This is a genomic window from Nocardia sp. Marseille-Q1738, from assembly GCF_965283145.1.
Map to the genome: position 1 here is coordinate 57672 of NZ_CBDIMS010000003.1, position 54088 is coordinate 111759.

The 54088-nt window shown below is 68.4% G+C and carries 60 protein-coding genes and 1 pseudogene (2 of these 61 only partly in view); 36 read left to right on the forward strand and 25 right to left on the reverse strand.

Annotated elements, in window-relative coordinates; all coding sequences use genetic code 11:
- Positions 1-78 carry the start of a type I methionyl aminopeptidase gene (gene map, locus ACWPXK_RS13705; RefSeq protein ID WP_454196494.1) on the reverse strand. 690 nt of this gene lie to the left of the window's left edge, so the window shows 78 of its 768 coding nt (coding positions 1-78); the start codon lies at positions 76-78; the stop codon falls past the left edge of the window.
- A gap of 105 nt (positions 79-183) precedes the next feature.
- Here map and ACWPXK_RS13710 point away from each other — a divergent pair, with 105 nt between their 5' ends.
- Positions 184-447 (forward strand): helix-turn-helix transcriptional regulator, encoded by a 264-nt coding sequence (locus ACWPXK_RS13710; protein ID WP_454196495.1) that lies wholly within the window; start codon positions 184-186, stop codon positions 445-447.
- Positions 448-514: 67 nt separating this feature from the next.
- Here the strand turns inward: ACWPXK_RS13710 and ACWPXK_RS13715 are convergent, their stop codons facing one another.
- The 4 genes from ACWPXK_RS13715 to ACWPXK_RS13730 form a co-directional block, all read right to left on the reverse strand.
- Positions 515-1681: an epoxide hydrolase family protein gene (locus ACWPXK_RS13715; RefSeq protein WP_454196496.1), complete on the reverse strand. Its 1167-nt coding sequence runs from the start codon at positions 1679-1681 to the stop codon at positions 515-517.
- 319 nt (positions 1682-2000) lie between these two features.
- Positions 2001-2615, reverse strand: coding sequence for a flavin reductase family protein (locus ACWPXK_RS13720; protein WP_454196497.1), 615 nt, complete (start codon positions 2613-2615; stop codon positions 2001-2003).
- Positions 2616-2862: 247 nt separating this feature from the next.
- The gene (locus ACWPXK_RS13725) at positions 2863-3528 is read right to left on the reverse strand and encodes a 2'-5' RNA ligase family protein (RefSeq protein ID WP_454196498.1); all 666 of its coding nucleotides are present in this window, start codon (positions 3526-3528) and stop codon (positions 2863-2865) included.
- Entirely contained in the window at positions 3521-4975 is a 1455-nt protein-coding gene (locus ACWPXK_RS13730; RefSeq protein ID WP_454196499.1) for a hypothetical protein, read from the reverse strand. The genes ACWPXK_RS13725 and ACWPXK_RS13730 overlap by 8 nt, the downstream gene beginning before the upstream one ends.
- 247 nt (positions 4976-5222) lie before the next feature.
- Here ACWPXK_RS13730 and ACWPXK_RS13735 point away from each other — a divergent pair, with 247 nt between their 5' ends.
- From ACWPXK_RS13735 to ACWPXK_RS13760, 6 genes are all read left to right on the forward strand, one after another.
- Positions 5223-5438, forward strand: coding sequence for a hypothetical protein (locus tag ACWPXK_RS13735; protein WP_454196500.1), 216 nt, complete (start codon positions 5223-5225; stop codon positions 5436-5438).
- A gap of 5 nt (positions 5439-5443) precedes the next feature.
- Positions 5444-5635: a hypothetical protein gene (locus ACWPXK_RS13740; protein ID WP_454196501.1), complete on the forward strand. Its 192-nt coding sequence runs from the start codon at positions 5444-5446 to the stop codon at positions 5633-5635.
- 7 nt (positions 5636-5642) lie between these two features.
- On the forward strand, positions 5643-5849 hold the full coding sequence (locus ACWPXK_RS13745; RefSeq protein WP_454196502.1) for a hypothetical protein: 207 nt from the start codon (positions 5643-5645) through the stop codon (positions 5847-5849).
- A gap of 44 nt (positions 5850-5893) precedes the next feature.
- Entirely contained in the window at positions 5894-6046 is a 153-nt protein-coding gene (locus tag ACWPXK_RS13750) for a hypothetical protein (RefSeq protein ID WP_454196503.1), read from the forward strand.
- Between the two features lie 1029 nt (positions 6047-7075).
- Entirely contained in the window at positions 7076-7810 is a 735-nt protein-coding gene (locus ACWPXK_RS13755) for an AraC family transcriptional regulator (RefSeq protein WP_454196504.1), read from the forward strand.
- A 65-nt stretch (positions 7811-7875) separates the two neighbouring features.
- A complete protein-coding gene (locus ACWPXK_RS13760; protein ID WP_454196505.1) occupies positions 7876-8814 on the forward strand; it encodes a sterol desaturase family protein in 939 nt (312 codons plus the stop codon).
- 122 nt (positions 8815-8936) lie between these two features.
- On the opposite strand, the gene ACWPXK_RS13765 is transcribed toward ACWPXK_RS13760, so the two are convergent.
- Entirely contained in the window at positions 8937-9464 is a 528-nt protein-coding gene (locus tag ACWPXK_RS13765) for a hypothetical protein (protein ID WP_454196506.1), read from the reverse strand.
- A gap of 594 nt (positions 9465-10058) precedes the next feature.
- Between ACWPXK_RS13765 and ACWPXK_RS13770 the strand changes: the two genes are divergently transcribed.
- Both ACWPXK_RS13770 and ACWPXK_RS13775 read left to right on the forward strand, forming a co-directional pair.
- Complete coding sequence (locus ACWPXK_RS13770) at positions 10059-10409, forward strand: hypothetical protein (RefSeq protein ID WP_454196507.1); 351 nt, start codon at positions 10059-10061, stop codon at positions 10407-10409.
- A gap of 108 nt (positions 10410-10517) precedes the next feature.
- A complete protein-coding gene (locus ACWPXK_RS13775) occupies positions 10518-10685 on the forward strand; it encodes a hypothetical protein (RefSeq protein WP_454196508.1) in 168 nt (55 codons plus the stop codon).
- Positions 10686-10790: 105 nt separating this feature from the next.
- On the opposite strand, the gene ACWPXK_RS13780 is transcribed toward ACWPXK_RS13775, so the two are convergent.
- Complete coding sequence (locus ACWPXK_RS13780; RefSeq protein ID WP_454196509.1) at positions 10791-12491, reverse strand: putative PEP-binding protein; 1701 nt, start codon at positions 12489-12491, stop codon at positions 10791-10793.
- A gap of 145 nt (positions 12492-12636) precedes the next feature.
- Between ACWPXK_RS13780 and ACWPXK_RS13785 the strand changes: the two genes are divergently transcribed.
- The 5 genes from ACWPXK_RS13785 (at position 12637) to ACWPXK_RS13805 (ending at position 17497) form a co-directional block, all read left to right on the forward strand.
- Positions 12637-13404 (forward strand): DeoR/GlpR family DNA-binding transcription regulator, encoded by a 768-nt coding sequence (locus tag ACWPXK_RS13785; RefSeq protein ID WP_454197032.1) that lies wholly within the window; start codon positions 12637-12639, stop codon positions 13402-13404.
- A complete protein-coding gene (locus tag ACWPXK_RS13790; protein ID WP_454196510.1) occupies positions 13401-14351 on the forward strand; it encodes a 1-phosphofructokinase family hexose kinase in 951 nt (316 codons plus the stop codon). The genes ACWPXK_RS13785 and ACWPXK_RS13790 overlap by 4 nt, the downstream gene beginning before the upstream one ends.
- 11 nt (positions 14352-14362) lie before the next feature.
- Entirely contained in the window at positions 14363-16435 is a 2073-nt protein-coding gene (locus ACWPXK_RS13795; RefSeq protein WP_454196511.1) for a PTS fructose transporter subunit IIABC, read from the forward strand.
- A 25-nt stretch (positions 16436-16460) separates the two neighbouring features.
- On the forward strand, positions 16461-16718 hold the full coding sequence (locus tag ACWPXK_RS13800; RefSeq protein ID WP_454196512.1) for an HPr family phosphocarrier protein: 258 nt from the start codon (positions 16461-16463) through the stop codon (positions 16716-16718).
- 74 nt (positions 16719-16792) lie between these two features.
- On the forward strand, positions 16793-17497 hold the full coding sequence (locus ACWPXK_RS13805; protein WP_454196513.1) for a histone deacetylase: 705 nt from the start codon (positions 16793-16795) through the stop codon (positions 17495-17497).
- 82 nt (positions 17498-17579) lie between these two features.
- On the opposite strand, the gene ACWPXK_RS13810 is transcribed toward ACWPXK_RS13805, so the two are convergent.
- A complete protein-coding gene (locus ACWPXK_RS13810; protein ID WP_454196514.1) occupies positions 17580-18854 on the reverse strand; it encodes a PucR family transcriptional regulator in 1275 nt (424 codons plus the stop codon).
- A gap of 210 nt (positions 18855-19064) precedes the next feature.
- On the opposite strand from ACWPXK_RS13810, the gene ACWPXK_RS13815 reads away from it, so the two are divergent.
- Positions 19065-19442, forward strand: a complete 378-nt coding sequence (locus ACWPXK_RS13815) for a hypothetical protein (protein ID WP_454196515.1) — start codon at positions 19065-19067, stop codon at positions 19440-19442.
- 12 nt (positions 19443-19454) lie between these two features.
- Here ACWPXK_RS13815 and ACWPXK_RS13820 read toward each other — a convergent pair whose 3' ends face one another.
- On the reverse strand, positions 19455-20405 hold the full coding sequence (locus ACWPXK_RS13820) for an FAD-dependent oxidoreductase (protein ID WP_454196516.1): 951 nt from the start codon (positions 20403-20405) through the stop codon (positions 19455-19457).
- 87 nt (positions 20406-20492) lie between these two features.
- On the reverse strand, positions 20493-20801 hold the full coding sequence (locus tag ACWPXK_RS13825; RefSeq protein WP_454196517.1) for a hypothetical protein: 309 nt from the start codon (positions 20799-20801) through the stop codon (positions 20493-20495).
- 186 nt (positions 20802-20987) lie between these two features.
- On the opposite strand from ACWPXK_RS13825, the gene ACWPXK_RS13830 reads away from it, so the two are divergent.
- Positions 20988-22097 (forward strand): carboxylate-amine ligase, encoded by a 1110-nt coding sequence (locus tag ACWPXK_RS13830; RefSeq protein WP_454196518.1) that lies wholly within the window; start codon positions 20988-20990, stop codon positions 22095-22097.
- Between the two features lie 47 nt (positions 22098-22144).
- Here the strand turns inward: ACWPXK_RS13830 and ACWPXK_RS13835 are convergent, their stop codons facing one another.
- Positions 22145-22885, reverse strand: a complete 741-nt coding sequence (locus tag ACWPXK_RS13835) for an anti-sigma factor (RefSeq protein WP_454196519.1) — start codon at positions 22883-22885, stop codon at positions 22145-22147.
- 320 nt (positions 22886-23205) lie between these two features.
- On the opposite strand from ACWPXK_RS13835, the gene ACWPXK_RS13840 reads away from it, so the two are divergent.
- The 6 genes and pseudogenes from ACWPXK_RS13840 to ACWPXK_RS13865 form a co-directional block, all read left to right on the forward strand.
- A complete protein-coding gene (locus tag ACWPXK_RS13840; RefSeq protein WP_454196520.1) occupies positions 23206-23769 on the forward strand; it encodes a TerD family protein in 564 nt (187 codons plus the stop codon).
- Between the two features lie 201 nt (positions 23770-23970).
- A complete protein-coding gene (locus ACWPXK_RS13845; RefSeq protein WP_454196521.1) occupies positions 23971-24300 on the forward strand; it encodes a plasmid stabilization protein in 330 nt (109 codons plus the stop codon).
- A 27-nt stretch (positions 24301-24327) separates the two neighbouring features.
- The gene (locus ACWPXK_RS13850) at positions 24328-24738 is read left to right on the forward strand and encodes a phage holin family protein (protein WP_454196522.1); all 411 of its coding nucleotides are present in this window, start codon (positions 24328-24330) and stop codon (positions 24736-24738) included.
- 2 nt (positions 24739-24740) lie between these two features.
- The gene (locus ACWPXK_RS13855) at positions 24741-25133 is read left to right on the forward strand and encodes a DUF3618 domain-containing protein (protein WP_454196523.1); all 393 of its coding nucleotides are present in this window, start codon (positions 24741-24743) and stop codon (positions 25131-25133) included.
- Entirely contained in the window at positions 25130-25387 is a 258-nt protein-coding gene (locus ACWPXK_RS13860; RefSeq protein ID WP_454196524.1) for a DUF4235 domain-containing protein, read from the forward strand. Before ACWPXK_RS13855 ends, ACWPXK_RS13860 begins: the two co-directional genes overlap by 4 nt.
- A pseudogene (locus tag ACWPXK_RS13865) lies at positions 25375-25527 on the forward strand (amidase family protein); the annotation flags it as partial. The gene ACWPXK_RS13860 and the pseudogene ACWPXK_RS13865, both read left to right, overlap by 13 nt.
- A 51-nt stretch (positions 25528-25578) precedes the next feature.
- On the opposite strand, the gene ACWPXK_RS13870 reads toward ACWPXK_RS13865, so the two are convergent.
- Positions 25579-26442 carry an NAD(P)H-binding protein gene (locus ACWPXK_RS13870; protein WP_454196525.1) on the reverse strand — a complete coding sequence of 288 codons (864 nt, stop codon included), beginning with the start codon at positions 26440-26442 and terminating at the stop codon, positions 25579-25581.
- An 88-nt stretch (positions 26443-26530) separates the two neighbouring features.
- Here ACWPXK_RS13870 and ACWPXK_RS13875 point away from each other — a divergent pair, with 88 nt between their 5' ends.
- From ACWPXK_RS13875 to ACWPXK_RS13895, 5 genes are all read left to right on the forward strand, one after another.
- On the forward strand, positions 26531-27241 hold the full coding sequence (locus ACWPXK_RS13875) for a TetR/AcrR family transcriptional regulator (protein WP_454196526.1): 711 nt from the start codon (positions 26531-26533) through the stop codon (positions 27239-27241).
- 82 nt (positions 27242-27323) lie between these two features.
- Positions 27324-27515, forward strand: coding sequence for a hypothetical protein (locus tag ACWPXK_RS13880; protein ID WP_454196527.1), 192 nt, complete (start codon positions 27324-27326; stop codon positions 27513-27515).
- Entirely contained in the window at positions 27512-27880 is a 369-nt protein-coding gene (locus ACWPXK_RS13885; RefSeq protein ID WP_454196528.1) for an STAS domain-containing protein, read from the forward strand. The genes ACWPXK_RS13880 and ACWPXK_RS13885 overlap by 4 nt, the downstream gene beginning before the upstream one ends.
- A gap of 117 nt (positions 27881-27997) precedes the next feature.
- On the forward strand, positions 27998-29350 hold the full coding sequence (locus ACWPXK_RS13890; RefSeq protein WP_454196529.1) for a cytochrome P450: 1353 nt from the start codon (positions 27998-28000) through the stop codon (positions 29348-29350).
- Positions 29351-29405: 55 nt separating this feature from the next.
- Entirely contained in the window at positions 29406-30365 is a 960-nt protein-coding gene (locus ACWPXK_RS13895) for a helix-turn-helix transcriptional regulator (RefSeq protein WP_454196530.1), read from the forward strand.
- Positions 30366-30457: 92 nt separating this feature from the next.
- Here the strand turns inward: ACWPXK_RS13895 and ACWPXK_RS13900 are convergent, their stop codons facing one another.
- The 5 genes from ACWPXK_RS13900 to ACWPXK_RS13920 all read right to left on the reverse strand — a co-directional run bounded on the left by ACWPXK_RS13900 (position 30458) and on the right by ACWPXK_RS13920 (position 37642).
- Positions 30458-30982 carry a hypothetical protein gene (locus ACWPXK_RS13900; RefSeq protein ID WP_454196531.1) on the reverse strand — a complete coding sequence of 175 codons (525 nt, stop codon included), beginning with the start codon at positions 30980-30982 and terminating at the stop codon, positions 30458-30460.
- 174 nt (positions 30983-31156) lie between these two features.
- Complete coding sequence (cobN, locus tag ACWPXK_RS13905) at positions 31157-34732, reverse strand: cobaltochelatase subunit CobN (RefSeq protein ID WP_454196532.1); 3576 nt, start codon at positions 34730-34732, stop codon at positions 31157-31159.
- Positions 34733-34963: 231 nt separating this feature from the next.
- The gene (locus ACWPXK_RS13910; RefSeq protein ID WP_454196533.1) at positions 34964-35404 is read right to left on the reverse strand and encodes a nuclear transport factor 2 family protein; all 441 of its coding nucleotides are present in this window, start codon (positions 35402-35404) and stop codon (positions 34964-34966) included.
- 27 nt (positions 35405-35431) lie between these two features.
- Positions 35432-36214 (reverse strand): SAM-dependent methyltransferase, encoded by a 783-nt coding sequence (locus ACWPXK_RS13915; protein ID WP_454196534.1) that lies wholly within the window; start codon positions 36212-36214, stop codon positions 35432-35434.
- Positions 36215-36583: 369 nt separating this feature from the next.
- Positions 36584-37642 carry a hypothetical protein gene (locus ACWPXK_RS13920; protein ID WP_454197033.1) on the reverse strand — a complete coding sequence of 353 codons (1059 nt, stop codon included), beginning with the start codon at positions 37640-37642 and terminating at the stop codon, positions 36584-36586.
- A 382-nt stretch (positions 37643-38024) separates the two neighbouring features.
- Between ACWPXK_RS13920 and ACWPXK_RS13925 the strand changes: the two genes are divergently transcribed.
- Entirely contained in the window at positions 38025-39044 is a 1020-nt protein-coding gene (locus ACWPXK_RS13925; RefSeq protein ID WP_454196535.1) for an alpha/beta hydrolase, read from the forward strand.
- 99 nt (positions 39045-39143) lie between these two features.
- Positions 39144-40385, forward strand: a complete 1242-nt coding sequence (locus tag ACWPXK_RS13930; RefSeq protein ID WP_454196536.1) for a precorrin-3B synthase — start codon at positions 39144-39146, stop codon at positions 40383-40385.
- 47 nt (positions 40386-40432) lie between these two features.
- On the opposite strand, the gene ddaH is transcribed toward ACWPXK_RS13930, so the two are convergent.
- Positions 40433-41278 (reverse strand): dimethylargininase, encoded by an 846-nt coding sequence (gene ddaH / locus ACWPXK_RS13935; protein ID WP_454196537.1) that lies wholly within the window; start codon positions 41276-41278, stop codon positions 40433-40435.
- Positions 41279-41414: 136 nt separating this feature from the next.
- On the opposite strand from ddaH, the gene ACWPXK_RS13940 reads away from it, so the two are divergent.
- The 5 genes from ACWPXK_RS13940 to ACWPXK_RS13960 all read left to right on the forward strand — a co-directional run bounded on the left by ACWPXK_RS13940 (position 41415) and on the right by ACWPXK_RS13960 (position 45193).
- A complete protein-coding gene (locus tag ACWPXK_RS13940) occupies positions 41415-41852 on the forward strand; it encodes an Lrp/AsnC family transcriptional regulator (RefSeq protein ID WP_454196538.1) in 438 nt (145 codons plus the stop codon).
- 85 nt (positions 41853-41937) lie between these two features.
- The gene (locus ACWPXK_RS13945; protein WP_454196539.1) at positions 41938-42573 is read left to right on the forward strand and encodes a precorrin-8X methylmutase; all 636 of its coding nucleotides are present in this window, start codon (positions 41938-41940) and stop codon (positions 42571-42573) included.
- Positions 42570-44138, forward strand: coding sequence for a precorrin-3B C(17)-methyltransferase (cobJ, locus tag ACWPXK_RS13950; RefSeq protein ID WP_454196540.1), 1569 nt, complete (start codon positions 42570-42572; stop codon positions 44136-44138). The genes ACWPXK_RS13945 and cobJ overlap by 4 nt, the downstream gene beginning before the upstream one ends.
- 20 nt (positions 44139-44158) lie before the next feature.
- Positions 44159-44608: a hypothetical protein gene (locus ACWPXK_RS13955; protein ID WP_454196541.1), complete on the forward strand. Its 450-nt coding sequence runs from the start codon at positions 44159-44161 to the stop codon at positions 44606-44608.
- 30 nt (positions 44609-44638) lie between these two features.
- Positions 44639-45193 (forward strand): PadR family transcriptional regulator, encoded by a 555-nt coding sequence (locus tag ACWPXK_RS13960; protein WP_454196542.1) that lies wholly within the window; start codon positions 44639-44641, stop codon positions 45191-45193.
- A 45-nt stretch (positions 45194-45238) separates the two neighbouring features.
- Here ACWPXK_RS13960 and ACWPXK_RS13965 read toward each other — a convergent pair whose 3' ends face one another.
- The 4 genes from ACWPXK_RS13965 to ACWPXK_RS13980 form a co-directional block, all read right to left on the reverse strand.
- A complete protein-coding gene (locus tag ACWPXK_RS13965; RefSeq protein WP_454197034.1) occupies positions 45239-45988 on the reverse strand; it encodes a cobalt-precorrin-6A reductase in 750 nt (249 codons plus the stop codon).
- A 2-nt stretch (positions 45989-45990) separates the two neighbouring features.
- Positions 45991-46608 (reverse strand): hypothetical protein, encoded by a 618-nt coding sequence (locus tag ACWPXK_RS13970; RefSeq protein WP_454196543.1) that lies wholly within the window; start codon positions 46606-46608, stop codon positions 45991-45993.
- Positions 46609-46686: 78 nt separating this feature from the next.
- On the reverse strand, positions 46687-47982 hold the full coding sequence (gene cbiE / locus ACWPXK_RS13975) for a precorrin-6y C5,15-methyltransferase (decarboxylating) subunit CbiE (protein WP_454197035.1): 1296 nt from the start codon (positions 47980-47982) through the stop codon (positions 46687-46689).
- On the reverse strand, positions 47961-48716 hold the full coding sequence (locus ACWPXK_RS13980; protein WP_454196544.1) for an SDR family NAD(P)-dependent oxidoreductase: 756 nt from the start codon (positions 48714-48716) through the stop codon (positions 47961-47963). Before ACWPXK_RS13980 ends, cbiE begins: the two co-directional genes overlap by 22 nt.
- A gap of 132 nt (positions 48717-48848) precedes the next feature.
- Between ACWPXK_RS13980 and ACWPXK_RS13985 the strand changes: the two genes are divergently transcribed.
- Positions 48849-49280: a PPOX class F420-dependent oxidoreductase gene (locus ACWPXK_RS13985; protein ID WP_454196545.1), complete on the forward strand. Its 432-nt coding sequence runs from the start codon at positions 48849-48851 to the stop codon at positions 49278-49280.
- Between the two features lie 27 nt (positions 49281-49307).
- On the opposite strand, the gene ACWPXK_RS13990 is transcribed toward ACWPXK_RS13985, so the two are convergent.
- Entirely contained in the window at positions 49308-50435 is a 1128-nt protein-coding gene (locus ACWPXK_RS13990; protein ID WP_454196546.1) for a M24 family metallopeptidase, read from the reverse strand.
- An 83-nt stretch (positions 50436-50518) separates the two neighbouring features.
- On the opposite strand from ACWPXK_RS13990, the gene ACWPXK_RS13995 reads away from it, so the two are divergent.
- Positions 50519-51484, forward strand: a complete 966-nt coding sequence (locus ACWPXK_RS13995; protein WP_454196547.1) for a 5'-3' exonuclease — start codon at positions 50519-50521, stop codon at positions 51482-51484.
- Positions 51485-51800: 316 nt separating this feature from the next.
- Here the strand turns inward: ACWPXK_RS13995 and ACWPXK_RS14000 are convergent, their stop codons facing one another.
- Entirely contained in the window at positions 51801-52487 is a 687-nt protein-coding gene (locus ACWPXK_RS14000; protein WP_454196548.1) for a DUF4333 domain-containing protein, read from the reverse strand.
- A gap of 192 nt (positions 52488-52679) precedes the next feature.
- Positions 52680-54088, reverse strand: partial view of a DEAD/DEAH box helicase gene (locus ACWPXK_RS14005; RefSeq protein ID WP_454196549.1) — the 3' portion only. It continues 1294 nt past the right edge of the window; the window shows 1409 of its 2703 coding nt (coding positions 1295-2703); the start codon falls outside the window, past its right edge; it ends in the stop codon at positions 52680-52682.

The window sequence follows — 54088 nt, forward strand, 5'->3', positions numbered from 1 at the left end:
TTCGGCCAGCACATCGGCAACGAAGCGCCCCGCCACTCGCATCCGCGCGATCTCCGCGGGACTCTTCAACTCGACCATCGTTCCTCCAGTAAGCCGGTATTTTAATACCACCCTAGCCGCAGTGGTATTTAAATACCAGCCGGGTCGCTTGCGGTATTTAAATACCAGCCGTAGCCTGGGCGCATGGTCCGTCTTCCGCTGACTCCCGCGCAGATCGACGCGGGCCGCCGCCTCGGCGCCGCCCTTCGCAGCGCGCGCGCCGACCGTGATCTCGGCGAAGTCGCCCGGGAAGCGGGAATTTCACCGGAGACACTGCGCAAGATCGAAACCGGCCGACTCCCCTCCCCCGCGTTCGGCACCGTCGTGTCGCTCAGCGAGGTGCTCGCGCTCCCGCTCGACGACCTGGCGGATATCTGGCGTTCGGCGGGACTGGCCGAATCGGCCTAGCGTCAGAGTTTCCGATCGATACGCGGCGGCGGCGCTAACCAGCCGCGCCGCCGCCCCGATCCGGCCGTTATCCGCGATAGCGGCGGAAGAACGTGCGCACATCCGCCAGGAAAAGTTCCGGTTGCTCGGCAGCGGCGAAGTGCCCGCCCTCGGCGTATTCGGTGAAGTGCTCGATGTGGCCCTCCGGGTTCATCACCCGGCGCATCAGCGGATGCGTGTTGAAGACCGCCCAGCCCTGCGGCACGCCCGAGGGAGCGGTCCAGCCCATCCCGGAATGCGCGGTCTCCCAGAGGAATTGAGCCGCGGAGGCGCCACTGCGGGTGAACCAGTAGATGCTGATGTTGGTCAGCAGCAGGTCACGATCGACCGCCGCGCCCTCCGGACGCGCCGGATCGGTCCACACCTGGAACTTCTCCGCGATCCAGCCGAGCTGCGCGATGGGCGAATCGGTGAGCGCGGCGGCGATCGCGTTCGGCTGGGTGTTCTGCAACACCAGGTACCCCTTCTGCTGCGCCCACTCGGCCCGCGCGGACTCGATCTCGGCCAGTTCGTCAGCGGTGAGTCCATCCGGCATCGGAAGCTGCTCGCCCACCAGCCCCAGCGTGCCCTGATCGCTGTTGACATGCGTCGCGATGACTCGCTCCGGATACAGCGCGGCCAGCCGCCCGGTGACGCCTGCACCGACATCGCCGCCCTGCGCCACGAATTTCTCGTAGCCGAGCCTGCTCATCAACTCCGCGAACGCCTCTGTCGTGCGCGCCAGCTCCCAGCCCGTCGAAGCCAGTGGCGTGGAGAACCCGAACCCGGGCAGCGACGGGATCACCACATGAAACGCGTCCGCCGGATCACCGCCGTGCGACCGCGGATCGGTCAGCGGCCCGATCAGCTCCAGGAACTCCACCACCGACCCCGGGTAACCGTGGGTGATCAACAGCGGAATAGCCTCCGGCTCAGGCGAACGGACATGGAAGAAGTGGATGGTCTGCCCGTCGATCTCGGTGGTGAACTGGTCGTAAGCGTTCAGCCGCGCCTCCTGCGCCCGCCAGTCGAACTCGTCGCGCCAGTACTGCGCCAGCTCCCGCAGGTATCGCGGCGCGATTCCCCGCGCCCAATCCCCCTCGGTACCGGGCACGACGTGCGGAAGGCGGGCGCGGGTCAGTCGCTGCCGCAAGTCATCGATCTCGCTCTGCGGGATGTCGATACGGAAGGGGCGGATCTGCGTCGTGTTCGTCATGGGAACCACTCTGTCGCCCATTGCGGAAGACTTCCTTCCGCAATACGCAGATTCCTCCGAGATTCGTCCCGAACGCCCTACCAGCCGAAACAGCAGTGCGCTCTCAGAGACCGGATACGCCCGCCTTCCAACGCACTCGGCCGGCCGCAGGGAACACGCGACGCGGATCTTGCCTCGGCGTCGGCTTCTATCCACCCTCGCGGGGGCAGGGAGCACTCGAAGGCGGAATCCTCGATAGGCTCTCCGACCGGGTCGTGAACGAGTGACACAAGATCGGCGCGCTTTGGACGGCCAGGACAGCCACCATGTGGCAGTAGCACTAGCGAACCGAGAAGTACGGGATGGAAGTTAGTTCGTCGGTCGTCGTTGTGAACTGGTTGCCCGTTTGCTGCATTAGGGGGTGGGTAGCGCCGTTCGGCACGCCATCGGCGGTAAGGAACTTTGGGTTGAACCAAACATTTTCCACCTCAGCGATCGCCAGCCCATGGTCGCCGCCCAGATCAATCCGCGCGATGGTCCGACACGCCATCCAGCCGAGGCCGGCGGGCACCACCGGGCCGTAGACCACCGGGCCGTAGACCACCGGGCCGTAGATAGAGGATTCGTAATCCAGGCTGAGACCACTAGCGCGAAGCTTTTCGGTTGGTTCTGTAACTGGGAACTTGGAGTACCGCGCGCCCAGCTTCCACACGCTGTCCAACTGCTCGATAGTCGGCACGCTGACCGTGAATCCCGGTGCAGTCTGGAGGTTCTGGTAGGTCGCCCACTCCTTGTGCACAGCGACCGCCACCTGCTGCGGATTGGTCGATACCGACGTCAGATTGGACACCGGAATCAGATTAGCCGTGCCATCGACGCTGCGGGTCCCGATGAGGTACGCAATCCGCGGGGCGAGCAGGCGGTGCGCCACGTGCACGCGGTCGTCACTAGCCACGGTCCGATCCTGATACAAAACCCTGAATGACACCACCGAGTTCGCGGCCGTGGGCGGTCGCAGCCATAGGCTGCGCCTCGAGATCGGCATGTATAGCGTGCAGAGCCGAGACCACTTGCGGAATCCGCTGCCCTCGCGGGTATAGCCACTACCGGTTTGAGCGTTTCGCTTGCAGCAGCGGAGCCATCCCACATTTGCTGGAGATTCCGTCTGGCGACCCGAATACTGTCAATGATGCCGATTCCACTCATTGGTGGAGAGGTATTGCGCCTTCGCTGGTGCCCAGGGGTATTCGGGCGATGATCTGCCAAGAGTACGAGAGCTGCCGACGCTCGAGCAAGACCATCACTGCCTCAGTGACCGTGATATCCACGCTGCGAACAGTAGCGTTCAGCCTCGCGACTGCCGGAGCGGTCTCCGGTTCGGAAAACGTCGCGGTACTGGGATAAGCAATCGTGACATGCGGATCGGACTGTGACTCCTTGACGCGCGCTTGGGGAAAGGCGGACAACGTCGCCGACCTGAGCGTGTCCTGAAGGTTGCGTATTCGCCAAGCAGGCGAGACGTCGAACACGATCGCGCCGCGAATGCCGCTCAGATGGCCGAAGGAGATATCGAATGCCGGCACATCCTGGCAGGCATGTGCCGCGGCCGCCGCAATCGCGTCGAGCCGATCCGGCGTGGCTGCGCCAACGTACGCGATCCGATCCAGCGTCAGGTGCAAACCATCCGGAGGCGTTAGGTCATAGCAAGGCGAGTCGATCGATGCTTGGCATTCCTTTGCCAGCGCCGTCAGCTCCGGTGACTGCTCGAAGGTCAGGAACCAGTAGTAGCCGAGCACGCCGAGACGGCCCTCAGGGTGTCGCCCGTCCTGGGCACGCTCGCCAGCTTCCACGTTGCCGATGCTATTCATCGGGTGCGTTCAAGGTCTCCAGAGCGGCGCTCACAGCCGCAAGTTGCGGCAGCTCCCCCCACCTGGCGGCGGCATCGTGAACGAACTCCGATGCCCGGCGCCTTACCTGCATCAGCGGCTTACCTGTTGGAGCGTCGAGCGCGTCGATCATGAGTGCTGCAGCATGGTCCAAGTCAGCTGCATCCGACAGCACGTGCGAACGCGCTAAGTCGATCATCACAAGCGCGCGACCCCACGGAGAATTGGAATCACTCATATCCGGGAGCGCAAGCCGCACATAGTGTTCAACCCTGTCCGGCATCCCCAACGAGACATACGCGGTCGCTGCATTCCCGGCCACCTGCGCCGAGCTGTAGCTGCCAAGCGACACACTGGACGGAACGTTCTCCGGCGCATGGTTACGTGACATGAGCTCATAGGCTTGCTCGACGGCGCGGTGGACACCGTCGGCGTCTCCCAGCTTTCCCATCGCGCGTGCGACGCCGTTGATCATCAGCCGCACACTCTGCGGTCCAGATTGCGCGTGCCTGAGACCATCTTGTGCAGATCGCACCGCCTCACCGTACCGCCCGGCGTAGTACTCACAGAAGCTTTGCATACCGCGCGCCCACGCCATAAGGTTCGGGTCCTGCGCGAAGTCGCCGAGTTGGAACGACTCCAAGCAATACGCGCGGGCCAAGCCGAAATCTTCGTGTCCGACCGCGATGTAGCCAAGCAAGCCCGATGTCTCACTGGCGATTTCGAAGAGTTGGTGCCGCTGATTCGGATGGCTGCACTCAGCGAGGAGCGCGTCGACCCACCTCCGTTGCTTTACCAAGCCGGGAATGAGGGAAGACGGATCGAGGGTCTCGTACTGCGCAATGCTCGCAAGCGTGTTGTGTTGCAGCTGGTCAATGATTTCGGGGTTGACCGACCTGCTCCAATGGTGAAGGCGACTGAGGACGTCGGTCAGGTCTTCGGATCCTCTTTGGTTGTCACCTCGCAGCTCCCCGGGGTCAGCAACTATGGCATCCGCCGCGTCGGTGTCGGACAGCAACCGAAACCGACCTTCCTTTCTCGGCAGCAAACGCTCGAAACTGTACGAGCCATCGGTGGCACCGCTCGTCGAGCAGCCCGTCGGCCCCGCATCTGGGTTGCTACTCACCGTGTCCTCAGTGGCGATCGGGAATCGGGACGGCTTTCCATGCCGCGCCCGCCACACTCTTTCGCCTTCAGAAACGATCTGCTCGAACCGCGCCCGATCTTCTGAGGTCGCCCGCTGCTGGAAAGTGGTATCGAGGATTGCTTGTGTACCCGAGCGCGGTTTGACCGCGCTGAGGCCGGTCCGCCAGTTCGTGATCGTGGTGGTCTCCACCCCTAGCAGAGCTGCAAACTCGCGGACCGACTTGCGCATGGCTTCCTGCAGAGCAGCCGCTTCAAAGCCTGTCCATTCCCGCGCTCGCACCATCGCTTCCCCTACGTTTTTACGCCTGACCTGGGCAAATACCTACGGAAGGCCCACATTACGCCACCGCCGCGCGGTTACGCCCGAAAGCGCCTGTGCGCCAAGGTCAAAGGCGGTACCCGGCACCGGGCCGACGCCGTAATCCCGCACGGCGCACCAGCCCGCCAGAGTGGCAGGCCGGTGGCGAAAGCCCCCGGTGCCGGGTACCGCCTGACCCCCGCCACCCCGGATCGGAAAGAAGCACTGCGTGATGCCCACCAGTTCCCTTGCCATGTACCAACTCGTCGCACTGTGCGATGAAGCCGCGCATCAGGCGCCGAGCGTGCCGTTCACGATCTCGCAAGCCCACACGGTGATGCGGTATCACGTCGCGTGCCGGGCGAAGCGCTGCCCACGCAAGGCCGCCGCGCTCCAGACACTGGCCGAGGCCGGGCGACTGGTGCCATCCACCACGAAGCCGCGGTGATCCAGATGACCGCAATCCGGCACATCCATATCGAATCCGGCCCGTTGAGCCTGGACTACCAAGCCAGCGCCGAACAAGCCCAGCACGTCGCCGACGCGCTGACGGGCACGCTCTCTGGTCTGGAGCTGACGGTCACGGTTGATGACGACGTGCGCGCCGATCTGCCGCCGCTGCCGTGCGCCGAGCTCTGGGACTGAGGCCGCGATGCGCCAGCGCGATCCCACCCACGCCAACTGGGACATCGCCCACCTGATGAGCCACATCGAAGCGATCGACCGGCTGGTCGCTGATGTCCGAGCCGAGCGGGTGCGACTGCCGGAGGAAGCCACAGATGTGTTTCCGCCGAAGACGGCCAGAGCGGACGAGCCGGTCGCCGAATCAGACACGTTTCGAAATCAGTCGGATGCCTAATGCCAGACCCTATGGAGCACAAAACGTTCGTGCAGGCGGACGGTATGCTGGCTGAGTTCATGTGCCAGGTCCACCTGATGGAATTGACCGTGGAACGCGCCCGGGAGCTGCGGTGCATACACCGCGAGCATCCTCCGGACGAGTGCGTCGTTCACCTCGAGGCCGCGTATCTGCTGCTGGTCTCGGATGGGCCCTGAACGATGTCGGCGTCGCTCGGATGCGTCTTCCGGGGCCGCGTCCGGTGTTCGACGGGGTTGTGCTCCATTCGACCATATCGGGAACAAAAGTCCATTGCTGTCGGCGCGCTGTTCTGGGCCAATTCGGCGGTCGAGTTCAGCATTTTCGCTGATCAAAGGCACTTTGCGGGGCGGGCGGGGCTCGAACCCGCGACCAATGGATTCGCAGTCCACGCCTCGATACGATGTCCTATCGCGTTCGGGTGCATGCGTTTTCATGCGCCTACCAGCGCCGATGGCAGAAAGGCGCAAAACCGGCCCTACTACCGAATTAGACGAGATTCGCTCGAATTCTGATGAAAATGACAGTAACGGAGACCTCTGCGGTGAGGTATCTATTCGGCAAGCGCGCACGATGTGACGATCATCGGTTCCCCACTTGCGGATCTACCCCCGCACGCCTGCGTGGGGAGCGCAGGACGGTCAGTGCACCAGGTCTCGCTGTCGGCGGATCATCGCCGCGGGAGCGGGGAACACATGGGGCACGACGACCAAGCGCGAGACCACTACGGATCATTGTCAACTTCGGTTGAACACCAGCAGAACGGAGAATCATCCCCGCGGGCGCGGGGAGCACCCGCCACTCCTCGAGCGCCTGATTGCTCCACGAGGATCATCCCGCGGGCGCGGAGAGCACCTCATCATCCCGGTCACCGAGTCCAGTTCGGGCGGATCATCCCCGCGGGCGCGGGGAGCACACTTATTGACCAGGGGTGATTCTGCCAGAGTTGCCGGTTCTCGATCGGTTTGGTGGGTCTGGCGACACACCTTGCATGGATGCACATTTCTACATCTCTGCATGTCATCTGTTTTTCATGACGGCCAACGCCCTCATAGCCACGCATGATCACGACAGACCACGCCGTGAGGGGATGTCCGAAATTCCGTCCGGTACTACGATCGCGGTCGCCCCGATCCCCCTCACCCAGGCTAACCAGACGAAACCGTGTCGAACACCACCCTGTGTCCGCCGACCGGCGGTGACCCGCGATGACCGCTCCGATCCCCCGGTGGCTCGGTGGCGTGGTGTTTACTCCCGGTCTGATGGCCTTCACCGGCGATATCGGTGACGCCGCGGCACATTCGCACGCCGCGGTGCAGGTATTGCTGGTCACCCGCGGCGAACTCACCCTGACCGACGGCTGCGGAGCTGTCGGCCGTGCCGACCTCGCGATCATCCCGCCGGGCGTCCGCCATGAAGTTCGTGCGACGCCCGGGACCGCTGGATTGCTGGCGTACCTCGACCCTGCCAGTACCGCTGGACGCGCCGCCGTCGCGCGGCTCGCAGGGCGACCTGCTGATCGGGTGGACAGCTGGATCGCGGCGGCGGTCCCCACGCCACCCGGTCACCCGTCACTGGCCCTGGCAGTTCCGTTGCCTCGGCGGGCCGCGCATCCGGTGGTGCTCGCGGTGATGGAGCTTGCCGATGCCAGCCCGGTTGGGCCACCCACCCTGGGTGAGGTGGCCCGCCTGGTCGCGATGTCACCCAGTCGCCTGTCGCATTTGTTCTCCGCCGAGGTCGGGCTTCCCTATGCGGCGTGGCGGCGCTGGACGCGGCTGCACCGCGCCATCGATCAGGTCCGAGCGGGACGTTCGCTGACGGAGGCCGCCCACGCCGCCGGGTTCGCCGACAGCGCGCACCTCACGCGCACCTGTCGTGACCTGTTCGGCATCACCCCCACGGACGCCCTGCTGGCCACCGGGTGGCGCGGGGCAACCGGCTGAAACACCGGTCAGGTCAGCCGATTTCTTCAAGCGCCCGCCCGCGTCGCCCGGCGAGGCTCAAAACCATGACCATGTTCATTCAACCGGCCATCCGCTACGGCTACGCGCCTCTGATGCTGCTCGGCGTCAATGGCCTCGGCATCGCCTTGGCCGCTTCCGGTGCAAACAAACTCTGGCTGCTCGTCTTGCTCGTCGTCGCTATCGCACTGTCGTTCGCCGCCGAACGCGTGTTGCCCTACGAATCGACCTGGAACGAGTCGCACGAAGATTCCGGTCGCGATACCGCCCACGTCTTCGTCAACGAAACACTCATCTTGACCAGCGTCGCCATCATCCCCGCACTCGCCGCGTTGATCCCTGGCGACGGACTCTGGCCCGCGACACTGCCTTTCGCCGTCCAGGTGCTGATCGCGATCCTGTTCGCCGATCTCGGCATCACCCTCACCCACTACGCCAGTCACAAGATCGGTGTGCTGTGGCGGTTTCACGCCGTGCACCACAGCGTCAAACGCTTCTACGGCCTCAACGGCCTGATGAAACACCCGCTGCACCAGACGATCGAAATGACCGCAGGCGTCACACCGCTGCTGCTGCTCGGCATTCCCGTCCCGGTGGCGGCCGCCCTGTCCCTCGCCGTGGCCGTGCAACTGCTGCTGCAACATTCCAATGTCGACTATCGCGTCGGGCCGCTGAAGCATGTGCTGGCCCTCAACGAGGGTCACCGCTTCCACCACCTCAAATGGGCGGGCATCGGCGACGTCAACTTCGGACTGTTCACCCTGCTCTGGGATCACCTCTTGCGTACCCACAGCTACGATCCGGCGCGCCGTTTCAGCAGCGACGACCTCGGCATGGCCGCCAAACCCGATTACCCGGTCGGCTATCTCGCCCAGCTCGCCGAACCGTTCACCGCGCACGGCGCCTGCCAGTTCAGCACTGCCGCTGTCCCGACCGCCGCAGTCCATGCGCAATCGGGCGACCCCGGCCCAGTCGGTCTCCGGTAGTCAACTGGAGCCCCTTGTACTCGGCTGCAGCCATCGCCAGAACATCCCCACGGCCGCGGGGACCACGGATGCCAGTTGTCGTGATCGGCGAAAGGACCGTCCCCGCGGGCGCGAGGAGCACGTCAGATTCTTTCAAGCCACGGGTGACCTGGATGGACCCGAGATAACCATTCGGACAGCCGGGACCTTTGCGATCGATCCATCGCGGGTAGCACACGCCGGAAGTCGGCTTCGTCTTTGTCGCGGCGTGCTTTTGCCTTGAACAGGAGCGCGACCTCCGGAATCACGTAGGGGATGCCCTCGCTGGTGTGGAGGATCAGATCCTCGTAGGGCAGGGTGATCGATGGGTCGCGGCGGCATGTCCATCGGTCGCCGACGTGCGGTTCACGAAACACATCGAGGTGATAGCGTCCGGTCGCGGGTTCGCGGAGCCATGTCTGATGATGGTTTTCCGCTTCCGCTGGATACGACCAGATTCGGCCGTCGCCGACGACGTCCCACTCGAAGCCGGAAAAGACAGCGACAACCTCGCTAAAACTTCCTTGTGGGACGGCGATTTCGAGATCGCTGTGTTCGCGAGCACCGCCTCCGGTGAACAGGTCGAGCGCCCACCCCGCCGCGACGCACCACGGGGCCATGACACTCGACATTCGCTCCGCTACTTCGGCGGGGGTCCATGCTGCCCATAGCCTGTCGCATTCCTCGGCCGAAACCACACGCCCGGACACTTCGGACAGCCCCCTCTCAGTAGCGCGTTCGGAACGGTCGGCGGTGTCAGGACTACGGCGACCATTGGGATATACCTTACCGGGCTGGCAGCTAGGTGAACGCTCCGCTGGACGGGGTTCATAGCCCTCGGCACCGTCCGACGCTCGTCGGCGGCAGCGACGCCAAACCGTTTGCTGCAGCGACCGATTGCCGCCAACTGGAGCGCGCGCCGCAGCCGTTCCTCCTCGACGAAACCCATATGGAGATCTGCATCCGGAAGTCAGAGGTGGGTTGTGTTGCGTCGACTTCCTTCCACAGTGTGGGTGGACAAAACTTCGGCAATTCACCCGAAAAAGGCGAGTCAGGCCACGATCGCATACTGCTATGAAAGTCTTGTAGGCCACCGCTGGTCGCTTCCTTTCGACCCGACCGGCCGGGGCTTCTCTGAGAAAAGCGGTGCGAGCGTCAGCTGTCTGGCAACCGGTTCGTGTCGCCGACGCTTCGCATGCGTATCGCACGGACTGAGGAGGGGTCAAATGACTGAAACCGCTGAAATGGCAATGCGCCAAAGGACCGTGTCCGCGTCGGCGGCGCCCCAGAAACCCGCCGAGCGAAGCTCGCCCGGCTGGTACAAGCTCTACAACGATACGAGCGGGCACGTCTCCGTTTACCGGCAGGAATGGGATGTGCCGAAGTGCGTGTTCGAGGTGGCTCCGGGAGCCACCAGCGACCAGTACGAGGCCGGGCACGAAATATACATTCTGTTCTCGGAATCCGGCGCGGGGACGATGGTCTCCTGGGACGGTTGGGACTCTGTCACGATTCACTACCATGTCAGCGGTTACACCAGCGGTAACCAAGTGAACAACGTGAGTGCCTTCAAATAAATCCGACCGTGTGAGTGCCGCCTGACCCGCACGCCGATATTCCGGCCCGCCACGCGCCACGACCTGTGCGTGGCGGCATTCCTGCGCTAACGCTGGTAAAACCTGAGCATGGCTGATCAGACTCGGTTTGCTCGGCTGGCGCTCGACCAAGTGGCGGCCGAGCTGGACCAGATCGCCCTTCGAGGTGGCTACCTCACTCCTGAGCGGATGCGTTTTCTCGCGACCAAAGTCCGCGACGCGGGCGTGGTGTACGAGAAAGCCATGGGATCGGGATAACTCGGAGACCGCTCGGACCCAACTCGCGGTCGTCGATGGTCATGGCGTCGCGAAGAGCGCTGCCCGCATCCGCCCGAAGGCCGGCCTGCCCACGGGAGGACCCCATCAGTCGGCGGGCGCCTGATCCAGGATGGACCGGACGGCAGCACGGGCTGCGGTGGGATCGGCGGCTTCGAGTGCCGCGGCGGCGGCGCGCTCGCAGCCTTCCCGGCTGACCTCCGCCAGGCCCGCTCCCACCGCGGCGACGGCGCTGGCGGCAGCGGACAAAGAGCCGATGCCGAAACCGACCAGCACACAAGCCAAGGCCGGATCGGCGGCGGCTTCCCCGCACACTCCGACGGGCTTGCCGAGGCGCAGTCCCGCCGCCGCGGTGCGGGCCACGAGGGACAGCACTGCCGGTTGCCATGGGTCGGTGAGCGCGGCCAGCTCGGGAGACATGCGGTCGGCCGCCATCGTGTATTGGGCGAGGTCGTTGGTGCCGACGGATAGGAAATCGACGTGCCGGAGAATCGCTTCCGCGGTCAGCGCGGCGGCGGGCACTTCGATCATCGCGCCCGGGACGAGGCCCCGCTCGCGGACCTTCGAGGCGAAGGATTCCGCTTCGGCCGCGGTCGAAATCATCGGCGCCATCACCCACGGCACGGGCTCGCGGCCGACCGCGGCGCGCGCGATGGCGTCCAGTTGCCGGTCGAGGATGCCCGCGTCGCGCGCGGCGACGCGGATACCACGCACGCCGAGCGCGGGATTCGGCTCGTCGGGATGGTCGGCGAATCGCAGCGGCTTGTCCGATCCGGCGTCGAGGGTCCGGATCACCACCTTCGCTCCGGCGTAGGCGTCGAACACCTCGCGGTAGATGCGCTCCTGCTCGGCCACGCTGGGCTCGGATTCCCGATCCAGGAAACACAATTCGGTGCGGAACAGACCCACTCCCTCGGCCGGTGTCCGACGCGCCGCCCGTGCACCGGCGCCGTCTTGGACGTTGACCAGCACTTCCACCCGGTGACCGTCCACCGTGGCGCCCGGCCCGGTCCACGCCGCGTCGCGAGCGACGCGCGAGCGGAACTCCTCGACCGCCCGTGCCGCGACCAGGGGGTCGGGATCGACGACGATGTGACCGGACGAGCCATCCAGCAGGACGTCTGCCCCCGCCGCCACTCCGTCGAGCCCGGCCACCGCGACAACACAGGGAATGCCGAGTTGGCGCGCGATGATCGCGGTATGGCTGGTCGGCCCGCCGAATGATGTCGCCAAACCGACGATGAGCGCTGGATCGAGCCCGGCCGCGTCCGCGGGCGCCAAGTCGTCGGCGAGCAGGATCGCGGGCTGGGCCGGTATCGGGATGCCGGGCTCCGGCGCACCGGCCAGTTCGGCGACCACTCGATCACAGACGTCACGCAAGTCGGTCACCCGCTCGGCCATCAGTCCGCCGAGCCCGGTGAACATCGCGGCGAACCGGTCGGTGGCCGCGACCGCCGCCGCCCAGGCGGGTGTGCCCGCCGCGATCAGCTTCTCGGCGGCGCCGAGCCAGCCGCGGTCGGTGGCCATCGCGGCGTCGGCGGCGAGCACCTCCGCCGCGGCGCCGCTGGCACGCGCCGCGCGTTCCCGCAAACGGCCCGCGACGGTGGTGGCGGCCGCCAGGAGCGCCGCCAGCTCGGATGCCCGATCGGACTCGGAAATCAGATCCGTCGACTCCTCGACGCGCAGCCGAGGAACCGGCCGGATCGCAGGCGCGAACGCGACCCCGGACACCGCCGGTGTGCCGTCCAGCACCACAGTTCCTGCATTTACCTGCAACGACCTGGTCATCCGTTGTCTACCTCCACGCCCGCGCCGAGCGGACCCGATTCATGTCCGCCACATTGTCGATGTGACTCAGACTACGCCACCCTCTTGACAAAGCAACACATACAGATATAAAACAACATAAACCAACATGAGCCGGGAGGGTCCGATGTACGCCGAGGAACGCCAGCAGGCCATCGCAACGCTGGTCGGGCAACGGGGGCGCGTTTCGGTCACCGAGCTGTCCGATCAGTACGGTGTCACGACCGAAACGGTCCGCCGCGACCTGGCGGTGCTCGACCGGATGGGGCTGGTCCGGCGCGTGCACGGCGGCGCGGTACCCGCCGCGGCGCTCACCGCGATCGAGCTGGGCACCGGCGAACGCGAGCACAGTCGCGCAGCGGAGAAGGACCGCATCGCGAAGGCGGCCCTGGACTTCCTGCCCCCGACCGGCGGCAGTGTGCTGTTCGACGCGGGCACCACCACGGCGCGGGTCGCCGCCCTCCTGCCAACGGATCGCGAGCTGGTCGTGGTTACCAATTCGGTGCCGATCGCGGCCCGGCTCAGCGGGCATGCCGCGGTGCGGTTGCATCTGCTCGGCGGGCGCGTCCGCGGCGTCACCCAGGCCGCTGTCGGGTCGGAGACCCAGAACATGCTCGCCGAACTGCGCGTCGATGTCGCCTTCCTCGGTACCAATGCGCTCACCCCCGCGCGCGGGCTGTCCACACCGGATTTCGATGAGGCCGCGGTGAAGCGGGCCATGGTCGCCAGCGCGCACCGCGTCGTCGTGGTGGCCGACTCCACCAAGATCGGGCGGGAGGATCTCGTGCGGTTCGCCGCCATCGAAGACGTCGACGCCCTGGTCACCGACACCGACCTGCTGGCATCGGTGCGGGCCGAGCTCACCGCGTCCGGACTCGAGGTGGTCACCGCATGATCGTCACGCTGACCGTCAATCCCAGCATCGATCGCACCGTCACCCTGACCGAACCGCTGCACCGCGGGGCCGTGCACCGCGCCGCCACCGTCAGTTCGCATCCGGGCGGCAAGGGCGTCAACGTCTCGCGGGTAGTCGCCGCGGCAGGTCACGCCACTATCGCCGTGCTGCCCGGCAACGCCGGAGACCCGCTGCTACGGGAACTCGGCGACGCGGGCATCAGCTACCGGGCCATCTCGACACCCGGGATCGCGCGGACCAATCTCACGGTCGCGGAAGTCGACGGAACCACGACGAAGATCAACGAGCCCGGCCCCGCATTGCCCACCGCGTGTGCGGATTCCCTCGCCGCGGTGCTCGACGGTCTCGCCCGCGTCGCGTCCTGGATGGTGCTGTCGGGCTCACTGCCCCCCGGGGTGCCCGCCGACTGGTATGTCACTTTGCTGCGCAGGCTGCGTGGAATCCCCGTCGCGGTCGACGCCTCCGATGCCCCGCTTCAGGCGCTCGCCGCCGAATTCGACTCGGCCGCACCGAGACTGCTGAAACCGAACACCGAGGAACTGGGACAGCTCACCGGCGACAACCCCGCCGACCTGGAAGATCCGCTGGCCGCGGCACACGCCGCCGCGACCCTGGTCGGGTATGGGGTCGGCGCGGTGCTGGCGACGCTCGGCAAGGCGGGCGCGGTCCTGGTCAACCCGGACGGCGCCTGGTACGCGGCCGCGCCGCCGGTAGCACCGCGCAGCACCGTCGGCGCCGGGGATTCGGCCTTGGCCGGTTATCTGCTCGCCGACCTGGACGGCGCCGGGCCCGCCGAACGGTTACGCCGCGCCGTCGCCTACGGCAGCGCCGCCGCCGCACTCCCGGGTACCGGCGTGCCCGGGCCGCACGACATCGATCTCGACGCCGTCTCCGTCACGGCGCTCGACGCTCTGCACAACCGCTGAAGGAGGCCGAGATGGCCGACTCGATCATCACCGGGGACCTGATCACCCTCGACACCGATCTGGGCGCCGCCAAGGAGTCCGTGATCGCCGCTCTCGCCGAACGCCTGGCCGGAACCGGCCGCGCTCAGGACGCGACAGCACTGCGCGACGCCGCGCTGGCCCGGGAAGCCCAGTCCGCGACCGGGCTTCCGGGCGGCATCGCGATTCCGCACTGCCGCGCCGCGACCGTCACCGAAGCCTCACTCGCGTTCGCGCGGCTCGCCCCGCCAGTCGATTTCGGCGCCCCGGACGGCCCCGCAGACCTCGTCTTCCTGATCGCGGCGCCGGAAGGCGCGGGCGCCGAGCACATGAAGCTGCTGTCGAGCCTGGCACGTGCGCTGGTGAAACCCGAGTTCGTCGGCGATCTGCGCGGCGCGGCGACGCCCACGGACGTGGTGGCCCTGGTCGAGGGCGTGCTCGTCGCGCCGAGTCCGACGAAGGAGGCTCCTGCCAGCACGGCCGACGCGACCACCGCAACTGCGAGCAATTCGGTCCCAGCACCAAGCGCAACCGCACCGTCCGCGACGAGCACGCTGCCCAGGGAGGAGGCACCGGTCGCCGAGCGCACGATCGTCGCGGTCACCGCCTGCCCGACCGGAATCGCCCACACCTACATGGCCGCCGATTCCCTCATCGCCGCGGGCAAACGCGCGGGTGTCACGGTGCACGTGGAAACGCAGGGCTCCAGCGGCAGCACTCCGCTCGGCGGCGAGACCATCGCGGCCGCGTCCGCGGTCATCTTCGCCACCGACGTCGGCGTGCGCGAGCGCGACCGGTTCGCGGGCAAGCCGGTCGTGACGTCCGGGGTCAAGCGCGCGATCAACGAACCGGATGCGATGATCGCCGACGCGCTGCGCGCCGCGAACGATCCCGGCGCCACCACAGTCGCCGGCCGCGCACCCGACGGAAAACCCTCCACGGCACCGGCATCGGAAGCCCTCGGCTGGGGTACTCGATTGCGCCAGATTCTGCTGACCGGCGTCAGCTACATGATCCCGTTCGTCGCGGCGGGTGGCCTGCTCATCGCGCTCGGCTTCCTGCTGGGCGGCTACGAGATCGCCGACAACGCCAAGTCCATCGTGCTGGACAACTCGCTCAGCGCGCTGCCCGACGGCGGACTGGCCACCTACCTCGGTGCGGTGATGTTCCAGCTCGGCTCGCTCGCGTTCGGCTTCCTGGTGCCCGCGCTGGCCGGCTACATCGCCTTCGCCATCGCCGACCGCCCCGGCCTGGCACCGGGTTTCACCGCGGGAGCCGTCGCGGTCTTCGTCGGCGCCGGATTCCTCGGCGGCCTCGCAGGAGGTGTGATCGCCGGGTTCGCGGCACTGTGGATCGGGAGACTCACCGTCCCCCGGTGGGCTCGGGGCCTGATTCCGGTCGTGGTGATCCCGCTGTTCGCATCGCTGGTCGTCGGCGCGGCCATGTTCATCGTGCTCGGCAAGCCACTTGCCGCCCTCACCAGCGGGCTCACCAACTGGCTCAACGGGCTGTCCGGCACGTCCGCGATCGCGCTCGGGGTCATCCTCGGCCTGATGATGTGCTTCGACCTCGGTGGACCGGTGAACAAGGCCGCCTACTCGTTCGCCGTCGCCGGGCTCAGCGTCACCGACAGCGCCTCACTGCGCATCATGGCCGCGGTCATGGCCGCGGGGATGGTGCCGCCCCTGGCCATGGCGGTGGCCACCACCATCAGGCCCCGCCTGTTCACTACCGCCGAACGCGAAAACGGCAAGGCGGCCTGGCTGCTCGGGGCGTCGTTCATCTCCGAGGGCGCCATTCCCTTCGCCGCGGCCGATCCGCTGCGGGTCATCCCATCCATGATGGCCGGCGGCGCCGTCACCGGGGCGCTGATCATGACGACCGGAACCACGCTCAGCGCACCGCACGGCGGCATCTTCGTCTTCTTCGCGGTCGGCCATATTCTCTGGTTCCTGGCGGCGCTGGCCGCCGGCACGCTTGTCGGCACGCTCTGCGTCACGGTCGCCAAAGAACTTGTCCGTCCACGCGCCGCCGCGCCCGCCCCCGCAATCGTCACCGCCGGATAACGCGTTCCCACAGAGGAGTTCCACCATGCCACAGACAACCGTCGAAGTCGGCTCGTCCATCGGCCTGCACGCCCGCCCCGCCAACATCATCGCCGAAGCCGTTCAGGCGGCGGGCGTTCCGGTCACCTTGTCGGTGGTCGGCGGCGATCCGGTCGACGCGGGCTCGGCGCTGATGATCATGACGCTCGGCGCCACCCAGGGCACCGCGGTCGTGGTCGACAGCGACGACCAAGCCGTCCTCGACAAGGTCGTCGCCCTGGTCGCCGCCGATCTCGACGCCTGAGCGGTCCACGCTACGACGACCATCCGCCGCGTCCGAGGTGGGCACGGCATGGCGAAGAGCCGAGAATGGGTGCCATGACGGCGTGGCATACGGGCGCCGCCGACGATTCGGCGGCCCACCGAGCGAATCCGGACACGGATCGGCGCGACCGGCGCACGGATTTGGTCTGGTACGCCGCTTACGGCTCGAACATGAGCTTGACCAGGCTGCGCACCTACCTGCGCGGCGGGCATCCCGACGGCGGCGCGCTCACCTTGCCCGGATGCCGCGACTGCTCCGACCCGATCCGATCGGCGCCTCTCCTGCTCCCCGGCCTGTTGTATTTCGCGACCGAATCGCTGACCTGGACCGGTGGCCGCGCCTTCTACGACCCGGGTTGCCCCGGCGAGATCGCCGTACACGCCCACCTCCTCACCACCGCTCAGTTCTCCGACATCGTGGCCCAGGAGATGTACCGCGCTCCCGGCGCGGAACTCGACCTCACCGGGGTGATCGACCGCGGCACGATCACTCTGGGCCCCGGCCGGTACGAAACCCTGGTCTGCGCGGGAACCTACGACGGCCACCCGGTCCTGAGCTTCACCGCGCCCTGGCGCTACCGGGATGTTCCGGGCAACCCGCCCGCCGCGGCCTACTTGCGGTATCTGGCGGCGGGTCTGCGCGCCGCGCACGGCTGGTCCGTTCGGACGACCGCCGGCTATCTCGCCACCCGCCCGGGCGCCGATCGCCGATGGACCCCGGATTCCGTCTATTCGCTGCTTCGGGCAGGCGCTAGGTAGGAAGACGGGGCGGCTCTGCATCTCGGTGTCGCCGATATGGCAGGCAACGTCAGTCGCTGAGCTTCGTTGTGCGTGGTTACGGCTACGACGAGACGCCCGTCCCTCCAGGGCGGGCACCAACGGCCGGGGCCCCGGCCTGGGAATCCCGATAGCTGCGCGCGACAAGTGCTGCGCGCAGATACCACACCCCGGAGGCTTGGGCGGGGTCGAACCCGGTCAGCTGACCGATGCGTTTGAGCCGGTAGTCGACGGTGTTGGTGTGGATGTGCAACGCCCGTGCGGTGCGCTGGCGGTTCAGGTTGGTGCCGATATGACGCTTCAGCGTTTCGAGGAGTTCGGGGTGCTCGTCGAGCGGATCGAGAAGGGTCCGCAACGTTTCCAGTCCGGGGCCGGGGCGGGTGAGCTGGTACTCCAGCGCCAGGTCGTCGAAGCGGTACAGCCCGCGCGTCCAGCGCAGCCGCTGCACCATGTCGAGCAGTTCGTGCGCGCGATCGGCGGCCGTGGGCACCTCGACCGGCGTCGCGGCGATCACCGTAGCGACAACCGGGACCTGCGCGGCGCCGCCGAGGCACTCCACCAGCTCGTCGAGGGCTTTGTCCTCCGGTGACGCGGACGGTAGCAGTATCGTGCCACCGTCGACGCTCAGCAGCGACAACACCGTGTCACCGCAACGGGTCGCGAGCTCGGATTGCACACGGCGCAGCTTTCGCCGCGCCACCACCGCGCCGTCGAGTCGCGGATTTCTCTCGTCGGGGTGTGCCGGAATAGCGACCGCCAGAACGGCATACGAATCTGCGATCGGAATACCGCATTCGCGCGCCATGGTGAAGGTGGGGTGCCCGCCGAGCAGGGCGGAGGCCAGCGTGTGCGCCGCGGTGTGATGTTCGCCGACCACGGCACGCAACTCGGTGACGTAAGCGCGCGACACGGTCGAGGTGATGGTGTCCAAAATTTCCAGCAGGCGGCGGCTGATGTCCTTGACGCTGTCGAAATCCGCGGCGGTCGCGTTCGCGACTATCAGGTCGAAGCCGAGCTTGAATCCCTCGTGCACGGCGTGATGGATGGTGTCGATCGGGATGCCCTCGCGCGCCCAGCCCGCCGCCGCGGTGCGCAGCAGCATCGTCTTCTCGGGGATGTCGGTGCCGTCGAGCATGCTGACGGCCAGTTCCAGGCACAGGCGGGTGATGTTGGTGATATCGCCGTTGAGCGCCTCGCCGGGTAGCGTGCGGCAGTGCGCGACGGTTTCGATGAAGTGGCCGACCATTTTGCGCGACAGATTCCGCACATCCCGCAGCGAAGAACTGGCCGGGCGGCCCGACAGGGTCAAATCCGGACCTGCCGAATCGGTGATGGACATCGTGACTCCTTCCCTCCCCGATCGCGGAAAGTACTCCACGGTAACTTGACCGGTTCGGCCTTCCGAGTGTCGCGCCCCGGGTTGGGGATACCGCCCGAAAACCGGTAGCCCGAGCCTGTGAAGGCTCACAACACGCATTCGCGCGGTCGAAATCTCTCGGTCCCCGCCGTAACGTCGGTGCCGGCAGGGTCGTCGCGCGGAGGGAGGGCCATGATTATCGGCCCGCACGAAGAAGATCGGCACGCCGAGGTGCCTGCGCACGTCGATCGTGGTCAACCCCGCCATGCCGGTCCCGATGCGCTGATCAAGATGGGTCTGGAACTGGCCCTCGTCCTGGTCGACGCGGCCGAGGCCGCGGGCAGCCTCGCCCTCGGCAGATTCGAGCACGCCACCAGCCGATGCGCCCAGGCCGGTATCCCGATCGAAGCGGTGCACGCCGTCCTGCGCGACGGCGTCGACGCGGGCCTCGGCCTCCCGGCGACCGAGTCGCCAGAACGCCGCGGGCGACGTGACCGGGTAGAGCCCGGCGTGATCAGCGAATTCCTGGAGGCACTGAACTCGGTCGTAGCGCGCAGCTACGCCAACTGAACCGGACGACGCTCAGAGTCCGGCCACCAGGGCGGCGCTTTCCAGCGCGCAGCCGTATCCGATGGTGATGCCGGAACCGCCGTGGCCGTAATTGTGGACGACGGGAATGCCCGGCAGCACGGCGGTGTCGAGTTCGAGGCGAACTTCGCCGCGGCCAGGACGCAGTCCGACCAAGGTCTCCACCACGTCGCTCTCGGCGAGCGCGGGAGCAAGATCGCGGCAGCGCCGCAGGATCGACCGGGTGAGCTCGGGATCCGGCGCGGTCTCCCACTCGCCCGGCTCCAGCGAACCGCCCAGAACGCAGTCGGAGGCCCGGGGGTGGACGTAGGCGCGGCCTAGAGGATGGGCCTCGTCCCGGATCGACACCGAAAGCCCCGGATTCGTCACCCGCACGATCTGGCCGCGGATCGGGTACACGGCGCGGTCGCCGACGAGTTCGGCGGCGCGCAGACCCGCGCAGTTGACCACGACGTCGGGCGAAAGGTCGGCGAGGTCGTCGAGCCGGTGGACAGTGCGCAGCACACGCCGCGCGCCTGCCGCGTCCACCTGAGCGCTCAGAAACGGCAGGTAGGTCGGCATCTCCACCAGCGGAACCGCGAAACGGAAGCCGAAGCCGTAGCCGGGTGGCAGTTCGGCCGGATCGGCGGCCCGGAACGAGCGCACCGACCGTGACCAGACCGGAACCGCGGGCTCGTCCCGATAGAGCGCCATCGACTCGCACATCCGCACGCCCGGCGCGCCCGCGGCGGCCAGCGCGGCCAGATGCTCGAAGGTGGTGTCGCTCCACGCCCGGACCCGGTCGGCCGGGCCCGCCGCGGTGGGAAACCACACGGCGGCGGCGAGAAAAGAGGTGGTCGCCGTGATCGGCGTGGCGCTGACGACGGTGACCTCGTGCCGGTCCCGGAGCAACTCCGCCGCGGTGGAAAGTCCCGAGATGCCCGAGCCGAGGACGACGATCCGCATGCGGGCGAGACTATCGAGCCCCGCCGCTCGCGTGACGTTTCCGCAGCACCGGCCGTGGGAGGTGGGCTCGATACGCGGCCGAGGAGGTCAGTCCTCGTCGTCGAGTGAGGTGACCCCGGTGGTCACGGCCACCATCGGCAACTGTGGCCCGACGCAGGCCGCGGTGACGGTACTGCCCGCCGCGAACCCACCGCGGCTCTCGCCGTTGCGCGCGACATCCGCCCGCAAACCGGCCTGTTCGCCCGAGCCGACCAGCGCACAGGTCCAGCTCTCCGACGCAGGTTGGCTGCTCACCGCGATGGTGCCTTCTTCTCGGGTGTCCGCCGACAGCGTCGGTCCCGCGGCGGCGAGCCCCGCACCGGTCCCGGCGACCACCACGGCGGAGCCGGTTGTCACGACAATACGTAGAGCGATCCGAAACATACGATGTCTCCCTGTTATTGGTGCAGGCCCCCCTCGTCGGCAGTTTCCGCCTCGACGCCGTTCAAACCGAGGGTCGAGACCGGGCGCCACGGGCGACCGCACGGCAACTTCGCGCGCGATCCACCGACTAGGCATGCTGCCCCGGGGTATGTCACTGACATGGACGATGGCCGCGCGACCGTCGGTGTGGAAGAAGAGTTTTTGCTGGTCGACCCGCGTACCGGCGCGCCCATGGCACGCAACGTCGAGGTGGCGCGTACGGCCGAGGACATCGGCATCGACCTGCAACTCGAGCTGACTCGTTGCCAGGTGGAGGCCAACACCGCGGTCCACACCGATATCGCCGCGCTGCACCGGCAACTGCGTGAGCTGCGGCGCGGTGTCTCCTCGTGCGCCGAGCAGAACGACGCGCGCTTGCTGGCGGTGGGCATTCCGCCGACCGTGCCGCACGAATACCCGGTCACCCCGACACCGCGCTATAAGCGGATCGAGGAGAACTACGGTCTGCTCGCACACGAGCAGGGACTGTCGGGGTGCCACGTGCACATCGGCATCCCCGATTGCGAGACCGCGATCCAGGTGAGCAACTATCTACGGCCGTGGCTGCCGCAACTGCTGGCGATGACGGCGAACTCGGCGATCTACCGCGGCACCGAGACCGGATTCGCCAGTTGGCGCAGCATCTTGTGGCGACGCTGGCCCAGCGCCGGACCGCCGCCGTACTTCGAGTCCGCGCGCGACTACGAGGCGATGGTCGCGATGATGCTCAACAGCGGCAGCATCCTGGACAAGCAGATGGTCTACTGGGATGTCCGCCCGTCGGTCTCGTTCCCCACCGTCGAGATTCGGGTGAGCGATATACCCGCCACGGTCGAGGAGACCGCACTGTTGGCCGCGCTGGTGCGCGCGATCGTCGTCATGGCGCGAAAGTCCTTGGCCGAGGGGCATGTCGCGCCCGCGGTGCCCGCCGAGGTGCTGCGAGCGGCGTACTGGAAGGCGGCGCGTTCGGGGCTGGTCGGAGATGGTGTCGACCCGCACGACGGCCAGGTGGCGCCCATCCGCACGCTGCTGCGCCGCTTGATCGACTACGCCGCCCCCGCCCTCGAGGAGGCGGGCGACCGAGAGTTCGTCGACGAGGCGTTCGCCCGCCTGCTCGCCCGCGGCAACGGTGCGTTCCGGCAATTGGCAGCGTTGCGGGCGCATGGTGAGGTCGACGACGTCGTCGAGGAGGTGGCTCGCGCGACCCTCGAAGGGTGCGACCAGCCATGAGCTCCCCGTGCTGTGCGGAATTCGACCCGGTGGGACCGGTGTGCAGGTCAGCCGAGCGCGACCGTCGCCAAGTGCGGTGACGTCGGACGCGGCGAACCGTTCGCCGGTTCGATCGTGACAACGAAGACGTCCGCCGGATCGAACCGGGTCGACACGCCGGCCTGCGGCACCGTGGTCAGCACACCCGCCGAGCGCACTGCACCCGTGGAGGAGACCACCCACAGCTGATAGGCCCGTCCGGATGGCGGCGCGGGCACCGCGTCGAACGTCACCGCGACGGCATGCAGCCGGTCCGACGTGCTCACCCTGAGGGTGCCCCCGACCGTCGACTCGACCACGCGGGACCGCGAATCCGGTTGCTGCAGAATCTGTTCGGCGGTGACCGGCGCGGCATGATGCCCGGCGATCCGGTCGGCGACCACCACGGCGCCCGCACCGGCGCCGATGATCACGGCGACCGCGACGGCCAGGCGAGCCGCCCGCGGCAGGCGACCGGACACCGACCGGGCACCGTGCCGCCGGGATCGCGCGCCCTGGCACGAGTCGTCGATCGCTCGGAGGATCTTCGACTCCAGCGTCGGCGGCGGATTCACCGCGTCGACCGCGCTCAGCGCCGCCAATGTCTCCTGCGTCCGGTGCACCGTGGCGGCGAATGCCGCAGCCGTCCCGGAATCGGCCTTCGCCACCCGGTTTTCGATGTGCCTGCGCTCGATCTCGGCCACCGCGTCCATCGCGTAGGGATACGCCAGGTCGAGCAGGTCGGTGCGGGACTGCTCGGTCTCGGTCATGGTCCGCCACCTTCACGGAGAAGAGCATCCGCGGCCGCCGGTCGCGCCTTCGCGGCTACCTCGCGAACCCGGTACATCGGTGGCGACGAACCGCGGGCGCGGGCTCTCCCGCCATGGCGTCGGCTCTCGTGCTGTATGCCAACCCGCATGCCTTGACTTCGCGGCGCACCGCCTCATGGATTGGATTCCTCGCGATATTCGCCGCGACTCGGGTAGGCTGCGCCGGTCATGCGTCACTGTCGGGTGCGCTGGTGAGCGTCGCGGGGGCTTCAGCGGCCCGTGCGTCGGACCACGGAGATCGCCGCAAGACCCGGTCGCCAATGCAGAGGGGAACACGGATGTCCACGAGGCTGCGCGACGAGCGCGACACCCCGCTCGACCACGTCACCGTGACGCTCGGCTGGGACCCGGCCACGCCCTCGCGCTGGTTCGGCCGCCGGAAGGACATCGATCTCAACGCCGCCGCGCTGCTGTTCGCCGGCGACCGGCTCATCGACGTCGTCTATCACGAGCGACTCAGCTCGACGGACGGCTCGGTGCGGCTGCACGGCGACAGCATCACCGGTGAGGGCGAGGGCGACGACGAGATCATCACCGTCGACCTCACCCGGATTCCCGCCGAGGTCACGACGGTGCTCTTCCTCGTCACCTGTTACACCGGGCAGACCTTCGAGCAGATCGCCAACGCCTACTGCCGGGTCATGGACAGCGCCGCCGGCACGCAGATCGCCCGCTACGACCTGACCGACGGCGGCGACCACACCGGCTTGGTGCTGGGCACAGTTCGGCGCACCGACGGTGTCTGGCACTTCGACACCGTCGGCAAGGGTGTGCGGGCGAGGCATCCGGTCGAGGCGGTGCCGCTGCTCGCCGGCCTCGTCTAGCGCGAGCATCGGCTTCGCTTGCGGCCCAACGCTTTCGCCGCCCAGCAGTCCTCCATCGGGTAACCCCCGGATCGTCCGGCACCGCATTTCGTGTCGCGGGGAGCCTCCAGGCCGCCACCGCCGCAGCGCCGAAATCGCAGGCGCGGATGCCGTCCGATTGGAATGCCTGCACGCGGGTAGTAGCCATGCAGGAGGTGTGACATGCCCAAAGAATGGACGGAGAAGGAAGAGCGACAGTACGAGCACGTCAAGGACTCGTCGAAGAGCCGGGGGGCGAGTACCAAGCGCGCGAAGGAGATCGCCGCGCGCACGGTGAACAAGAACCGGGCGCAGGAGGGGAAGACCAAGACCGCGAGCCGGACCTCGACCCGCGACAAGTCCCCGCAGCAGCGTGGCGGCCAGCGCTCTGGGAGCAGCGGGCCGAAGGGCCCGACCAGGGACCAGCTGTACAACGAAGCGAAGAAACGCAATATCAAGGGCCGCTCCACGATGACCAAGGGTCAGCTGGAGAAGGCACTCGGGCGCGGTTGAGGCCGCCCGTGCGGCAGAGGAGGTCTCATGACAGAGACGGCACGGACCGGTCCGCCCGCGAATACGAGGTCGGTCACGGAGCTCATCGATGACGCCACCGCACAGATATCCCGGCTCATCCGCGACGAACTCCAGCTCGCCCGACTGGAGATGCGACAGAAGGGCAAGCGGTTCGGCCGCGGGGCGGGACTGACCGGCGTCGCCGCGCTGCTGGCGTTCTACGGCGGTGCGGCGGTGGTCGCCGCGGCGGTCCTCGGGCTTGCGGAGCTGCTGCCGGGTTGGGCCGCCGCGCTGATCGTCGCCGGCGCGCTCTTGACGGTCGCGGCGATCCTCGGCCTGTTCGGGAAGAAGGAGGTGGAGAACGCCGCTCCGCCGATACCGCGGGAGGCGATCGAGGGAGTGCACGAGGACATCGAGGTGATCAAGGACAGGAGATGAGGATGAGCAACAGCAAGTCGCCCAGCGGGCCGGACGAGGCCGCCGCGGCGCTGCGGCGCGACCTCGACACCGCTCGGGAGGAACTCGGCAGGGCGGTCGAAGAACTCGGCCACAAGCTCGACGTGCCTGCGCGGAGCAAGGACAAGGCGCACGACGCCGTCGAGGCGACGAAGCACGCGGCGTCCGAAGCGGCGCTCACGGTCTCGGACAAAGCCGAGCAGGCCAAAGCGAGCGCCGCGGATCTCGCCCACCGTGTCACGGCGGCGACGCCCGCACCGGTGCTCGCGCGCGGTAAGCGCGCCGCCGGAACATTGCGCGCGAACCCGATCCCAGCCGCCCTCGCCGCGGCGGCAGCCGCGGTGCTCGTGTGGCGGATCATGCGGTGGCGGCGATGAAGACGCTCTACAAACCGCTCGGCCTGCTGATCAGCGTTCTCGGCGGCCTGGTGGCGAACGCGGTGTTCACCCGGGTGTGGACCCGGGTCACCGGCGAGGAGCAGGCCCCCGCCGCGACCGCGCGGAATTACACCTGGCGCGAGGTGCTATTCGCTGCGGCACTGCAGGGCGCCGTCTTCGGGTTGGTGAAGGCGGCGATCGATCGCGCGGGCGCGGCGGGTTTCCGCTCGCTGACGGGCACTTGGCCCGAATAACACTGCTGCACAGGGTTTTCTGGTGGGCGTATGTCCCAGCTCGCAACCCGTGGCGGCTCGAGCACACTCCGGGTGGGTCCACCGGCGGCGGCGCCGCTGCCGTCAGCACCGGAATGGCCGCGCTCGCAGTCGGTTCCGATGGTGGAGGGTCACCACTCGTCGAGAACGAGCGACGCCTCCGCGGCTCGACGTCACCCAACGGGCGTGATCGACGCCCGCAGGGTCTCCGCCAAGGGCACGGGCGGCCTGCCGAGCAGGCGCGCGAGGGTGGTGTCGGCCGACGCGAAATGACCCAGTCGGCTCGCGGCGAACAAACCGAGAAGCATGTCGGCTGCCGACTCGCGCAGGCCGCGGGCGAGCAGGCTCGCGCGATACTCGGCCTCGGTGACGACGACCCGGCGGATGGGACGCCCGGTGAGCCGCGCGCCGATCACCGCGACGCCCGTCATGTCGATCGCCTCGGAGCCGGTGAGCGCGGGAGTTATGCCGTCGAGTTCGTCCTCGGTGAGTGCAAGCGCCGCAGCCTCGGCGAGGTCCGCATGCGTGGTCCACGCGACCGGACCATCCTCCGGCGCGATCAGCTCCCCGGTTTGCACGGCCGCGCCCAGCAGCATGGCCGCCGACGCGGCGTAGAAGCCGTTGCGCAGGGCGGTGAAGGCAACACCGCAGTTCCGCAGCGCCGCCTCGGTGGCGGCATGGTCCGGCATCGGCGGGAACGGAGAAGACCGGTTCGCGCCCATGTGGCTGGTGTAGACGATGCGCTCGGCTCCCGCGGCTACCGCCGCCTCTATGGCCGCACGGTGGTGGCGCACCGCCGTTTCACCCGTGCTGTTGGTCGACACCACTAGAACCTTCGACGCGCCCTCGAAGGCGTGCACAAGGCCGGCGGGGTCGGCGAAATCGCCGCGGCGGACCCGCACACCCCGCTCTTCCAGATCGCGCGCCCCTTCCGGGTCGCGCACGCTGACGCCGATCTGTCTTGCGGGGATGCGCTCGAGCAGACACTCAGTGACAGCCCGGCCCAGCTGCCCGTTGGCTCCGGTGACGATGATCATGGAGATCTCCTTTTGTTTCCAGTGATAACACCGGAACCATATCATCGGAAACATTGGTCGATAACAGCTTTTCGTTATCATTGGAATCATGGAGGGCAGTGAGGGCGCATCCGCGGAGGGACATCGGGAACGCATCGTCGAGGCGGCGGCCCGGCTGCTGAGCGAAGGCGGGCCGGACGCGGTATCGACGCGAGCCGTGAGCGCTGCGGCGGGCGTCCAGCCGCCCACCATCTATCGGCTCTTCGGCGACAAACAGGGCCTCCTCGACGCCGTCGTCACACACGGCTTCACCGCCTACCTGACCAGCAAGTCCACCCTGGAAGCCGCCGACGACCCGGTCGATGATCTCCGCGCCGGGTGGGATCTGCACGTCGGACTAGGCCTGGCCAACCCGGCGCTGTACGTGTTGATGTACAGCAGGCCCCGCCCGGAAGGAGCCGCACCGGCCGCCCGTGCCGCGTTCGAGGTGCTCGCCGAGCGCATCCGGCGCATCGCCGCCGCAGGCAGGCTACGCGTGCCCGAGGATCGCGCCGTGGCCCTGGTCCACGCGGCCGGTTCCGGCACGACGCTCACTTTGATCGCCACCCCGGAACACCACCGTGATCCGGAACTGTCGCGCACCGCCCGCGAGGCGATCATCGCCGCGATCACTACGGACACCCCTGCCTCCGCGACTCCCGGACCCGTCGCCGCCGCCGTCACACTCCGGGCGGTGCTGCCGCAGACCGACGCTTTGACCGCGCCCGAACGCGGCCTCATGCAGGAATGGCTGGACCGAATCGCCAACCCTGGCAGCTGATACCGGTACCTTGCGCCGTTCGGCCCAGCTATCCGACCGGCGATGGTTGGCAGCCTCGTTCGGATCTCCCCATCCTTCCGCGATGAACGCCACCGTTTCGGCGGGCGATCCGGTAGCTGCGCAACGGGACTACCGGACGACCCGATGCGGTAAGTTGACCGGCGGAATGCTCGCTCTGCGCCGTGCCCGTGCGTACGCCGAAGGCACGACCGCAGCGGAGGTCGACGTGGCGTACTCCCCAGGGGACACGCCGCGGCACGGGAGGTGGATGTGAGTTCCGAAAGCGCGCACCGGGCGCTGGAGGTCCAGGTGCGATCCGCGGACGACGTGGTGATCGTCACCGTGCACGGCGAAATCGACATGGCGTCCGCTCCGCGCCTGCAATCGGCACTCGACGAGGCACTGCGTGATACGCCGCCCGTCGTCGTGGTGGATATGTCGAACGTCGGATTCCTCGGCTCCGCGGGCTTGAGCGTCCTGGTGGCGGCCTCGGAAGCCGCCGGTTCCGGTGGGTTGCGCGTGGTCCCCAGCGACGCGGCGCGCAGGCCGATCGAGCTGACCGCGTTGGACCAACTGCTCACAGTGTTCGACACCGTCGAAGAGGCACTGGCAGTCGACGAGACGCACCCACCGAACTGAGCTTCGCGGTGCCACGGCGGTGCCGCACACACATGCCTGCGGTTTCAGCCACGCATTCTCGGGTACCTGACCGGAGGTCGGCACCGTGTCGACTCGAGCACGCCGGGAGGAGGCCGGATGGCAGACAACCGCGAACACCGACTGGTGGGGGTGCCCGCGGTAGCGGCATTGGCGGATCTCGGATTCGCCTCGGTGGCGTCCGGAGTGATCGCCCGACGGCGGCCGGTGCTGGGCTTACTGGAACGCACCGGCGCCGATGCCAGGGCGATCGAGCGCGTGCGGCAGCTGCGCCGCGAATTCGGTGCCGGTCCGGTCGAACTGGTGGTGCCGGGACGGCGAATCGTGGTGATTCTCGACCCGGCCGACGTCGGCCGGGTGCTCGCCGACGCACCGACCCCCTTTCACCCCGCCAATCGGGAGAAGCGCGCCGCACTGCGGCAGTTCCAGCCACACGGCGTCCTGCTGTCCGACGGTCCGATCCGCGCGCAGCGCCGAGCGGTGAACGAGGCCGCGCTCGACAGCGGCGAGACGCTGCATCGTCTCGCCGGCCCCTTCGCGGCGGGGATCGCGGAGGAAGCGCAGGAAATGATCGTGTCGGCGCTGCATCGCGGACACATGGACGCGCGGCACTTCACCACCCAGTGGTGGCGGCTTGTCCGGCGAATCGTGCTCGGCGAACGGGGACGCGACGACACCGTCCTCACCGACGAACTCGCCCGACTGCGCTCGGCGGGCAACTGGTCGTTCCTGGCCCCGGCCCATCGCAAGCAGCGTGACCAGTTCACCAATCGCCTCTACCGGCATGTGGAGTCCGCCCCACCCGACAGTCTCGCCGGCGCGCTGGCCGCGGTCCCCGCCGGCGGCGCCGTCGATCCGGTCGGGCAGATTCCGCACTGGCTGTTCGCCTTCGACGCCGCGGGTATCGCGCTCAGCCGCGCGCTGGCGGTGCTCAGCACCCACCCGGAGCACCATGCCCGCGCGCTCGACGACGCCGTCGATCCCGAACGCGTCGAGCTGCGTGCCTATCTGCGTGCCTGCGTGCTCGAGTCGGTGCGGTTGTGGCCGACCACGCCCATGTTGCTGCGCGACATCACCGCCGACACGCAGTGGCGTGACGGCGACGAACGTCTCACCATCGCGGCGGGCGCCGCGCTGATGATCGCGGTCCCCGCCTTTCACCGGGACTCCGAGCTGCTTCCCTTCGCCGATACGTTCGTCCCGGATATCTGGCTCGACGGCCGCGCCGAGCAGTACCCGCAACTCGTGCCGTTCAGCGCGGGCCCGGCCGATTGCCCGGGCCGCAACCTGGTCCTGTTCGTCACGAGCACGCTGCTCGCGCACCTGCTGACCGCGGCGGACTTCCGGCTGCGGTCGACACCGCGGCCGAACCCGGACGCGCCGCTGCCGGTGACCTTGAACAACTTCGGCCTCGACTTCACCGTCGAGCCGTGCATGACACAGACCGGCTAGCTTCCGGCCCTTTTCGCGGAAGAGTTCCTTCCGCGATAGCTGTCATGATCGAAGCATGCTGGAAACCTCCGCACGGCTGTTGCGGCTGCTGTCGCTCTTGCAAACACGCCGCGACTGGACCGGGCCCGCGCTGGCCGAGCGGCTCGGCGTCTCCACCAGAACGGTGCGCACCGACATCGAGCGATTGCGGACTCTGGGCTACCCGGTGCATGCAATGCCTGGCGTGGCAGGCGGATACCGGCTGGGAGCCGGGTCGGCGCTGCCGCCGCTGCTGCTCGATGACGAGGAGGCCGTCGCGGTGGCGGTCGGACTGGTCACCGCCGCCAATGGCGCGGTCACCGGCATCGAGGAAACAGCGCTGGGCGCGCTGGCGAAACTGCAACAGATGTTGCCCGCACGATTGCGGCACCGGGTCGAGACGCTGACCTCCGCCACCGTCCACGTGCCCGGTCGCGGAGAGCCGACCGTGGACGCGGCGGTGCTCACCGCGGTCGCGGGCGCCATCCGGGCGAGCGAACGATTGCGCTTCGACTACGAAACCCATTCGGGGACCTCGTCGCGACGGGATGTGGAACCACACCGGATGGTGCACTTGCGAGGCCGCTGGTATCTGGTCGCCTGGGACGTCGCGCGCGACGACTGGCGCACCTTCCGCGTCGACCGGATCATCCCGAAGATTCCGAACGGTCCCCGGTTCAGCCCGCGTGCCGTACCCGAGAAGGAGATCGCCGAGCGGGTGCAACGCGGGGTGGACGCCGCTACGTGGCGCTACCGCGCGCGTGTGCGCATGGCCGCGCCGGCGCAGGAGATCCGGGCGCGCCTGCCCGCGGCGGTGGAGGTCGAGCCGGACGGTCCGCAGCACTGCGTGGTGCACGTGGGTTCGGACTCGCCCCAGCTACTGACGTTGTACCTGGGCCTCGCCGACGTCGACTTCGAAGTCTTGGACGCGCCGGCGCTCGCTGAACACCTCGCCGCCACCGCGGCACGATTCCGGCGCGCGGCCGGACAGGGATAGCGCCGGACCAACGCATCCGCGTGACACGCGAGCGGCCGCGCTCGGCAATTGGACACCGAGCGCGGCCGACGCCGACGCTCTCGCTCGGCCCCCTACCGGCTCGCGCCCGCGGCCGCTCCGATCAGACCGCCCACCACGCAACCGGGGAAGACCCCGACGATGAAGAAGATGAGGCCGACCGCCGCCCCGATGGCGCAGCCGATCGCCAATCCCCCCAGCGTGGTCTGCGGGTCACCGATGAACCGCGGCGCGCCCGGCGCCGGGATGGCGGCTCCGACCGGTGTCAAGGTCAGGGTCGTGGCGGCCGCATCGAGTTCCGGCGACACCTGGACGTGCCCGCCCATCGCGGTCTGCAGGGTCGTCGGCACCGACGCGACCACCTCGCCGTCCGGGGCCAGCACCGTAATACCGTCCGGCGTCAGAGCGAACGTGCCGGAAGCGAGCGTGACCGTCGCACTCGACCGATCCGGCGCGACCGTCGCGGTGTAGGCGACACCACGGTCGACGCCGCTGATCGCGGGGTCGGAGACCTCGGCCTGGCCGTACGCGGTCGCCGCCGTGACACCGGTGGCGGCAATGGTCAGCAGCGTGGTCGCAACCACTTTTCTGAGCTTCATGAGCCATCCCATCCTCAGCAGATTCGATCTGTCGTTACCTGGGTACAGCCGTGAAATACTAGCAATTATAGACATTCCGCATGACTATTTTCAGAACGCTTCAGATGCCCGAAATGTCTTGCAAGGGGGAGTATTTCGCGGCGCATCCGGCCGATCAGGGGATGGAAACGCCCGCTACTCCAATTCTCCTTCGGTCTCCAGGTAGACCTGGCGCAAGCGCTCGAGCGTGTCCTGTTCGGGATGCTCCCACAGTTTCCGCTCGGCCGCCTCCAGCAGCCGCTCGGCAATGCCGTGCAGCGCCCACGGGTTGGACTGCTCCATGAACTTACGGTTCACGTCGTCGAATACATAGCTCTCGGTGAGCTTCTCGTACATCCAGTCCGCCACGACGTTGGTCGTGGCGTCGTAGCCGAACAAATAGTCGACGGTCGCCGCCATCTCGAACGCACCCTTGTACCCGTGCCTGCGCATGGCCTCCAACCACCGCGGGTTCACCACGCGGGCCCGGAACACCCGCGAGGTCTCCTCGGACAGCGTCCGGGTGCGCACCGCGTCGGGCCGGGTGCTGTCGCCGATGTAGGCCTCCGGGTTCTTGCCGGTCAGCGCGCGGACCGTGGCGACCATACCGCCGTGGAACTGGAAATAGTCGTCGGAGTCGGCGATATCGTGCTCGCGAGTATCGGTGTTCTTCGCGGCCACCGCGATTCGACGGTACGCGCCCCGCATGTCCGCCGCGGCGGGCGCGCCGTCCAGATCGCGGCCGTAGGCGTAGCCGCCCCAGGTGGTGTATACCTCCGCGAGGTCGTCGTCGGTGCGCCAGCTCTTCGAGTCGATCAGCTGCAGCAGGCCCGCGCCGTAGGTGCCCGGCTTGGAGCCGAAGATGCGGGTGGTGGCGCGCCGCTGGTCGCCGTGCTCGGCCAGATCGGCTTCGGCGTGCGCGCGCACGTAGTTCGCTTCGCCCGGCTCGTCCAAGCCGGCGACGAGGCGGACCGCGTCGTCCAGCAAGGCCAGTACGTGGGGGAAGGCGTCGCGGAAGAAGCCGCTGATGCGCACGGTGACATCGATGCGGGGCCGGCCGAGTTCCTCGAGCGAGATCACCTCGAGCGTGCTGACCCGGCGGCTCGCCTCGTCCCAGACCGGCCGGACACCCAGCAGCGCAAAGACTTCGGCAATGTCGTCGCCCGAGGTGCGCATGGCGGAGGTGCCCCAGACCGAGAGGCCGACCGACCGCGGGTATTCACCATGGTCGGCCCGGTACCGGTCCAGCAGCGATTCCGCCATGGCCTGGCCGGTCTCCCAGGCCAGCCGCGACGGTACGGCCTTGGGGTCGACCGAGTAGAAGTTGCGTCCGGTCGGCAAGACGTTGATCAGGCCGCGCAACGGCGAGCCGCTCGGGCCCGCCGGGATGAACCCGCCGTTCAGCGCGTGCAGCACCCGGTCGAGCTCGACGCCGGTCTGCCGCAGGCGCGGCACCACCTCGGTGGCCGCGAACCGCAGCACCCGGCGGACCTCGGGATTATCGGTGATTCCGTCGACCGCGTCCGGCGACCAGTCCGCTGCCTGCAATGCCGCGACGAGGGCGCGGGCGCTGCCCTCCACGGCGTCGACGCGCTCGCGCGTCTCGCTGCCCGACTCGTCGAGCCCGAGCGCTTCGCGCAGGCCGGGCACGGTGCGCTCACCACCCCACAGCTGGCGGGCGCGAAGCATGGCCAGCACCAGGTCGAGTTCGCTCTCCCCCGCGGGCGCCTGGCCGAGCACATGCAGGCCGTCGCGGATCTGGACGTCCTTGATCTCGCACAGCCAGCCGTCGACGTGCAGCAGCATGTCGTCGAAGGAGTCCTCGTCCGGGCGCTCGGAGAGGCCCAGGTCGTGGTCCATCTTGGCGGCGCGCATCAGCGTCCAGATCTGCTGGCGGATGGCGGGCAGCTTGGCCGGGTCGAGTGCGGAGATGTTGGCGTGCTCATCGAGCAGCTGCTCCAGCCGCGAGATGTCGCCGTAGCTTTCGGCGCGGGCCATCGGGGGGATCAAGTGATCGACCAGCGTGGCGTGCGCACGCCGCTTGGCCTGGGTGCCCTCACCCGGGTCGTTCACCAGGAATGGATAGATCAGCGGCAGGTCGCCGAGCGCCGCATCGGTGCCGCAGGAGGCCGACATACCGAGCGTCTTGCCCGGCAGCCACTCCAGGTTTCCGTGCTTGCCCAGGTGCACCATCGCGTCGGCGCCGAACCCGTCGGGGGCGCTGAGCCACCGGTACGCGGCCAGGTAGTGATGGCTGGGCGGCAGGTCGGGATCATGGTAGATCGCGACGGGGTTGTCGCCGAAACCGCGCGGCGGCTGCACCATGAGCACCACATTGCCGAAACGCATTGCGGCGATGACTATCTCGCCGGCCGGATCGGACGAGCGGTCGACGTAGAGTTCGCCGGGCGGCGGGCCCCACGCCTCGACGACGGCGTCGCGCAGGTCGCCGGGCAGGGTGTCGAACCAGGCGGCGTAGGTCGCGGCGCTGATGCGGATCGGGTTACCTGCCAGCCGCTCGGAGGTCAGCCAGTCCGGATCCTGGCCGCCCGCCGCGATCAGGGCGTGGATGAGGGCGTCGCCATCGCGCTCGTCCAAGCCGGGGACCTCGCCGGGCGCGCCGAGGTCATAACCGGCGGCACGCATTTCGGCGAGCAGGCGGATCGCGCTGGCCGGGGTGTCCAGACCGACGGCGTTGCCGATACGGGCATGCTTGGTCGGGTAGGCCGACAGCATGATCGCGACGCGTTTGCGCGCGGCGGGGATGTGGCGCAGCCGGGCGTGGCGGGTCGCGATGCCCGCGACGCGGGCCGCGCGCTCGGCGTCGGGGACGTAGGTGGACAGCCCGTCGGCGTCGAATTCCTTGAACGAGAACGGGACGGTGATGATCCGGCCGTCGAACTCCGGCACCGCGACCTGGGTCGCGACGTCCAGCGGCGACAGGCCGTCGTCGTTGGCCTCCCATTGGGCGCGGCCGGTGGTCAGGCACAGGCCTTGCAGGATGGGTACGTCCAGGTCGGCGAGCGCGCCGACGTCCCACGCCTCGTCCTCGCCACCCGCCGAGGCGATGGCCGGTTTGGTGCCGCCCGCGGCCAGCACCGTCACCACCAGCGCGTCGGCCCGGCGCAGGGTCGCGAGCAGCTCGGGTTCGGCGGTGCGCAGGGACGCGCAGAACAGCGGTAGCGGACGCGCGCCCGCCTGTTCGATCGCGGTGCACAGCGCGTCGACGTAGGCGGTGTTGCCCGCGAGATGCTGGGCCCGGTAGTAGATCACCGCGACGGTGGGGCCGTCGGCCGGCACTGCCGCGACCCGGTCCAGCTCGCCCCAGCTGGGCAGCTGGATCGGCGGCTCGAAGCCGTGCCCGGTGAGCAGCACGGTGTCGGACAGGAAGTTGTGCAGCTGGCGCAGGTTCTCCGGGCCGCCGGCGGCGAGGTAGTTGTGCGCGTCGGCCGCGACGCCGCCCGGCACGGTGGAGCATTCCATCAGCTCGGCATCCGGTGCGAGCTCGCCACCGAGCGCGACCAGCGGAACGCCGCTCGCGCGCAGCGCCTCCAGCCCGTCCTCCCACGCCCGCTTGCCGCCGAGGATGCGCACGATCACCAGATCGGCGCCGTCGAGCAGACCGGGTAGGTCGTCGACCAGCAGGCGGGCCGGATTGCCCCACCGGTAATCCGCGCCGCTGGCGCGGGCACTCAGCAGATCGGTGTCGGACGTGGACAACAGCACAATCACGGTGGCAGCCTTCCTCGGGTGACGCGCCCATCGGGGGTTCGCTGCTCGCCGGAGAGGGTCTGGCTTTCTACAGTGGCGCGACCGCACCGGATTTCCACCGGTTTCCTCGTCGCCCGCCGAGCATGCCGCGATGCTACCTGCCGCCTCGGCCGGGCTCGTCGGCGTGTCCGGGCAGGCCATGCCGCCCGGCGGCGACCACCGCTCGGCGGCCGGGAAGTCCGGGAGGAACCATTAGGTCAGGTCGGCGTTTCCGTCGATCACCTTGAGGTGGTAGTGGAACCGGTTGAGCCGCCATCCATCCGCGGTGCGCTCGGCGCCGATCGAGTAGCTGCCGACGAACGTGCGCGTCTTGCCGTTGACCGCGGCGTTCTTCACGTGCACGGCGATCGCGTCGGCGTGCACGGTCGCCGTGTCGCCGTGCAGATCGATCAGGTGGTTGCCGGATTGGTGGTGGATGCTATCCAGGTCGGCGAGCCCGGTGCGCCAATCCTCGATGATGTCGGCCGCGGCCCGCTCCCCGACCGGCCCGCCGAACCCGCCGTCGAAATCGACCTTCGGCGTGAACACCTCCCCCGCCAACGCTTCCCACCGTCCCTGATCGGTGTAGACGAACATCTTCGTGATCACGTCGACGATGGCGAGCCGGTCGGCGAGAGAAGAGTTTTCGGACATACGCCGACCTTAGCCGTCGCGCGCACGTCACGCTTTGCGGACCACCCCGCCCAGCAGCACCAGTCGCGTGTCCGGCAGGTCGTCGTCGAGCCACCGTTGCAAGGGAACCAGGCCGGGATCGAGCATGTCGAAGCCCTCGAAGAACGAGGCGACCCGCGCCGCGGATCGGTAGCGCACCTGGGCCGATGACTTGGCGGTGTCCGCCGAGGACTGACTGATGAAATCCGGATCGCTGCTGTCGGCGCCGTGCGTGAACGCCAAGTAGCTTCCCGGGGCCATCGCGTCACGGAACCGGGCGACGATCTCGGCGGGGTGTTCATCGTCCATCACGAAGTGCAGAACGCCGACCAGCATGATCGCGACCGGCTCGCCGAAGTCGATCAGCTTGCCGGATGCCAACCGGTCGAGGATGTCGTCCGGACGGCGAACATCGCCCAGCATCGCCGCCACACCGTCCGAAGCGGCCAGCAGAGCGTTGCAGTGCGCGTGCACGACCGGGTCGAAGTCGACGTACACCACCCGCGCCGACGGATCGGTCTTGCGCGCGACCTCGTGAACATTGGGCGAGGTCGGAATACCAGCGCCGAGATCGATGAACTGCCGGACACCCGCCTCGGCCGCCAACTGGACCGCGTTCACCAGGAATTGGCGGCTGAACCAGGCCAAGGTCCTGGTGTCGGGCGCTATCGAGAGCATTCGACGGGCGACCGCCCGGTCCACCTCGTAGTTGTCCTTGCCGCCGAGCAGATAGTCGTACACCCGAGCGGAGTTCGGCGTGGTCGGATCAACACCACGCGGTGCTCGCTCCATGCTCGACACCGTACCTCTCCGATATCCTCGACCAAATCGTAACAAGCCGTCACCTACAGGTGACGCGCTATGTCATGAGAGCCGATACCGGCGGCGACCCGCCGTAGTGTGCGAGCGCTGGCATCGTGGCGCGAAAAATGCTGCTGCACTACTCTTTTTGTCGTCGATCGATAACGCGGGGTTGACTCACGCCGGTAGATGACGCACTCGAGACGGGCGCACCCGCCGCACCAGCACAGTCGGCGCTGGACCATCAGCGGCGTAGCAGCAGAACGCTTCGGGTGCAAGGGGCGGCCACACCGAACCCGACGAACCGATCTGTTGCTCAATTGCCTTCCGGGAGGCGCAATCTGGACAAACAGTGCGGACTCAGTCGTCCGGTGCCCCCGCCAGCGCATCGGCTCGCGCCATGAGCACGTCAGCGACCGGGCGGGGACGGCGGCCGAGTCCGCATGCGCTGGCGACCCCGTCGACGGGGCGCCCGAGTGCGTGCTCGATAGCCGCCAACGTCTCCACTTGTTCCGCCTCGCTCGGAATGTCATGCACCATACCGGCGTAGAAATCGGTGCCCTCGCACAGAGACAGATCGGCGAGCGGCGCATAGAATTCGGTGCTCGACGAGGGCGGTCTGTCTCCCGCCGCGAACGGTCCGTGCAGGTATTCCAAAACGCGCCCCTGCGGCCAATGCCGGACGACGGAATTGGCCAGATCCACGAACGGCCGCGCGTCACGCAACCTCCCGCGGGCTTTGTTGCGCAGACTGCCCAGGCAGAGGTGTACCCCGAATCGAGTCCCCGCAGGGGCGGCCGCGGCCAGAGCGGCGATACCCCGGCTCAATCCGAGTATTCGGTCCACCAGGCGGTGGAACGGCTGCGCCTTGGCCAGCAGCACCAGTTCCGCGGTGGCCTCGAGTTGCACAACGACGTCGTCACCGGCCAACTCGCGAATAGCGGTGATGTCGCGCACGGTGGCGTCGATGAACGCTTGCCGGTAGCGCCGTATCCCGGACGCTCCCATGGCGATGAACGTCAGCGTGAAATCGGTCGGCATGCCGATCTGCAACGCGAGATCGGGCAACTGCCGCTCCTCGCGCAGCTTTCGGAAGATCGGCCATGCCTCCTCGGCCTCCCGGAGGTAGCCGAGATCCATGACATCGCCGCTCAATTCGGTACCGCGCGCGACGCGATGGATCGTGCGGTCCCTGCTCGACTGCCACGCACCGGGTTTCTTCACTTCCAAGACGCCTTGGGACACCAGATCCGCGATTATCGGCTGGATGTAGAACTCGTACCGCCGAGTCTCCCCGGTCGGCAGGGTACGCAGCCGCGGACCCGCGCCATCGAGCATCGCCCGCATCGCCACATCCGTGCTCTCGGCCGGGAAACTTCCAACGAAGTGCACCGCCCGCGTGCCCGCCCCTTGCACCATCGAACCCACGTTCCCGCGCTCCTCAGTTCACCGGGTCGTCCCGGGCATCCATCCGACACGGTGTCGGTGGCGCCCGGGTGACACTCATGCGGATCTACTCCGCGATAGCCACGGATCATTATGTGCGGTAGTGGCGTTCGCCGGATACCTCGATACACGACCGGCCGCATACTCGACGGCCGCGGTGGACTACAGCCGGACCGCCCGCCGCGGGCGGAGGCTCGATGTGCCGGGTACGGCATCTGAGGGTCTTATCACGCCGAAAAGATGAAAAGCATTGGTGGATCGGGGGTTACTGCTGAGCAACCAGGTAAACGCGACGGGATGCCCGACAAGGAGGTCGGTATTGCGCCTGGGATAGTTCGCGCATAGCCTGCGTCGCGTGCGAACCTCGGTACGGTCGATTCTCGCGTCCGCTGCGGCAATACTGCTCTGCCTCACGCCAGGCGTGGCCCGCGCGGAGGATACGCCGCCGGATCGCTGTGAAGCGGTGTCCATTCCGGTGCCGCTCGGGGTGATGGCGGGTACATTATGCGTTCCCACAGCGCAGCCGACCGACACCGTCATGGTGCTGATCGCGGGTTCCAACTACAACCACACCTACTGGGATTTCCCCTACGCCCCGGAGACTTACAACTTCCGGCGCGCGATGAACGCCGCGGGTTACGCGACACTCGTGGTCGATCGGCTCGGTAACGGCGCGAGCACCAGGCCGCCCAGCACGCAGGTGACGGCGTCGGTGTCCGCGCGCGCGTTGCACGACATCGTCCGGTCCCTGCGCCGAGGACTGGCGGGCGCGCCCCCGTTCGGCAAGGTCATCACCGGTGGCCATTCGCTGAGTTCCGGTATCGACGTCCTCGAGGCGAGCACCTACCAGGATGTCGACGGTGTCTTGCTCACCGGGTTCTCCCACGCCCTCAACGTTTCCGAAGTGCTCGGCGTGATCGCGACCTACCATCAAGCCGCCCAGGATCCTCGGTTCGCCGGGCGGGGATACGATCCCGGCTACCTCACCACGCAGCCCGGAACCCGCGCACGCGATTTCTTCGCCCCCGAGACCGCCGACCCCGAGGTTCTCGCGGTCGACGAAGCGACCAAGGAAGTCTTCTCGCCGACGGAATATCCCGACGGGCTGACCTCCACCCTCCCGCCGATGACCAACTTCATCAGCGCCCCGGTCCTGATCGTCAATGGCAGCTTGGACCGGTTGTCCTGCGGGCCCGGCTACGCGGTCTGCGCGAATGCCGAGACGCTGCATGCCGCGGAAGCGCCGTTCTTCGGTCCGGCCGCACGATTGCGCACCTTCGTGCTGCCCGGTAGCGGCCACTCGGTCAATCTCGCACGCAACACCGCCGAGTACCGGTCCGCCGTGATCGACTGGATGGATTCCATCGTCGAGTGACCGGTCCGCCCGGCCGTCCTGCCGCAGCGAGTGCCTCGGTGCTCCTCACGCGGCCGCGCCATAGGTGCCGTACCAGCGGTTCCGTAGGCTGGACTCGTTATGACACGAGGTGTTCCCGATTCCTGTCCAGGTGTGCTGCGGCTGCACGAGGCGGCCGACGGACCGCTGGCGCGGATCCGGGTGCCCGGTGGTCGACTGGATTCCGCCCAGCTGCAGGCACTGGCGGAGTCCGCCCGTGACCTGGCGGACGGAAATATCGAGCTCACCTCTCGCGGCAATGTCCAATTGCGGCAGGTCCGCGACGCGGCGGAGCTGACCGACCGGCTCGCCGCCGTGGGGCTGCTGCCCAGCCGCACGCACGAGCGGGTGCGCAATATCATCGCCTCACCGCTGTCCGGACGCGTCGGCGGCCTGTCGGACGTGCGCGCACTGGTCCCCGCGCTGGACGCCGGTCTGCTCGCGGCGCCACGGTTGGCTCATCTGCCCGGCCGGGTGCTGTTCACCCTCGATGACGGTCGCGGCGACGTCAGCGGGCTCGGCGCCGACATCGGTGTGCACGCGATCCGCGCGGAGGAGTTCGCGTTGCTGCTGGCGGGCCGCGACAGCGGCGTCCGTCTCCCGGCCGCCGACACGGTCGATGTCATGCTCGCCGCGGCGCACGGATTCCTGGAGCTGCGCGGCGAGGACGCGGGCCGGTGGCGGTTGGACGACATCGAACAGGGCGCTGATCGCGTGATCGATCTCCTCGGGCTCTCGCCCGTCGCCGATCGGCTCGAATTACCTGCGGCGCAGAGCCTTCCGATCGGCTGGCTGGAGCAGGACGACCGGTTGGTCAGCCTGGGCGCCGGTGTGCGCCTCGGCTGCCTGCCCGCCCGAACCGCCGAATTCCTCGCCGCGGTCGAGCGGCCGATCTTCGTCACGCCTTGGCGCGGTCTGGTGGTCACCGACCTGGAGGAGTGGGCCGCCGAACAGGTCGTGCGCGTACTGGCCCCGATGGGTTTGATCTTCGACGCCGACTCGCCGTGGCTTCTGGTCAGCGCCTGCGCCGGGCAGCCCGGTTGCGCGAAATCGCATACCGACGTCCGGGCCGATGTGTCCGACGCGGTGGACACGGGCCGTGTGCTGCCCGCGGCATACCCCATCGAGCATGGAGCGGGTGACCGGCATTCCGAGCCGGAAGACTCTGCGAACCAGGATGTCTCGGAGCGGACGCCGATCGCCGCCACGGACATTTCGGTGGCCGGACGTCAGCATTGGTCCGGCTGCGACCGCCGCTGTGGCCGCCCCCGGGGCGAGGTCACCGATATCGTCGCGACAGACAAGGGTTACCGCATCGACTGATCGTCGTGTGCGGCCTCGGAGCATGATCGCCTTTCCTCCCTGCCGCGTCACCTTCCGTGGATCTCGAGGGTGCAGCACTTGACCGCTCCCCCCGCCTTGAGCAGTTCGGACATCTCGATCCCGACCGGGTGGTAGCCGCGGTCGCGCAGGGCCTCGCTCAGATCGGTCGCGCGGCTGCTGAGGAATACGTTGACACCGTCGCAGACACCGTTCAATCCGAGTACCGCCGCGTCCGCGTCGGTGGCCACGATGGCGTCGGGGTACAGCTCGGCGAGAACCGCGCGGGCCGCCGGGCTGAAGGCGGGCGGGTAATAGGCGACGGTGCGGGCGTCCAGTGGAAGCAGCACCGTATCCAGGTGATAGAAGCGCGGATCGACCAATTCCAGGGACACCACGGGCAGATCGAAGTGGCGCGATACCTCCTCGTGCGCCGCGAGCGAACTGCGGAAGCCCATACCCGCGAGGAGCCGATCACCGACCAGGAGGAAATCACCTTCCCCCTCGTTCAATTCCTTGGCGGCCATCAGATTCGGCAGTCCAGCCCCGGCGAACCATTGGTGGTAGGCGGGGCCTTCGGCAGCGCGTTCCGGATGCGTGAAGCAGGCAGACATCGCCCGGTCGCCGATGATCAGACCGCCGTTGGCGGCGAACACCATGTCGGGCAGGCCAGGGATGCCGGGCACCACCTCGACCGTGTGCCCGTATTCCTCGTAGGTGGCGCGCAGCGTCTCCCACTGTTCGATCGCCAACTCGCGATCGACGGGCTCCGCGGGATTCATCCAGGGGTTGATCGAATAGGTGACGTCGAAGTAATCGGGTCGGCACATGACGAACCGGCGCGGCGAGGAACCCCGTGCGGCGGACTCGACTCGGAGGGTGGCTACAGACGTCAACGGAACTCCCGGAGGTCAGCGGGGACTTTCGGCTGTAACGAAGGTAAGTGGGCTAGCATTGCGCCAGAAACAACGATTTGTTGCTTATCTCGACCTTGAATCGATAAATCATTGCGTGAAGCCCGAGGAGTGTGATGTGGACGACCTCGATCGGCGGATTCTCGAACAGCTGCTGAGGCACGCGCGCGCCTCGTTCCAGGAGATCGGCAGCGCGGTCGGACTGTCCGCGCCCGCGGTGAAGCGGCGGGTCGACCGGTTGGTCGCGAACAAGCAGATCACCGGATTCACCGCGTTGGTCAACCCCGCCGCGCTGGGCTGGAAGACGGAGGCATACGTCGAGGTCTACTACCGGGACAACATCTCCCCCGCCGAATTGAAACGCAGCCTGGACCCGATCCCGCAGGTGGTCGGCGTGTGGACCATCGCGGGCGAGGCCGATGCGCTGGTGCACGTGATGGCCACCGACATGGCCGAGATCGAGGTGACCGTGGAGCGGATCCGGGAGAACGCGCGCGTCGGGCGCACTCGGAGCTCGATCGTCATGTCGCGGATCCTCGAGCGTCCGCGGACCTGATCGTCATCCGGGCCCGACACAATGCGGTGGTGTAGCCGCCAACCCGGACCGCCCGGTCCGGACCCGCACCCATAGGGTGGACCGCATGTCCGACGTACGTGCCAGCTACCTGACCGACGGGGCCGAGATCTACCGTCGCTCATTCGCGACGATCCGCGCCGAGGCCGATCTGAGCGGGTTCCCCGCGGATGTGGCACAAGTGGTGGTGCGGATGATCCACGGCTGTGGTCAGGTCGATCTCGCCGAGGACATCGCCTTCTCGCCCGGCGTCGTCGCGGCGGCGCGGGCGGCACTGCGCGCGGGCGCGCCGATTCTGTGTGACGCGACCATGGTCGCCTCCGGCGTGACCAGGAAACGACTGCCCGCCGACAACGAGGTGGTGTGCACCCTCGCCGATCCGCGCGTACCGGAATTGGCTTCGGCCCTGGGCACTACCCGCTCCGCCGCCGCGCTGGAACTGTGGCGCGACCGCCTCGACGGCGCCGTCGTCGCGATCGGCAACGCGCCGACGGCGCTGTTTCATCTGCTCGATCTGCTGGACGCGGGCGCACCCCGGCCTGCCGCGGTCCTCGGCATTCCCGTCGGGTTCATCGGCGCCGCCGAATCCAAGGACGCGCTGATCGCGACCGACGGCATCGAGTACCTCACGGTTCGCGGCAGGCGCGGCGGCAGCGCGATCACCGCGTCCGCGTTGAACGCGATTGCGAGTGAACAGGAATGAGCGTCGCGGGCAAACTGTGGGGCGTCGGACTCGGCCCCGGCGATCCCGAACTGGTGACGGTCAAGGCGGCCAAGGTGATCGGGACGGCCGACGTCATCGCGTTCCACAGCGCGCGCCACGGTCGCAGCATCTCCCGCCGCATCGCCGCGCCCTACATGCGTCATGGCCAACTCGAGGAGCACCTCGTCTACCCCGTGACCACCGAGACCACCGACCATCCCGGCGGCTACCAAGGCGCGATCGACGAGTTCTACGAACAGGCCGCCGAGCGGCTGGCCACGCACCTGGCCGCGGGCCGCTCGGTCGCGTTGCTCGCCGCGGGCGACCCGCTGTTCTACAGCTCCTACATGCACATGCACCGCCGGCTGGCCGACCGATTCGAGACCGAGATCATCCCGGGCATCACCTCGGTGAGTGCGGCGTCGGCCGCGTTGGGCACGCCGCTGGTCGAGGGCGAGCAGGTGCTCACGGTGCTGCCGGGCACCATGCCGGTGGACGAACTCACCCGGCGCCTGCGCGCGACCGACGCGGCCGCGATCATGAAACTGGGCCGCACCTATCCCGGTGTCCGCCAGGCCCTTTCGGATTCGGGTCGGCTTTCCGGCGCGTACTACGTCGAGCGCGCGAGCACGACCGAGCAGCGCGTCCTGCACGCCGACGCGGTGGACGACGCCGAGGTCCCCTACTTCTCCATCACCCTCGTTCCTGGCCCGGAGCCGACGACGCCGCTGCCCCGCGCCGAGACGAATCCGGCTGCCCGTCAACGGATTGCCGACGCGGGAACGACCGGGCGAGTCGGCGAGGTCGTCGTCGTGGGGCTGGGTCCCGGCGCGCCGGAATGGACCACCGACGAGGCGCGCGCGGCGCTCGCTGACGCCACCGATCTGGTCGGCTACACCACCTACTTGAACCGGGTGCCACAACGACCTGGCCAGCGACGCCACGCCAGCGACAACCGGGTGGAGTCCGAACGCGCCGCCATGGCCTTGGATCTGGCCGAGCGGGGCGCGCGGGTGGCGGTCGTCTCCTCGGGTGACCCTGGGGTCTTCGCGATGGCGGCGGCCGTGCTGGAGGAAGCAGCGGACCCGCGGTGGCGCGAGGTGCCGGTACGCGTGCTTCCCGGACTCACCGCGGCCAACGCGGTGGCGAGCCGGGTCGGCGCGCCGCTCGGACACGACTACGCGATGATCTCGCTCTCCGATCGGCTCAAGCCATGGGAGATGGTGGCACAACGCCTTTCCGCCGTCGCGGCGGCCGACATGGCCATCGCGGTCTACAACCCGGCGTCCTCGCAGCGCACCTGGCAGGTCGGCGCGATGCGGGACCTGCTGCTGGAGCACCGCAAGCCCGATACGCCGGTCGTCGTCGGGCGTGACGTCGGCGGGCCGACCGAGTCGGTCCGCGTGGTGACGCTCGGCGATCTCGACCCCGCCGAGGTGGACATGCGCACGCTGCTGATCATCGGCGCGTCGACCACGACCGCGTTCGGGACCGGCCACGGGACGCGCGTCTACACCTCCCGGCGCTATGGGACGGTACGCGACGCGGCGGCCGGCAACGCGTAAGATCGCCTGACGCACCGGAGATGGGAGGGAACTTGGCCGCGACGCTGGCGGAGCTGACGCTGCGCACCCGAGCCTTGGAGGCACGGGCCACCGCGACCGAGCAAGCACTCGACGAACAGGGCGTTGTCCTGGGCGAACTGGCGGGACTGACCAGGAAAGCGCTGGACGGCATCGATCGGCTCGATCGGCGCACGGAGAAGCTCGAGAACGCTGTCACCGAGCTTCGTGAGGACGTCGGCGAGCTGCGCGAAAACGTCAGTGGACTGCACGAAACCGTCGGCGAGCTCCGCGAAAACGTCAGCGGACTGCAAGACAACGTCGGCGAGCTCAACCGGCGGGTCACGGTACTCGAAAAGGGTCAGATCCGCTTGGAACAGGGGCAGGCGCGACTGGAACAGGGCCAGGCGCGACTGGAGGAGGGCATGACCGCGGTGCTTGCGCGGCTCGACCAGTTGGCCGGAAGCGCGTAGCCGCCCGTTCCGGTAACATTCCACTATGGAATGTTCGGCAGAAGGGAGCAGTCGTTGACCAACGCTACGACCACGCGCAAGTCGCTGAACTCCACGGCGGCGTCATTGCTCGGATTTCTGCACCAAGGCCCCATGTCGGGGTGGGATCTGGTGGCCACGGCGCAAGACCGTATCGGCGACTTCTGGACGATCACGCAGAGTCAGGTCTATCGGGAGCTCGCCGCGATGGACGCCGCGGGACTGGTCGAGAAAGGCGAGACCGGCGCGCGCGAACGGACGCCCTATCACATCACCGACGCCGGGCGGGAGGCATTCCTGGAATGGGTGGCTCGTGATCCCGGCGGGGAGACCATCCGGGTTCCGCTGCTGCTCACACTCTCGTTCGGTGAACATCTGGACCGCGATCGGCTCGACGGCATCGTCGCGGCCAATCGGGAGATCCATCAGGCGCGGCTCGCGCGGTATCTCGCCGAGGATCCGGAGACGATGTCCGCCTTCGCCCGCGCCACATTGGATTTCGGCATCCGCTACGAGCGGGCGGTGCTGGATTGGTTCGATCACCTGCCCGAGCTTCTCGGCCGTTGATCGTCACGCGTCACGACGGCTCTTCCGATACAAGCACGCCGGGGATCAACTACACCCGCGATTGACTCGCTTCTCGTATAGCCAATCTATTACTTGGGCAACGGTTTCCACGACCTCCACGCCCTGGGGTAGCGGTGGGCGGTCGATCACGACGACCGGAATTCCGGCCTCGCGGGCGGCGGCCAGCTTGGCTTCGGTCTGATCCCCGCCGCTGTCCTTGGTGACCAGCACGTCGATCCCGTACTCGGCGATCAGCCGGGATTCGTCCTCGAGCGCGAAAGGTCCGCGGGCGAGGATGATTTCGTGTCGAGCAGGCAACGGACCCCCGGGCGGGTCGATGGCTCGGATCAGGAACCACTGCCGCTCCTGCCTCGCGAATGCGTCCACGCCTTGACGGCCGATGGTCAGGAACACGCGCTCGCCGAGCGTCGCGGTCGTCTCCGCCGCGGCGACGAGATCAGGCACCCGTACCCATCGATCCCCCGGCCGCTGCGGCCAGGTCGGCCGTCGCAGGCACACCAGCGGCACGCCCGAATCACGCGCGGCCGCAGCGGCATTGGCACTGATGGCCGCCGCGAATGGATGGGTGGCGTCCACTACAGCGGCCACGTCGTTGTCCGCGATCCAGGCACGCAGTCCCTCGGCGCCACCGAAGCCACCGACCCGTACCGCGCCCTCGGGCAAAAGGGGCGCACGCACACGACCGGCGAGCGAGGACACGATCTCGAATCCTCGCTCGCCGGAAGCGATGTGGGCCAGGTCCCGGGCTTCCCGGGTGCCGCCCAGAATCAGAATTCTCAGGGCTGTCCGCTGAAGTAGGCGATACCCGCGTTCAGCAGCGACGGCCCGCCCGCGACGGCCAGACCGATCAGCGCGCCGAGCACGGCGCCGGGCAGGATGCCGATGCCGAAGAAGACGATGCCGATGGCCGCGCCGATCAGGCCGCCGACCAGGGCACCGAGCGAGGCGCGCTGCAACTCGGCGAAGAACCACTCCTGTGCGCCGATGAATTCGGCGGCGACCGGCGCGTTCGCGGTCGGGGCGACCTGCGGCGTCAGCGTGAGCTGCCTGCCCTCGTCGGCGACGTTCGCGGCGATCTGGACCTCCTGGCCCTTGGCCGTCGCGGTGAGCGGAATCGTGGTGACGGTCTCGCCCGCGGAATTCTTCAGGCTGACCGACTGCTTGTCGGCGTCCACGCTGAACGCGCCGCCGGTCACGCTGGTGACCACCGACTTACCCGCGTCGGCCAGCCGCAGCGCGTAGCCGACACCCTGATCGGTGCCGGTGACCGTGGGCTCGGCGGCCGCCTGGTCCTGCACCGCGGGCGGCGCGGGCGCGGCGTAGGCGGTACCGGCGGTGACTCCGGTGGCTGCGACAGCCAACAATGCGGTAGCGGCGAACTTCTTGTATTTCATCTATCTCCCCAACAGGAACCGGATTTCCGATCATGATCGGAACTCGGCCCCGACCATACCCCGTGACCGGTAACGTGTTCACCCATCGGTGGGGAGTTCCGGCGCGATATCGCGCTTTTTCACCACCGACCACTGCGCCACCGGGAGCTGAGGCCGCCATGCGGTGAAGGATCCCAGCGGTTCGCCGCGGTAGATCTGGAATTTCCGCAACGCGCCGCCGTGGGCGGACGCCCAGCTGAGCAGCAGTGATTCCGATTCGGCGGTCACCGCGTTCGCGACGAGCCTGCCGCGTCGGCGCAGCTGCGCCCAGCATGTCTCCAACAGGCCATCCTGGGTCAGCCCACCACCGACGAAAATCGCGTCGGGCGAAGCGATTTCGGTGTCATGGGCGAGTTCGGCGCGCAACTCGCCGCGAATCAGGACGTTCGGGACTCCCAGAGCGGCGGCGTTGTCGGCGATCTGCTCCCGTCGCCGCTCGAGCCGCTCGAACGTGACGGCGCGGTTGGCCGGATGCGCGCGGCACCATTCGATCGCGATGCTGCCGGACCCGCCGCCGACATCCCAGAGCAGTTCGCCCGGCGCGGGCGCCAGCGCCGCGAGCGTCAGCGCGCGGACCTCGTGCTTGGTCAGCTGGCCGTCGCCGCCGAACAACTCGTCCGGCAGGCCGGGCAGCCGCGTGGCCCGTGGCTGATCCGGATCGGCCGCGCAGGTGATCGCGACAATGTTCAGCGGGTCGCCGGGTGGGCGATCCCACTGCGCCGCGAGACCGGTGTGCAGGCGTTCGGCCGGGCCGCCCAATTGTTCGAGGACGGTCATTTCGGAGGCGCCGAAACCGTGGCGCCCCAGCAATCGCGCAAGCACCCGCGGCGTGTGCTCGTCGGCGCTGAGCACCAGCAGCCGCCTGCGGTCGGCCAGTTCGGGCAGCACCGTCACCAACGGCCGCCCCACCACGCTCACCACCGGCGTTTCCGCGAGTGACCAGCCCAGGCGGGCGCAGGCCAGCGAGGCCGACGACGGCTGCGGCAAGACCCGCAGTGCCCCGGCTCCGAGCAGCCTGGCCAGGGTCACGCCGATTCCGTAGAACATCGGATCGCCGCTGGCCAGCACGCACAGCCGCGCCCCGCTGTGCCGCTCGAGCAGCTCGGGTAGCGCGGGCAGCAACGGCGAAGGCCAGCTCACCCGCGTCGCCACCACCGCCTCGGGCACGAGCCCGAGCTGTCGTGTGGAACCGAACAGGATCTCGGCGTCACCGACGGCTTCGCGGGCGGCGCGACCGAGACCGTCCCAGCCATCGGCGCCGATCCCGACCACGACGATCGGCGGTCCGGTCCACGGCACGGGCGCGGCCGCGTTCACCGTGGCATCCGGCGCCAGATCGATCGGGGCAGCAAGCGCATCGCGAAGAACACCGGTTGCAGTATCCGGGGCACCCAGACCCGGCGCGCGCCCCGGCTCAAGCCCTTGACCACGGCGTCTGCGACCTGGGCGGGCGTGCTGGAGAACGGGGCCGGGGACATGCCCTCGGTCATCCGCCCGATGACGAAGCCGGGTCGAACGAGGAGCAGCTGAACACCGCTGCCGTGCAACGCGTCCGCCAGGCCGTCGACGAATCCGTCGAGTCCGGCCTTGGCCGATCCGTACACGTAGTTGGCGCGCCGGACCCGGACGCCCGCGACCGAGCTGAACACCACGAGCTGCCCTTCGCCTTGCGCGCGTAGCAGGTTCGCCAGACTGGTGAGGACACTGGCCTGCGCGACGAAGTCGGTGTGCAGGATCGCCGTCGCGTGCCCGGGATCTCGCTCGGCACGCCGCTGATCGCCGAGCACGCCGAACGCCAGCACCGCGATACCGATCCGTCCGTGCTCGGCGGCGATCTTCTCCAGTAGCGCCGGATGACTCGCCGTGTCGTCGGCATCGAACTCGATCGTGTGCACAGCGCTCGCGCCGGCAGCCGCGATCTCCGCGCTCTGCTCGGTCAGCTCGTCGCTGCGCCGCGCCGCGAGAATCACCGCCCGCCCCGGCGCCAAACGCCGCGCCACTTCGAGCCCGATCTCGCTACGCCCGCCCAGGAGCAGCACGGCCCCGTCGACCAACCCACGCGTTCCCATGCGCCACAGTCTGTCATTGCACCGCCGCGGCGTCGTACACCACGGTGACCTGTTGTCACCGACTGCGCGGCGATCCGATGCAGCACCACCTCCGGCTGCGTCCATCAGGCGGTCGGAGGCTACGGTCGGAGGATGCCGACCACCACTGCTGAATTGTCGACCGCCGCCCTCGACTTCGTCGCCGAGCGGCATCTCGCCACGCTGACGACGTTGCGGGCGGATGGGACGCCGCACGTGGTCGCGGTCGGGTTCACCTGGGACCAGGACGCCGGGATCGTCCGCGTGATCACCAACGACGGTTCGGTGAAGGTGCGCAACGTGCGCCGTTCGGGGTACGCGGCGGTCAGCCAGGTCGACGGCATCCGGTGGATCACGCTGGAAGGCCCGGCGACCGTGCTCGACGACCCGGACAGCGTCGCCGACGCGGTGGAGCGGTACGCGGGCCGCTACCGGGTGCCCAGGGAGAACCCGACCCGGGTGGTGATCGCCATCCAGGTCCGGCGGGTACTGTCCAGCAGCACCCTCGTCGCACCGGCTACCGAAGGCAACGGCGCCACCGCTTAGCGGCACGGTGGCGACCGCGTCCATCCATCACAGTGCCGTGAGGCCGTGCGGCTGGTTGTTCAGCGACTCGCTGCCGTCCTCCGTGACGACGACGATGTCCTCGATGCGCGCGCCCCACTCGCCGCGGAAGTAGATGCCGGGCTCGACGCTGAAGGCCATGCCCGGCTGCAGAACGAGGTCGTTGCCCGCCACGATGTAGGGCTCCTCGTGCACCGAAAGACCGATGCCGTGTCCGGTGCGGTGCACGAAGGCGGGACCGAAACCCGCCTCGGTCAAGGGGTTTCGCGCGGCCGCGTCCACGGCGGCGGCCGTGACACCGGGTCGGACGGCCGCGACCGCCGCCGCTTGGGCGCGCTCGAGTGCGGCGTACCGGGCGGCCACCTCAGGATCGGGTTCCCCGAGCACGTAGGTGCGCGTCGAGTCCGAGTAGTAGCCGGGTTCGACCGGGCCGCCGATGTCGACGACCACCACGTCCCCGGACTCGATGCGCCGCTCGGAGACCCCGTGGTGCGGGTCGGCGCCATGGGGGCCACTGCCGACGATGACGAATGCCGCCTCGGTGTGCCCCTCCGCCACGATCGCGTCCGAGATATGGCGTCCGACCTCCGCCTCCGTGCGGCCCACCTGCAGGAACTCCCCCATTCGCGCGTGCACCCGGTCGATCGCCGCGCCGGCCCGGCGCAGCGCGTCCACCTCGGCCGGGTCTTTGATCATGCGCAGTTCACGCAGCACCGGGGTGGCAGACACCGGGAGGCCGGTGAAGGATTCGGCCAATGGCAGCAGGTGCAGCGCGGGCATGGCGTCGGCGACGGCCACCCGGGAACCCACGTGCAGCGCGGACTTCACCAGGGCATACGGGTTGGTACCGTCGACCCAGTCCAGCACCTGCAAATCCAATTCGCCGGCCGCCGATGCGTCCAGCGAAGCCAGCTCCAGTTTCGGGATCACCACCGACGGGGTCGCCCCATCCGCGGGTATCACCAGGCAGGTCAGCCGCTCGAACGACTCAGCCGCCGACCCGATGAGGTAGCGCAAGTCCGGCCCGGGAGTGATCAACAGGGCATCCAGATGGGCGGCCCGGATCAGCTCCACCGCCCGCTCCAGCCGAGCACCGTAGACGTCCGCCGCGAACCTGGAATCCGTATGCGAGCTCATTCGCCCGACGTTACCCGCCGCGCGTGCCGGAGGAACGCCGAACTTCGCCGGGCGGTGTCGGTGCGGGCGAGTAACCTCAGCGCGTGACCTCTGTTCCCGGTGCGCCCCTGCTGCTGTTGGACGGTGCCAGTCTCTGGTTCCGCGCCTTTCACGCGATCCCGGAGAAGATCACCGCATCCGATGGCCGGCCGGTGAACGCGCTGCGCGGTTTCACCGACATGGTGGCCGCACTGATCACCAAGTACGCGCCGGTCAGGCTGGTGGTGTGCCTCGACCTGGACTGGCGGCCCGCATACCGGGTGGAGCTGGTTCCGTCGTACAAGGCGCACCGCCTGGACACGTCCCCGGAGGCCGCCCCCGGTGCGGAAATGGTTCCCGACACTCTCACACCGCAGGTCGAGATGATCCTCGAGGTGCTGCACGCGGCCGGCATCGCGACCGGCGGGGCGGCGGGTCTGGAGGCCGACGATGTCCTCGGCACCCTGGCCACCCGGGAGCGTACCGACGCGGTGATCGTGGTCAGTGGCGACCGCGATCTGCTGCAGCTCGTGCGGGACGAGCCCGCGCCTCCCGTGCGGGTGCTCTACGCCGGACGCGGGCTGGCGAAGGCGGAACTGTTCGGCCCGGCCGAGGTCGCGGCGAAATACGGTGTGCCGCTGCGGAACGCGGGCCCGGCCTACGCCGACCTGGCCACGCTGCGCGGCGACGCCTCCGACGGCCTACCCGGGGTAGCCGGCATCGGCGAGAAATCCGCGGCCACGCTGATCTCCCGTTTCGGCTCGCTCGACGCGCTGCGCGCGGCCGTCGAGGACCCCGGCGCCGAGCTGTCCAACGGCGTACGCGCCCGGCTCCGGGCCGCCGAGGACTACCTGAAGGCCGCCGCGCCGGTGGTCCGCGTGGTCCGCGACGCCGACGTCGCGCTCTCCCGCTCCGACGTCCTCCCGACCGAGCCCGCCGACCCGGACCGGCTGCGAGCTCTTGCCACCGCCTACAACGCCGAAAGCCCCGTGACTCGGTTGATCACCGCTCTCGGGGCACGCACCACCTGAGCCCGATACGAAGAAGCCCACTGCGCACCATGGCGATGGGCCGCGAGCATGCCGCAATGAAGGGGCCGCAAGACAAACCGAGTCTGTGTCCAAGCGGCCAACAGGTCCGCGACGACGTCGCCAGCGGCGGTCGCCCGAGCGCCCGGTGGCATCACGGTGCGCACCCAGGTCGTGCCGCTACCACCTCACGTAACCACATCGGACAAACCACCGCTTTCGAGCGCAGCGAGACCGAGCATTGCCCGTTCGCGGCCCGGCTCGCGTCCGAGCGGCCGACGCGTCCGCGACGAAGTCGCCAGCGGCGGTCGCTCGGACGCTAGCTCGGCCTACCGACCTCGTAGGTGCCGTCGTCCTTGGTGATCTTGATGCTGACCTTCTTGGCCTCACCACTGACCTTCACGTCGCACACGAACGTGGCATCGACCTTGACCTCCTGGCCGGACGGGCAGGAGACGTCGCTGACATCCTGGATGCCGTAGGAGTCCGACAGCACCTTCTTCACGCCATCCTGCACCGCCGCCTGATCCAGTTGATCCTTGGCGGTCAGCACAAGCACGAGGGCGACGATCGCACCGAGAACAACGACGCCGAGCAAGGACAGGCCGATGACCAAACCCTTGCCTTTGCCGCCCTGCTGCGGCGGTTGCTGCGTGGGGGCGCCCCACTGCGGCTGCTGCTGACCCCACTGCTGCTGCCCCTGCTGACCCCAGTCCTGCTGCTGCGGCTGACCCCATTGCGGCTGCCCCTGGGCGGGCTGCTGACCCCACTGCGGCTGCTGGGGTTGCTGCGGCTGCTGCCCCCACTGCTGCTGCGGCTGTCCCCACTGCTGCTGCGGCTGCTGCTCACCCCAGTGCTGGGTCGGCTGGGCCGAGGCCGGGGTCTGCGGCTGACCGCCCCACTGCTGCGTGGGACCCGCGCCACCGGGTGCCTGTTGTCCACCCCACTGCTGGGTGGGATCGTTGCGTCCCTCCCCGGGTTCGTTCGGTCCGTAAGGGCCGCTCATCTGCTTGCCTCCACTCGCATCGTTGTACACACGGTAGCCCCCCGCACGGGCCTCGTCGCATGACACGACTCTTCCGCCACGGTCGGTACGCGAAAGAAATCAAATCACAATCGAATCCGCCGTGTTGACATTGGCGGCGTTCGCGGTGTCCGCCATGGTCACGCGAGCCACCGAACCCGTCACCGGCACCACTCAGGCGGCGTCCACCGCGACGACACCGCGCCGGATCGCCCGCACCGCCTTGGCCGCCGTGGCGGCGACCTCGGGATCGTCGGCGGTGCCGTGGATCTGATCGAGCAGATCGATCACCTGCCTGCACCAGCGCACGAAGTCGCCCGCCGCCAGCGCTGCGCCCTGATCACCACTGGCGAGCAACGACTCGGCCAGCCCGTCCCCGCGCGCCCACTTGTAGACACCGGTGACGAAACCCAGATCCGGTTCCCTGGTCGGCGGCAGCTTGTGCCGCGCCTCGTCGGTCCGCAGTTCGGACCACACGCCGATGGTCGCGCCCACGGCTCGCCGGATCGGCGCCGTCGGTCCGCTCGCGCCGAGATATCCGCCTTCCTGGCGCGACTCGTACACCAGGATCGACACAACTCCGGCCAACTCGGCCGGACCGAGGCCGCGCCACAGTCCCTGCCGGAGGCATTCGGCGACCAGCAGGTCACTCTCCGCGTAGATGCGGGCCAGCCTGCGCCCCTCGGGAGTCACCTCGCTGTCGTCGACGAACCCGCGTTCCTCCAGCAGACCGAGGATCCGATCGAAGGTGCGCGCCAACGAGTTCGTGGTCGCGGCAACCTTCTGGCGCATGGATTCGGTTTCGCGGAGCAACCGGTTGTAGCGCTCGCCGATCCGGGCCAGCTGCTCGCGATCGGGCCGGGTGTGCGCCGGATGCGCGCGCAGGCTGCGACGCAGCGTGGCCAGTTCGCGGTCGTCGGCCGCGGCGGAACGCTTGTCGCGCCGCGACCTGCCCGGCACCGAGATTCCGGTGCTGCGCAGCGCCGAGGCCAGGTCGCGGCGGGTGCGGGGGGTCCGGTGGTCCACCCGGCGTGGCAGCCGCATGTGTCCGAGCGCCTCGGCGGGCACCGGGAAGTCGGCCACCGACACCCGCCCCGCCCACTTGTCCTCGGTGAGCACCAGCGGGCGCGGATCTCCCGGCGTCGCGTCCGGTTCCAGGATCACCGCCAGCCCGGCGCGGCGCCCGGAGGGAATGGCCACCACGTCGCCGCGGCGCAAGGCGCCGAGCGCGTCCACCGCGGCGCCCCGCCGGTCGGCGCGGTTCTGCTGGGCCAGCTGCCGTTCCCGCTGCTTGATCCGCTCGCGCAGGGCCAGGTAATCCAGGAAACCGCCTTCGGCGCCGCCGAGCTGATCGCGCAGCTTGCGCAGCGCGGCATCGTTGCGCTCGATGCCGCGCACCAGCCCGACCACCGAGCGGTCCGCCTGGAACTGCGCGAACGACCGCTCCAGCAGGGCACGCGACTCGTCGGCGCCCATCCGGTCGATGAGGTTGATCGACATGTTGTATCCCGGCCGGAACGAGCTGCGCAGCGGATAGGTGCGAGTGGAGGCCAGGCCCGCGACCGCGCTGGTATCCACCTCGG

Excerpts from the sequence above, each read along its gene's own strand:
- ACWPXK_RS13710 (WP_454196495.1), top strand. The coding sequence starts at position 184 with ATGGTCCGTCTTCCGCTGACTCCCGCGCAGATCGACGCGGGCCGCCGC.
- ACWPXK_RS13715 (WP_454196496.1), bottom strand. The coding sequence starts at position 1,681 with ATGACGAACACGACGCAGATCCGCCCCTTCCGTATCGACATCCCGCAG.
- ACWPXK_RS13725 (WP_454196498.1), bottom strand. The coding sequence starts at position 3,528 with ATGAATAGCATCGGCAACGTGGAAGCTGGCGAGCGTGCCCAGGACGGG.
- ACWPXK_RS13730 (WP_454196499.1), bottom strand. The coding sequence starts at position 4,975 with ATGGTGCGAGCGCGGGAATGGACAGGCTTTGAAGCGGCTGCTCTGCAG.
- ACWPXK_RS13735 (WP_454196500.1), top strand. The coding sequence starts at position 5,223 with ATGCCCACCAGTTCCCTTGCCATGTACCAACTCGTCGCACTGTGCGAT.
- ACWPXK_RS13740 (WP_454196501.1), top strand. The coding sequence starts at position 5,444 with ATGACCGCAATCCGGCACATCCATATCGAATCCGGCCCGTTGAGCCTG.
- ACWPXK_RS13745 (WP_454196502.1), top strand. The coding sequence starts at position 5,643 with ATGCGCCAGCGCGATCCCACCCACGCCAACTGGGACATCGCCCACCTG.
- ACWPXK_RS13750 (WP_454196503.1), top strand. The coding sequence starts at position 5,894 with ATGCTGGCTGAGTTCATGTGCCAGGTCCACCTGATGGAATTGACCGTG.
- ACWPXK_RS13755 (WP_454196504.1), top strand. The coding sequence starts at position 7,076 with ATGACCGCTCCGATCCCCCGGTGGCTCGGTGGCGTGGTGTTTACTCCC.
- ACWPXK_RS13760 (WP_454196505.1), top strand. The coding sequence starts at position 7,876 with ATGACCATGTTCATTCAACCGGCCATCCGCTACGGCTACGCGCCTCTG.
- ACWPXK_RS13765 (WP_454196506.1), bottom strand. The coding sequence starts at position 9,464 with ATGTCGAGTGTCATGGCCCCGTGGTGCGTCGCGGCGGGGTGGGCGCTC.
- ACWPXK_RS13770 (WP_454196507.1), top strand. The coding sequence starts at position 10,059 with ATGACTGAAACCGCTGAAATGGCAATGCGCCAAAGGACCGTGTCCGCG.
- ACWPXK_RS13775 (WP_454196508.1), top strand. The coding sequence starts at position 10,518 with ATGGCTGATCAGACTCGGTTTGCTCGGCTGGCGCTCGACCAAGTGGCG.
- ACWPXK_RS13780 (WP_454196509.1), bottom strand. The coding sequence starts at position 12,491 with ATGACCAGGTCGTTGCAGGTAAATGCAGGAACTGTGGTGCTGGACGGC.
- ACWPXK_RS13785 (WP_454197032.1), top strand. The coding sequence starts at position 12,637 with ATGTACGCCGAGGAACGCCAGCAGGCCATCGCAACGCTGGTCGGGCAA.
- ACWPXK_RS13790 (WP_454196510.1), top strand. The coding sequence starts at position 13,401 with ATGATCGTCACGCTGACCGTCAATCCCAGCATCGATCGCACCGTCACC.
- ACWPXK_RS13795 (WP_454196511.1), top strand. The coding sequence starts at position 14,363 with ATGGCCGACTCGATCATCACCGGGGACCTGATCACCCTCGACACCGAT.
- ACWPXK_RS13800 (WP_454196512.1), top strand. The coding sequence starts at position 16,461 with ATGCCACAGACAACCGTCGAAGTCGGCTCGTCCATCGGCCTGCACGCC.
- ACWPXK_RS13805 (WP_454196513.1), top strand. The coding sequence starts at position 16,793 with ATGACGGCGTGGCATACGGGCGCCGCCGACGATTCGGCGGCCCACCGA.
- ACWPXK_RS13810 (WP_454196514.1), bottom strand. The coding sequence starts at position 18,854 with ATGTCCATCACCGATTCGGCAGGTCCGGATTTGACCCTGTCGGGCCGC.
- ACWPXK_RS13815 (WP_454196515.1), top strand. The coding sequence starts at position 19,065 with ATGATTATCGGCCCGCACGAAGAAGATCGGCACGCCGAGGTGCCTGCG.
- ACWPXK_RS13820 (WP_454196516.1), bottom strand. The coding sequence starts at position 20,405 with ATGCGGATCGTCGTCCTCGGCTCGGGCATCTCGGGACTTTCCACCGCG.
- ACWPXK_RS13830 (WP_454196518.1), top strand. The coding sequence starts at position 20,988 with ATGGACGATGGCCGCGCGACCGTCGGTGTGGAAGAAGAGTTTTTGCTG.
- ACWPXK_RS13835 (WP_454196519.1), bottom strand. The coding sequence starts at position 22,885 with ATGACCGAGACCGAGCAGTCCCGCACCGACCTGCTCGACCTGGCGTAT.
- ACWPXK_RS13840 (WP_454196520.1), top strand. The coding sequence starts at position 23,206 with ATGCAGAGGGGAACACGGATGTCCACGAGGCTGCGCGACGAGCGCGAC.
- ACWPXK_RS13845 (WP_454196521.1), top strand. The coding sequence starts at position 23,971 with ATGCCCAAAGAATGGACGGAGAAGGAAGAGCGACAGTACGAGCACGTC.
- ACWPXK_RS13850 (WP_454196522.1), top strand. The coding sequence starts at position 24,328 with ATGACAGAGACGGCACGGACCGGTCCGCCCGCGAATACGAGGTCGGTC.
- ACWPXK_RS13855 (WP_454196523.1), top strand. The coding sequence starts at position 24,741 with ATGAGCAACAGCAAGTCGCCCAGCGGGCCGGACGAGGCCGCCGCGGCG.
- ACWPXK_RS13860 (WP_454196524.1), top strand. The coding sequence starts at position 25,130 with ATGAAGACGCTCTACAAACCGCTCGGCCTGCTGATCAGCGTTCTCGGC.
- ACWPXK_RS13870 (WP_454196525.1), bottom strand. The coding sequence starts at position 26,442 with ATGATCATCGTCACCGGAGCCAACGGGCAGCTGGGCCGGGCTGTCACT.
- ACWPXK_RS13875 (WP_454196526.1), top strand. The coding sequence starts at position 26,531 with ATGGAGGGCAGTGAGGGCGCATCCGCGGAGGGACATCGGGAACGCATC.
- ACWPXK_RS13880 (WP_454196527.1), top strand. The coding sequence starts at position 27,324 with ATGAACGCCACCGTTTCGGCGGGCGATCCGGTAGCTGCGCAACGGGAC.
- ACWPXK_RS13890 (WP_454196529.1), top strand. The coding sequence starts at position 27,998 with ATGGCAGACAACCGCGAACACCGACTGGTGGGGGTGCCCGCGGTAGCG.
- ACWPXK_RS13895 (WP_454196530.1), top strand. The coding sequence starts at position 29,406 with ATGCTGGAAACCTCCGCACGGCTGTTGCGGCTGCTGTCGCTCTTGCAA.
- ACWPXK_RS13900 (WP_454196531.1), bottom strand. The coding sequence starts at position 30,982 with ATGAAGCTCAGAAAAGTGGTTGCGACCACGCTGCTGACCATTGCCGCC.
- ACWPXK_RS13910 (WP_454196533.1), bottom strand. The coding sequence starts at position 35,404 with ATGTCCGAAAACTCTTCTCTCGCCGACCGGCTCGCCATCGTCGACGTG.
- ACWPXK_RS13915 (WP_454196534.1), bottom strand. The coding sequence starts at position 36,214 with ATGGAGCGAGCACCGCGTGGTGTTGATCCGACCACGCCGAACTCCGCT.
- ACWPXK_RS13920 (WP_454197033.1), bottom strand. The coding sequence starts at position 37,642 with ATGGTGCAAGGGGCGGGCACGCGGGCGGTGCACTTCGTTGGAAGTTTC.
- ACWPXK_RS13930 (WP_454196536.1), top strand. The coding sequence starts at position 39,144 with ATGACACGAGGTGTTCCCGATTCCTGTCCAGGTGTGCTGCGGCTGCAC.
- ACWPXK_RS13945 (WP_454196539.1), top strand. The coding sequence starts at position 41,938 with ATGTCCGACGTACGTGCCAGCTACCTGACCGACGGGGCCGAGATCTAC.
- cobJ (WP_454196540.1), top strand. The coding sequence starts at position 42,570 with ATGAGCGTCGCGGGCAAACTGTGGGGCGTCGGACTCGGCCCCGGCGAT.
- ACWPXK_RS13955 (WP_454196541.1), top strand. The coding sequence starts at position 44,159 with ATGGGAGGGAACTTGGCCGCGACGCTGGCGGAGCTGACGCTGCGCACC.
- ACWPXK_RS13960 (WP_454196542.1), top strand. The coding sequence starts at position 44,639 with ATGTTCGGCAGAAGGGAGCAGTCGTTGACCAACGCTACGACCACGCGC.
- ACWPXK_RS13970 (WP_454196543.1), bottom strand. The coding sequence starts at position 46,608 with ATGAAATACAAGAAGTTCGCCGCTACCGCATTGTTGGCTGTCGCAGCC.
- ACWPXK_RS13980 (WP_454196544.1), bottom strand. The coding sequence starts at position 48,716 with ATGGGAACGCGTGGGTTGGTCGACGGGGCCGTGCTGCTCCTGGGCGGG.
- ACWPXK_RS13985 (WP_454196545.1), top strand. The coding sequence starts at position 48,849 with ATGCCGACCACCACTGCTGAATTGTCGACCGCCGCCCTCGACTTCGTC.
- ACWPXK_RS13990 (WP_454196546.1), bottom strand. The coding sequence starts at position 50,435 with ATGAGCTCGCATACGGATTCCAGGTTCGCGGCGGACGTCTACGGTGCT.
- ACWPXK_RS14000 (WP_454196548.1), bottom strand. The coding sequence starts at position 52,487 with ATGAGCGGCCCTTACGGACCGAACGAACCCGGGGAGGGACGCAACGAT.